Consider the following 56,779-nt stretch of genomic DNA (forward strand, 5'->3'; position numbering starts at 1 on the left):
AGCTCGAATCCACCTCTGTCACCTCTCAGCCCGGGGAAACAAGACAAAAAACGACGCCCACCCGCGCAGGCGAGTGGGCGTCGTCGGAAAAGCTACTTGGCGTCGGCCTTCTTCTGGCGCTTGCCGTAGCGAGCCTCGAAGCGCGCGACCCGGCCACCGGTGTCCATGATCTTCTGCTTGCCCGTGTAGAACGGGTGGCAGTTCGAGCAGATCTCGACGTGGATGTTGCCGCTGGTCTTGGTGCTGCGCGTGGTGAAGCTGTTGCCGCAGTCGCAGTTCACTTCGGTGACCACGTACTCGGGGTGAATACCGCTCTTCATGGTGTCCTCTCTCGTTGGCTCCGGGTCCCCAGTCGTTCACGGGGTGAACCGGCGCCGGACTTCAGCGGGTAATTCTGCCAGACGGGCAGACGCTGATTGGAACGCACCCCGCTGACCTGGTATTCCGAACGCGCTGGAGGCCTCCCCGCGGTCGAGCGGGGAGGCCTCCGGCGAAGAGCACGTTCAGTCGTCCTCGCCGCCGCCGAGGGCGGTCTTGGAGACCTGCATCAGGAACTCGACGTTGGTCTTCGTCTTCCGCAGGCGCGAGATCAGCAGGTCGATGGCCTGCTGCGAGTCGAGCGCGTGCAGCACCCGGCTCAGCTTCACCGTGACCGCGAGCTCGTCCGGCGAAAGCAGCAGCTCGTCCTTGCGGGTACCGGACGGGTTGACGTCGACCGCCGGGAACACGCGGCGCTCGGCGATCTTCCGGTCCAGCTTGAGCTCCGCGTTACCGGTGCCCTTGAACTCCTCGAAGATGACCGTGTCCATCGTCGAACCGGTCTCGACCATCGCCGTGGCGAAGATGGTCAGCGAGCCGCCGTTCTCGATGTTGCGCGCCGCGCCGAGGAACCGCTTCGGCGGGTACAGCGCGGTCGAGTCGACACCACCGGACAGGATCCGGCCGGACGCCGGGGCCGCCAGGTTGTACGCGCGGCCGAGACGCGTGATCGAGTCGAGCAGCACGACGACGTCGTGGCCCATCTCGACCAGGCGCTTGGCCCGCTCGATCGACAGCTCCGCGACCGAGGTGTGGTCCGACGGCGGCCGGTCGAAGGTCGAGGCGATGACCTCGCCCTTCACCGAGCGCTGCATGTCGGTGACCTCTTCCGGACGCTCGTCGACCAGGACGACCATCAGGTGGCACTCGGGGTTGTTCGTGGAGATCGCGTTCGCGATGTCCTGCATGATCGTGGTCTTGCCGGCCTTCGGCGGCGACACGATCAGGGCGCGCTGCCCCTTGCCGACCGGCATGATCAGGTCGATCACGCGGGTGGTGAGCTTGTGCGACTCGGTCTCGAGGCGCAGCCGCTCGTTCGGGTACAGCGGGGTCAGCTTGGTGAAGTCCGGACGCCGCTTGGCCTCGTCCGGCTCCAGGCCGTTGATCGAGTCGACGCGCACCAGCGGGTTGAACTTCTGCCGCTGCTGCTCGCCCTCGCGCGGCTGGCGCACGACACCGGTGATGGCGTCACCGCGGCGCAGGCCGTACTTGCGGACCAGCGACAGCGAGACGTACACGTCGTTCGGGCCGGCGAGGTAGCCGGAAGTCCGCACGAACGCGTAGTTGTCGAGCACGTCCAGGATGCCCGCGACGGGCAGCAGGACGTCGTCCTCGCGGATCTCGGTGTCCGGCGAGCCGCCCTCGCCCCGGCCACCACCGCTGCCGCGGCGACGGCGGTCGCGGAACCGGCGGCCGCGACGGCCGCCCTCTTCGTCGTCGTCCGGCTGCTGGTTGCGGTTGTCCTGGCCGCCGCGGTTGCCGCCGTCCTGCTGCTGGTTGCGCTGGCGGTTGCCGTCCTGGCGGTTGTCACCCCGGTTGCCGCCGCCCTGGCGCTGCTGGTCGCGGTTGCCGCCCTGCTGGCGGTCGCCCCCGCCCTGGCCCTGCTGACGGTCACCCTGCTGACGGTCACCCTGCTGACGGTCGCCGTCGGGCGAGCCGGCGGCGCGGTTCGAGCCGCGGCGACGGCGGCTGCGGCCGCCCTCCTCGGGCTGGCCGTCCTGGCCCTGCTGGCCGTCCTGCTTGTCCTGCTGCGGGCGCTCGGCCTGCGGCTGGGTGTCGGCCGGCGCGGCGGCCTCGGCCTTCGGCTCCGGCTTGCTCTCGACCGGGGCGGCGGGCGACTCGGCCTTGGGCTCGGCCTTCGGGGCCGACGCCTTCACCGGCTCGCCGACGCCCTCGAGGGGCAGCGTCTCGGCGGCCGGACGCTTGCGGGACTTGCCCTGGCGCTCGCGGATCGCGGCGATCAGGTCGCCCTTGCGCATGCCCGTCGTCTCGCCGACGCCGAGCTCCCCAGCCAGCGAACGCAGTTCGGCGACGGTCTTACCGGTCAGCCCGCCGACCGTCCGCTTGGGAGCGGGGGCGGTGCCGTTCGTCTCGGCCGTGCCGCTCACGTCGCTCAAAAGATCGGTGTTGCTCACACATGTCCTTCCTGACCGATCCACGCCTCCAGGTGGATCAGCGGACTGCCGCTCGCTTCTGATCGCGAACCGGCGTATCTGCCCCCCGATACGCGAGATGAGCTCTTCGGCCGTGCGGAACACAGCTGGAGCGCCTCCACCACAGGGGTTTGCGTCCTCCAAACGGAGGACACGGAATTCGGCACCGCCGAAACCGGAAACCCGCCCAAGTCGTTCCGCGTTACCCCGCTTGCCAGGCGGTGCGGATTCGGCGGATCAACGAAGGATGCGATCCCAGAGGACCGGCATCGGGTGCGGAAACGCACGGTGATCGAACGCCCCCGAGGGTAGACCGCGGCGGTTCCGGGTGCAACAACCACCCCCCGCGTGGCGGGCGCTACGGCAGGCACGTGACCCAGCCTTTACTGAGCCGCAACCTGCACTCCCGCGAGATCCACGGGCAGCTCGAAGACGTCGAAACTCTCAACGCCGACCCCGGGCGGGAGTATTCCCGTCGTGGTCAGCGCGAGCACCGTGGGACCCGCCCCGGACACCGCGGCGGCCACTCCCCGTGCACGCAGCGTCGCCACCAGCTCGCCGCTCGCCGGGTACGCGGGGGCGCGGTAGTGCTGGTGCAGGCGGTCTTCGGTGGCCGCGAGGAGCAGCTCCGGCTTCGCCGTCACCGCGTGCACGGCGAGCGCCGCGCGGCCGGCGTTGTGCGCGGCGTCGGCGTGCGGGACGGTCGCCGGCAGCAGGCCGCGCGTGGTCGCGGTGGCCGAGCGGACGGCCGGGACGGCCACGACCGGCCGGATCGACGCGTGCGGCTCGAGGCGTTCCGCGTGGAATTCACCACCTTCGCACCAAGCCAGGACGAATCCGCCGAACAGGCTGGCCGCGGCGTTGTCGGCGTGGCCTTCGAAGCCCGCCGCGAGCTGCAGCGCGCCGGATTCGTCGAGGTCCCGGCCCGCGAGCGCGTACCCGGCGGCGACGCCGGACACCACCGCGGCGGCCGACGAGCCGAGGCCGCGCGCGTGCGGGATCGCGTTGTGGCAGCGCAGGTGCAGGCCCGGCGGTTCGACGCCGAGGTGCGCGCAGGTCTTGCGGATCGCGCGCACGACCAGGTGGGTCTCGTCGGTGGGGACGTCCTCGACCCCGCCCGCGCCGGCGTCGACGACCTCGACCTTCAGGCCGCCGTCGGTGACCTGCACCTCGACGACGTCGTAGAGGCCCAGCGCCATGCCGAAGGCGTCGAAGCCCGGCCCGAGGTTCGCGGTCGAAGCCGGGACGGTGACCTTGAAGCCGGTCACCGCAGGTCCAGCGCCGCCGCGACCGCCGAGGGGTCCACCGCGAGGGGTTCGACCTCGACGTTGCCCGCCAGGGCCGTCTGCGGGTCCTTCAGGCCGTGCCCGGTGACCGTGCAGACGACGCTGGACCCCTTCGGCAGCCTGCCGTCGGCGGCGGTGGCCAGCAGGCCGGCCACGCTGGTGGCCGACGCCGGCTCCACGAACACGCCTTCGCGCCCGGCCAGCAGCCGGTAGGCCTCGAGGATCTTCTCGTCGGTGATGGCCTCGAAGAGCCCGTCGGACGCCTCCTTGGCCTTCACCGCGGCCGTCCACGACGCGGGGCTGCCGATCCGGATCGCGGTCGCGACCGTCTCCGGCTCCGCCACCGGCTCGCCGTGCACCAGCGGCGCGGCGCCGGCGGCCTGGAAGCCGAACATCCGCGGCGTGTTCTTCACCACACCGTCGGCGGCGTACTCCGAATACCCCGCCCAGTAGGCGGTGATGTTGCCCGCGTTGCCGACCGGCAGGCAGTGGATGTCCGGTGCCTCGCCGAGGACGTCGCAGATCTCGAACGCGGCGGTCTTCTGGCCCGCGATGCGCACCGGGTTTACCGAGTTGACCAGCGTGACCGGGTAGTCGGCCGCGGTCTTGCGGGCCAGCTCGAGGCAGTCGTCGAAGTTGCCGTCGACCTGCAGGATCCGCGCGCCGTGCAGCACGGCCTGGGCGAGCTTGCCCAGCGCGATCTTGCCCTGCGGCACCAGCACCGCGCAGGTGAGGCCGGCGCGCGCGGCGTAGGCGGCGGCCGAGGCGGACGTGTTGCCGGTCGACGCGCAGATCACCGCCTTCAGCCCGCTGGCGAGCGCGTGGGTGATGGCCACGGTCATCCCGCGGTCCTTGAACGAGCCGGTCGGGTTGGCCCCCTCGACCTTGAGGTGGACCTCGCAGCCGGTCAGCTCCGACAGGTACCGCGCGGGCAGCAGCGGCGTGTTGCCTTCGCCGAGCGTGACGACCTGCGCGCCGTCGGGGACGGGGACGCGGTCCCGGTAGGCCTCGATGAGTCCCGGCCAGGGGTGCCTGATCACTGGTCTTCGCCTTCCACCCGCATCACGCTGACAACTTCGTGGACGACGTCGAGCTTCGCGATCTCGTCCACAGTGGACTGCAGGGCGGCGTCCGGGGCCTGGTGCGTCACGACGACCAGGCTCGCGCGGTCGCCGACGTCGCTCTGCCGCACGGCCGCGATGCTCACCCCGTGCCCGGCGAACGCCTGGGCCACCTGGGCGAGCACGCCGGCGCGGTCGGCCACGGAAAGGCTTACGTGGTAACGGGTCGGCGTCTGGCCCATCGGCCGTACCGGCAGTGCCGCGTGCGCGGATTCGCGGGGGCCGCGCCCGCCGGCGACGAGGTTGCGGGCCACCGCGACGAGGTCGCCGAGCACCGCGCTCGCGGTCGGCGCGCCCCCCGCGCCCTGGCCGTAGAACATCAGCTCGCCGGCGGCGTCGGCCTCGACGTAGACGGCGTTGAACGCGCCGCCGACGCCGGCCAGCTGGTGGCTGCGCGGGATCATCACCGGGTGCACGCGGGCGGAGACCGACTCGACGCCGTCGTCGTCCGCGACGCGTTCGCAGATCGCCAGCAGCTTGACCGTGCGCCCGAGCATCCGGGCCGCCGCGAGGTCCGCCGCGGTGACGTCGGCGATGCCCTCGCGGTGGACGTCCGATGCGGTCACCCGGGTGTGGAAGGCCAGCGACGCGAGGATCGCGGCCTTCGACGCGGCGTCGTAGCCGTCGACGTCGGCGGTCGGGTCGGCCTCGGCGTACCCGAGGCGGCTGGCCTCGTCGAGCGTCTCGGCGTAGCCGGCGCCGGTCGAGTCCATCGCCGACAGGATGTAGTTCGTGGTGCCGTTGACGATGCCCATCACGCGCGTGATCCGGTCGCCCGCCAGGGATTCGCGCAGCGGCCGCAGCAGCGGGATGGCACCGGCGACCGCGGCCTCGAAGTAGAGGTCGGCGCCCGCGGCGTCGGCCGCCTCGAACAGGTCAGCGGAGTGCTCGGCCAGCAGCGCCTTGTTCGCCGTGACGACGGACTTCCCGGCCTTCAGCGCGGCGAGCAGCCAGCCGCGCACCGGCTCGATGCCGCCGACCAGCTCGACGACGACGTCCACGTCGTCGCTGGTCACGAGCTTCTCCGCGTCGGCGGTCAGCAGCTCCGGCGGCAGCTCGGGGTGCTTGTCCGGGCGGCGGACGGCGATGCCCGCCAGCTCGACCGGCGTGCCCGCCCGCGCGGCGAGCTCGGCCGCCTGCTCGGTGAGCAGCCGGGCGACTTCGCCGCCGACGGTCCCGCAGCCGAGCAGGGCGACGCGCACGGCCCGGCGTTCCTCTGGGGCAGCCACTGTGTTCAGACCTCCAGGCGCAGCATGTCGTCGGTCGTCTCGCGCCGCAGCAGCAGCCGGGAGCCGCCGTTGCGCACGGCGACCACGGCCGGCCGGGGCTGCCGGTTGTACGTGCTCGCCATCGAGTAGCAGTAGGCACCGGTCGCCGCGACGGCCAGCAGGTCGCCGGGAGCCAGCGTGTCGGGCAGCCAGCAGTCTCGTACGACGATGTCGCCGGACTCACAGTGTTTTCCCACGACCCGGGACAGCACGGCCTGCACCGGCTGTTCGCTGTCGCCCGCGGAGCGGGAAACCAGCCGGACGTCGTACACGGCGTCGTACAGCGCGGTGCGGATGTTGTCGCTCATCCCGCCGTCGACGCTGACGTACCGGCGCGCGGAGTCGTCACCGAGCGCGACGTCCTTGATCGTGCCGACTTCGTACAGCGTGACGGTGCCGGGCCCGGCGATCGCGCGGCCCGGCTCGCCGGCGATGCGCGGCACCGGCAGGCCGGCGTACGCGCACTCCTTGCGGACGATCTCGCGGATCTGCGTGATCATCTGCGCGGGCGGCGGCGGGTTGTCCTTCTCGGTGTAGGCGATGCCGAAGCCGCCGCCGAGGTCGACCAGGCTCAGCTGGTCGAGCAGCTCGGGACCGTGCTCCTTGGCCAGGTCGGCGAGCAGCCCGACGACGCGGCGGGCGGCGACCTCGAAGCCGTCGGCGTCGAAGATCTGCGAGCCGATGTGGCTGTGCAGGCCGACGAGCTTGAGCGAGCGCGCGTTGAGCACCCGGCGGACCGCCTCGGCGGCGTCGCCGCTCGCGAGGGAGAACCCGAACTTCTGGTCCTCGTGCGCCGTCGCGATGAACTCGTGGGTGTGCGCCTCGACGCCGACGGTGACCCGGATGAGGACCGGCTGCACGACGTCGTGGCGCGCGGCGATGTCGCTCAGCCGCGCGATCTCGAAGTACGAGTCGAGCACGATCGTGCCCACGCCGGCGACGACCGCGGCCTCGAGCTCCGCGGGCGACTTGTTGTTGCCGTGGAAGGTGATCCGCTCGGCCGGGAAGTCCGCGCGCTGCGCCACGGCGAGCTCGCCGCCGCTGCAGACGTCGAGACTCAGCCCCTGCTCGGCCACCCAGCGGGCGATCTCGATGGAGAGGAACGCCTTGGACGCGTAGTGCACGAGCGACGGGTCGTCGAACGCCTCGGCGTAGTCCGCGCAGCGGGACTTGAAGTCGGCCTCGTCGACGACGAACAGGGGCGTGCCGTGCTTCTCGGCGAGCTCGCGGACGTCGACGCCCGCGATCCGCACGACGCCGTCGCCGGCGCGGAAGGTGTTGCGGGGCCACACCTTCGCGGGGAGCTTGTCGAGCTCCTCGGCCCCCGACGGCTGGAGCCCGGAGGTGTCGGCGTGGGGGTAGACGTCGGCGTGCCTGGGGCCCGCGGGGTGCGCCATTTCTTACATCCGTTCCGGAGCGGAGACACCGAGGAGCGCGAGGCCGTTCGCCAGCACCTGGCGGGCGGCTTCGCAGAGCGCGAGCCGGGCGTACGTCAGAGGGGTCGCCTCTTCGTCGCCCATGGGCAGCACGCGGCCCACGGTGTAGAACTTGTGGTAGGCGCCCGCGAGTTCTTCGAGGTAGCGCGCGATCCGGTGCGGCTCCCGCATTTCGGCGGCGCGGCGCACGGTTTCCGGGAACTCGCCGATGGTGCGGATCAGGTCGCCCTCGGCGGGCAGCGTGAGCAGTCCGAAATCGACGTCCGAAGTGGACTGTGTCTTGAGGCCGAGGTCGGCCGCGTTGCGCTGCAGGGACGCCAGCCGCGCGTGCGCGTACTGGACGTAGTAGACCGGGTTGTCGTTGGAGTGCTTGCGCAGCAGGTCCAGGTCGACGTCCAAAGTGGAGTCCACCGAGTAGCGGATCAGCTCGTAGCGGGCCGGGTCGACACCGACGGCCTCGACGAGGTCCTCCATGGTGATCACGGTGCCCGCGCGCTTGGACATCCGCACCGGCTTGCCGTCGCTGACCAGGTTGACCATCTGGCCGATCAGCACCTCGACCGTGGCCGGGTCGTCGCCGAACGCGGCGGCCGCGGCCTTCAGGCGGGCGATGTAGCCGTGGTGGTCCGCGCCGAGCATGTAGATGCACAGGTCGAAGCCGCGGTTGCGCTTGTCCTTGAAGTAGGCCAGGTCGCCGGCGATGTAGGCCGGGTTGCCGTCCTGCTTGATGACGACGCGGTCCTTGTCGTCGCCGTACTCCTTGGACTTCAGCCACCAGGCGCCGTCTTCGAAGTAGAGGTTCCCGGAGTCCTTCAGCTCCTGCACGGCCGCGTCGACCGCGCCCGACTCGTGCAGCGAGTTCTCGTGGAAGTAGACGTCGAAGTCGGTGCCGAACTCGTGCAGGCTGGACTTGATCTCGCCGAACATCAGCTCGATGCCGATCCGGCGGAACGTCTCGTGGCGCTGCTCCTCCGGCAGCGACAGCGCGCTCGGCTCGGCCTTGATGACCTCGGCGGCGATGTCGTTGATGTAGCCGCCCGCGTAGCCGTCCTCCGGCGCGGGCTCGCCCTTCGCGGCGGCGATCAGCGACCGGACGAACCGGTCGATCTGGGCGCCGGCGTCGTTGAAGTAGTACTCGCGCGTGACGTCGCCGCCCTGCGCGGCCAGCACGCGGCCCAGCGCGTCGCCGACCGCGGCCCAGCGGGTGCCGCCCAGGTGGATCGGGCCCGTCGGGTTCGCCGAGACGAACTCGAGGTTGATCTTCGTCCCGGCCAGCGCGTCCCCGCGGCCGTACGCGGCGCCGGCGTCGAGCACCTGGCGCACGATGTCACCCTGCGCGGCCGCAGCGAGCCGGAAGTTGAGGAAGCCGGGGCCCGCCACCTCGGCCGAGGCGACGCCGTCGTCCGCCGAAACCGCTTCGGCGAGCGCCTCGGCGAACTCGCGCGGCTTCAGCCCCGCCTTCTTGGCCACCTGCAGCGCCAGGTTCGTCGCGTAGTCGCCGTGGTCGGGGTTGCGCGGGCGTTCGATGGTCACCTGCTCCGGCAGCACGGTGTCGTCGATGCCGCGTGCGGTCAGTACCTGCACGGCGGAGCTGCGGACCAGGTCGGCGAGAGCGGCGGGAGTCACTCGTCGAATTCTAGGTGTGCCCTGGTGGGGCGCTCGCATCGGTCTCGGCCACATCACGATCGGCAAGCGCGTGAGGTGTTAACCGTGATCAGACGGGTGGTCTCTACACTGGCCCGGGCGGGAATCCGTCCGCAGCCACCAGAGGGAGAACGCGGGAGCCATGGCGAACGGGACAACTCGGAAAAAGGGGTCGGCGGTGAAGGCGGCCCGCGGTTCCGTGGTGAGCAAGAAGGGCACGCCGTGGGGCACGATCATCGCCGTCGTGGCCATCGTCGCCCTGCTCGGCGCCGTGATCACCTACTACATGGTGAAGTCCGCGCCCAAGCGTGAGCAGGCCGACCGGGAGGCCGCCGCCGCGTCGTTCGCGCCGAGCGCGCAGGACCCGGACCCCTCCAAGCGCATCCCGGGCGTGGTGACCGCGACCTACACCGGCAGCGTGCACGTGCTCCCGACCGAGCGCGTGGCCTACGACAAGACCCCGCCGTTCGGCGGCCCGCACGACCAGACGTGGGCCACCTGCACCGGCATCGTCTACCCGACCGCGGTCCGCACCGAGAACATGGTGCACGCGCTCGAGCACGGCACCGTCTGGATCGCCTACAACCCGCAGCAGGTCACCGGCGACGCGCTGAACCTGCTGAGCGTCCGGGTCAAGGACAAGCCGTACACGATGATGTCGCCGTACCCGGGCCTGGACAAGCCGATCTCGCTGCAGTCGTGGGGCCACCAGCTGAAGCTGGACGACGCCAACGACGCGCGGATCGACGAGTTCATCGCGGCGCTGCGGGCCAACCCGAACGGCGTCTACCCCGAGGTCGGCGCGTCCTGCGACGCCGTCCCCGGCCAGTTCGACCCGGACAACCCGCCGCCGTTCGACGCGTCGAAGCCGGGCCCGGACGCGAAGCCGATGGACTACAAGGGCAGCACGGCCGCCCAGGGTGAGGGCGGCATGCCGGCGTCTTCCGCCCCGGCGTCCGCTCCCGCTTCGCCCACGCCGACCAAGTGATGGCCGAAGCCGACCTCGAGACCGAAGAGGTCACCGAGCAGCCGACGTGGTCGCGCTGGGTGATCATCGGCGGGACGCTGCTGGCGGTCCTGCTGATCGGCGCGACGGCGGGGATGTTCCTGACCCGCGCCGTCGACGACCCGGGCACGGCGGCCACCCCGGCCGCCGGCTCGGTCGAGGTCGGCTTCGCCCAGGACATGTCGACCCACCACCTCCAGGCGGTGACGATGGCGGGCATCGCCCGCGACCGCACGACCGACCCGGAGATCAAGCAGCTGTCGTTCGACATCGAGCGCACGCAGCTGGAGCAGGTCGGCCGCATGAAGGGCTGGCTCATGCTGTGGGACCAGCCCGAGCAGGCGATCGGCGCGCCGATGAAGTGGATGACGGAACCGATGGCGGGCCACGGTGACATGCCGGGCATGTCGATGGCCCCGTCCTCGGTCAACCCTTCGGGCGGCGCGCTGATGCCGGGCATGGCGACGGACACGGAGCTGAAGAAGCTGCGCTCGCTGTCCGGGCGCGAGTTCGACGTCTACTTCCTGCAGCTGATGCTCCGCCACCACCAGGGCGGCACGTCGATGGCCGAGTACGCGGCGGCGCACTCGGCGCTGCCGGCGTTGAAGGCGCTGGTGACCAGCATCCTGACGTCCCAGGGCGCGGAGATGGACCAGATCAAGCTGATGCTGTCCGGCCGGGGCGCCCAGCCGCTGCCGGCGTAGCTACCAGGACAGTTCCTGGCAGCGGCGCGCGCACTGCGGCGCCTCCACCTGCAGCGTCGCGTGCTCGATCGCGTAACGCTGCGAGAGCAGGTTCTGCGCCTCGGTCAGGACGTCGGACTGCTTCGCGGGCGGCGCCAGCGTCAGGTGCGCCGAAGCCACCTCCATGCCCGAGGTCAGGGTCCAGACGTGCAGGTCGTGCACGTCCGCGACGCCGGGCAGCGCGGCCAGCTCGGCGTTGATCGCCCCGACGTCGACGCCCTGGGGTGCGTGCTGGAAGAGGATGCGCAGCGCCCGGCGGGCCAGCGTCCAGGTCCGCGGCAGCACGAACAGCCCGATCGCGACACCGATGATCGGGTCGGCGTAGCGCCAGCCCGTCAGCAGCGTCAGTGCCCCGCTGACCAGCACGCCGACCGAGCCGACCAGGTCGGCCAGCACTTCGAGGTACGCGCCACGGACGTTGAGGCTTTCCTTGGCGCCCGAGCGCAGCACGGCGAACGAGACGAGGTTGGCCGCGAGCCCCGCCGTCGCGGCCAGCAGCACGGGCAGCCCGGGTACGGCGGGCGGGTCGCCGATCCGGCCGATGGCCTCGACGAGGACGTACCCCGCGACACCGAACAGCAGGACGGCGTTGGCCAGCGCGGCCAGGACCTCGGCGCGGTAGAGCCCGAAGGTGCGGCTGACCGTGGGGCCGGTGCGCCGCGCGAGGACGATCGCGGTCAGCGCCATCCCGACCCCGAGGACGTCGGTGAACATGTGCGCGGCGTCGGAGATGAGGGCCAGCGAGCCGGTGGTGAAGCCGACGACGAACTCGAGCACCATGAAGCCGGCGCCGACACCGAGGGCGATGGCCAGACTGCGCACGTACCGGCCCGACGCGCTCACCGGCGCGCTCGTGTGCCCGTGTCCGTGGCCGTGTCCCATTCCGCCTCCGTCCGCTGCCGTCGGGGCCAACATATAGTCGAATGCGCATATGTGCAAGAGAGGGCACCCTAAGTTCACCCACTCGAAAACTACTACCCGGAACGGCGCTCACCAATCCACCAGGAGGGGTTTCCCACCCGGCGGACCGTCACGCTTCGGCGCCGGCCGCCTTAGGTTGGCCGTATCGACCCATCGCCCCTTGAACCCCGGATCGAGGTCCCTCGCATGAGCAACGACCGCGTCGCACTGATCACCGGCACGTCCACCGGCATCGGCCTCGCCACGGCTGCCCTGGCGGCCCGGCGGGGCTTCCGGACGGTCGCCACCCTGCGCGACACCGCCCGCGCCGGCCGCCTGCGCGAGGCCGCCCCCGAACTGGACATCCGCCGCCTGGACGTGACCGATCCCGGGTCCGTCCGCGCGGCGGTCGAGGGGGTCCTCGCCGACTACGGCCGCCTCGACGTGCTGGTCAACAACGCGGGCGCGGGCCACGTCGGCACGCTCGAGCAGGAGCCGGTCTCCGCGGTGCGCGAGACCATGGAGGTCAACTTCTTCGGCGTCGTCGAGACGACGAAGGCCGCGCTGCCGGCGTTGCGCGCAAGCGGCGGCCGCGTGATCACGGTGACCAGCATCGGCGGCGCGGTCGGCCAGCCGTTCAACGAGGCCTACTGCGCGGCGAAGTTCGCCGTCGAGGGCCTGATGGAGTCCCTCGCGCCGGTCGCCGCGGCCCAGGGCGTCACGGTGTGCGTCGTCGAGCCGGGTGCGGTCGCGACGGAGTTCGTGAACAACATCGGCGTCGACGAGCGGCTCCTCGCCGAAGCCGGCCCCTACGCGGAGTCGCTGCGGAAGTACATCGCGAACGTCACGAAGTCGTTTGAGGGCGCCCAGCCGGCCGAAGAGGTCGCCGAGGTCATCCTGGGCGCGATGACGGCCGAGGCGCCCCCGTTCCGCATCCAGACGTCGAAGCAGGCCGAGGAGTTCACCGGGCTCAAGTTCGCCGACCGCGACGGCTCGGCCGTCCAGCGCCTGACGACCGGCTGGCTCGCCTAGCGGACCAGCCGGAAGAAGCCGCGGACCTGCTCGACGAACAGCTCGGGCTGCTCCAGCGCGGCGAAGTGCCCGCCGACGGGCAGCTCCTCGAACCACCGCAGGTCGGTGTAGCGCTGCTCGGCCTGCCGCCGCGACGGCCGCACGATCTCCCGCGGGAACACCGAGACCCCCGCCGGCACGTCCACAGTGGACAGGTCCCGGTCGTTGTTCTCCCAGTACATCCGCGCCGAGGAGGCCGCGGTCGCGGTGAACCAGTAGACGGAGATGTCGTCGAGGATCTTCTGCCGGTCGACGGCGTCCTCCGGGTGCCCCTTGTTGTCGGTCCAGGCCCAGAACTTCTCGGCGATCCAGGCGGCCTGCCCGGCGGGCGAGTCGGTCAGGCCGTAGCCGAGCGTCTGCGGCCGGGTGCCCTGCTGCGCGGAGTAGCCGGCACCGGTCCGCCGGAACTCCTCGAGGTCGGCGAGCGCCCGGCGCTCCTCCGGCGTCGGATCGTCCTGGGTCATGCGGACGGGAGCGAAGTTGACGTGCACCCCGGCAACCCGCCCGGACCGCGCGAGAGCGTTGGTGATGGCGGCACCCCAGTCGCCACCCTGGGCGCCGTAGCGGTCGTAGCCGAGTTCCTGCATGAGCAGGTCGAAGAGCTCGGCGACGCGTGCGATCTTCAGCGCGGGCTTGTCACTCCACCCGAACCCGGGCAAGGAAGGGGCGACGACGTGGAAGGCGTCACGGGGGTCGCCCCCGTACTTGGCGGGATCGCTGAGCGGCCCGAAGACATCCAGGAATTCGACGACGGACCCGGGCCAGCCATGGGTGAGAACGAGCGGCAAGGCATCGGCCTCGGGCGACCGCAGGTGCACGAAGTGCAGACCAACGCCGTCGACGTCGGCCCGGAACTGCGGAAAGGCGTTGAGCCGCCCGGCGAAGCCGAAGTCGTACTCTTCGGCCCAGTCCCGGCAGAGTTCACGCACGTAGGCAAGAGGAACACCCTGCGACCAGTCCCCCACGGTCTCGGCCTCGGGCCACCGAGTCCGCCGAAGCCGCTCCCGCAGATCGGCGACATCGGCCTCATCGAGAGACACCTGGAACGGCTTGACCATCTCGGCTCCTTCAGGTGGGCTTCCCACGCTAGCGACGGTCCGGCAAGCCGATCAACTTCAGGGCGCTGACCAGGGAGTTCGTGCGTGTGGCGCCCTGCCCGCAGGGGGTGCGGGGGATGCGCTAAGCTTTCGGAGTCGCCCAGCGATGGGCCCTCGTAGCTCAGGGGATAGAGCACTGCCCTCCGGAGGCAGGTGTCGCAGGTTCGAATCCTGCCGAGGGCACCGCAAGGATGGGAACGGGAGAGATGTCGGACATGACATCCTCCCCTTTCTTGTTTTCACGGTTGCGCCGTTCGAGCCGCCTGTCTCGGTCGGACGGCAAGATGGACGCTTCGTGAGCGGCCTGGCGTGCCGCCACGACGGTCGGCCCGAGCAAGGTGACCGTGCACTTCACCCGGTTGGTGCTCTTGCAGTAGCGGAGTTCGAGTCGGAGGGCTTCGAACAGCCGCCGGGCGACGTCCTCCGGTAGCTCCTCCACCCGAACCTCCCCCATTGGCAGGACGTCAAGCAGGCCAGGGTTGGCCGCCTGCTGGTTCTGCTCTTCGACCTCGGCGAGCTGAGCTCCGAGCTGAACTTTGCGTTTGTGAAGAGTGTCGCGTTCGTCGTTGACCTCGTCGACGAGGTCCTTGGTCGGCCTGTCGAACAGAGCCAAGCTGCGGACGAGGTTCTTGATCATGCGCGTGGTGTCGTCGATCTCGCGGCGTAAGGCGTCGATGCGCTGCTGCCGCTCCTGCTTTGCGGCGGCGCCCAGTTCTCGGGCGGTGTCGCCCAGCAGGCTGCGGCGGTAGGCGCCGAAGATGTGAGCCGACAGGAACTCGTTGAGCTTGGCGACGATCGCGTCTTCGCGGATCCAGAAGCTGCCCGCGGCGGGGTGTCCTTCCGGGATGTACCCCTTCTTCGGCGCGCACACGTAGTAGGCGTGCCCACGGCGGGTCTTGCCGTTCATGCGTCGACCGCAGCCGCCGCAGAACAGATAGGTGCGCAACAGGTAGCTGCGTTTGGTCTGGGGATGCTTGACGTTGGTGTTGCTCGTGCTGCGGGACCCGAAGCGGTGCCGGCTGATTTCCTGAGCCTGCAGCCAATCCTCCAACGTGACGAGAGCCTCGTGAACCGGCTGCGCGGACCAGATCCACTCCTCGACGGGATTGAACTGGTTGCCTCGGGACTTGCGGCCGCGCACGTTCCACACCATGTGCCCGGTGTACTTCGGATTGGTGAGGACGTCGCGCACGTTCGAGGAAGTCCAGTGGCCGACGGCACGCTTCGGGTCGACCGGAACCGGTGGCGGGTAGGTGGCGGGGTCGCGGTTGAGTCGGTCCGCGATCGCCTGGTAGCCGAGGCGTTCAGTGATCCGCCAGTGGTACGCCTTCCGCACCGCGGGCGCCTGCGCGGAGTCGACTTCGAGGAACGTCTTCTTGGCGCCCTTGGCCCGCTTGGCAGGGACCGGGTGCGGGACGTGCCGGGCGCGGTAGCCGTAGCAAGGCTTGCCGATGTTGTAGCCAGCCTCAGTGTGGACGGCATAGCCGTCCCACGACTTCTCCAGCATGTCGACGACGTAGAACTCGGACAGGGTCTGCTTCACCCGGCGCGTGAGCAGCTGGGTGGCCCGCTTGGGTTTGCGCCCGTCCACCAACCCGAGCTGGAACGGTTCGTCGGAGGCCAGCAAGCGCACCCCTGCCTGTTCCAAGCGGTGCTCGATGGTGGTGCCGTAGTACATGTGCCGGGCGGTACGCTCGATCGACTCGCAGATGACGTAGTCGAACCGCCGATCCGGCCGCTGAGCTTCGGCGAGCAGGTCCTGGATGCCGCCGTCGCGCGGGACCGGGATCTCGAACTGCTCGTGGGCGCGGCCGCTCCCGCGAGCGTCAAGGTCCATGCGCCCGGACTCGACGTCGTAAAAGTGCGCGACAATCAAGCCGTCCTCCGGCAAGGCGCGCTGCGAGTTCCCCAGCTGACGCGGCAAGGACAGGGTTGGATCCTGCATGTCCTTCGTGGACACGCGTCCGAGCCATGCGAAGCGAAGGTACGACGGCCGCGCCGCGAAACCGGCCGAAGCGCCACCCGCCGCTTCGCTGTAAGCGCTTCGCGCGCGTCCTACGCTGCGCTGTCCAGCCCACGCACGGACTTGTTCTGGGCCTGCCACTGCGTCACCTCCCAGAGCACCCGTACCTGCTCGGCGGCCAGCCGCTGAGCCGCGTTTCCTTCTACCGTCTTGAGTTCAACTACCAGCTCCGGTGGCTCGTCAGGAGCCAGCCGTCCGGTGACGTCGTCCCGACGGCCGTTCACTGCCGACTTCGACGATCTCGGCCAGCTGTACCAGCTGAAGCAGCTGCGCGACAAGGTGAACCTTCGGGCAAGGTCGCGCCCGAGCTGATCTCCCAGCGAGTCCGGCGGACACCGTCGACCCCGCGGGACTGGCGCGGGCGGGACGTCGTCGTCCATCCCGACCGCGGCCGAAGGTCCGCCACGGGCAGCAGGCCGGCAGCTCGCAGACTTGCACCGCTTTCTCCCGCCTGCGTGTAGCTGATGAGACGCAAGTAGCCCATGGCTCGCGCCGCGCGCCAGACCGCGCCGTAGAGCTTCGAGTTCGCGTTCGGCTCGCCGACGGTGCAGCTCCGCGTCACCTCCAGCGTGACGCCGTCGTCGAGACACCTGGCGACCGGACGACCGGCGGTCGCCACGCCGACCAGTTCACCGCCGCGCACGACGCCGATCGCGAATTTCATCCCGCGGGGCGGACGGTGGTGCCGGTGGTGAGCGTCGATGAATTCGCACGCCCGCCGGAAGGTCAGGGGAACGATCGTCAAGCGCACCGCAGCTCCTCCCCTGCCCCCTGCTGAGCGCGCCGGAACACGCGCTCGTCAACCAAGGGCTCGTGGACCATCGGCGCCGAGATCACCCAGTGCTTGACGGGAGCCGGACGACCCGCGACGGTGCGGGCCCAGACTTGGCGCCCCGTGTACTTGGCGTTGGTGACGATCCGCCGGACAGCTTTCGCCGTCCACCGCTCGCTCGGCGCCGGGTACTGGCGAAGGTCGGCGTTCAGGCGTGCCGCAATGGCCGCGAACGTCAAGCCGTCGTCGGCTCGCCACGCGAAGATCTGCTTGACGACCGCGGCGGTCTGCCAGTCAGGGACCAGGACCGCCCGCAGCTTGCTGTGGCCGCTGGGATCGGTGACACGGATGCGCAGCGCGCGGTAGCCGTAGGGCGGAGGCCCGATCTGGTAACCGGCGCGGACGATTTCGATCATCGCCTCGCGGGCGCGGCGGGTTGTTTCGGCGTGGTGCAAGGCGAGTGCGCCCCGGCCCTCTTCGGTGATGCCAGGTCGTTTTGTCCACAGGTTTGCCCACAGCCGCGACCAGCGCTGTGGACGTGTCTCGGCCACCGATGTACCAGTGCGTTCATCGACGGAACGGCGAGTCGTCATGCGGCTCGCCTCCATCCAGCGCGGACGGTGCCAACAGCGTCCAGCCGAGACGGCCGCGGAACGCCGCTTGCCACCGCGGCGGCAAGCTCGACGTCGTGGGCGAGTCCGAAGACGAGCACCTCGTGGTGCGCCGGGAGTGCAGTCGGCGCACCGGCGGTACGGGCTCGGGCAGCAGCCCGACGGGCAGGGAGCGAGGCGCGAGTGACCAGCCGGCTGCCGCGCAGTCCGGCGGTCAGGGCAACGCACCGCTCGACCGGCGCCAGCCCGGCAGCGGTCGCGGCGGCGATGAGCGGGGTGGCCAGGTCGGCCAACGTGCTGTCCGGGCGTCGGCGCGGTCTTGCGACGATGACCAAGTGGCCGCCTGAACGCAGCAGCGATTCGCCGTAGAACATCGTCGCGGCGATGTCAGCGAGCGCGGACTCGACCGGGTCGCGGTCTGGACTGTTCGCTGACCCCGGCTCCGTTCGCAGGGCGGTCAGCACGAGCCCGACTCGCCCGATCAAGCCGGCGGCCCGAGCGGTCGCGAGGACCTTCGGACGGGCATCGAGGACCGAGCCGTCGCGCCACGCGCCCGCGGTCTTGGCGGCGGTGACGTTGGCGCGGGCAAGGGACCACCACCGGGTGCGGCCGGTCAAGCCGAACGCGTCCCGGCCGGCGCTCAGCGCCGCGGTCAATACGGTCCCCGCACCGCAATCAGGATCGAGAACGAGGTCGCCGGGTTGGCTGTAGACGGCGATCGCGTGCGCGGCGACTGCAGGAGGAATCCGCTCGCTGTCGATCTCGGTACCGGGCACACACCCCGCGTCGCGCAACTGCTCAAGCGGGCTCCGCTGCCCGGTTGGCCAGACCGAAAGAGGCAGCCCGGCGACCGACGACTCAAGTGATTTCAGCTGGTCATTCATCGGAGGTCTTCTCCCCCTGCCGCGGCGGCCTTGGAGACCGGCTTGCGGGCGAATACCAAGAGGTCGTCGTGCACGCGGGCGTGCCGCGCAGGCGGCACCGCGGGCTGCGCGGGCGGTGCCGCGGCAGCGAGCGCCCCGTTACGAACCGGCGCGCGGAGCAGGGCGATGCGATCGAGATAACGCAGGCCGGCGCCCTGCGCGGCGCGCACGAACGAGCCTGCGGGGTCGATGAGCCGACCCTCCACTCGATCACCATGCGTGATCACGGCGAGTATGCCGATCGGGTTGAGCACATCGGCCCAATCCGTCGGTCGGAACCAGTCGCCGGGCCGCGGTCCGGACGCGGTGATGATGAGGTCGTAGCGGTCCGGTTCGACGCCGGTCGCGGTCGTGTCCGGTCCGGACCGATCGCTCGCAGGCGGCGCAACGACCCCGACGCCGGTCGGACCGCCAGAGCCGGGTCCGAGTCCGGACTCGGACCCGGCCAACGCGTCGCCGTGGTGTTCCCCGATCGGGTCCTGAGGCGCGACGGCGGTCTGGGTTTGGACGCGGCGGCCGAGTCGGACCACTGTCCAGCTGGCTTCGTGCAGCCCGCCGTACGGACCGGGCCGGGACCGATGTCGATCGCCGATTGGCGAGGACGAAGTGGAGGGGCCGAGGTAGGGCGCAGGCGCGAGCAGGAGCACCCGCTGGCCCGGCTGCGTGTAGGCGGTGACGGTCTTCACGACCGCAGTCAGCAACCAGCTCGCGAGCAGCCCGGTGCCTCCGAGGAGCTCGTCTTGCGCGCACATCCAGACGGTGCTCGGCCGGACCGTTCGCGAACGGCGCACGGTGCGCGGACGCCGCGCTCGCCGACGCGGAAGCAGGATCGGGACGGTCGGCGGGTCGGCGGGAGCGTGCTGCGGCGAGCCATCCTCTGGACGTTCGTTGTCGTATGCCGGGGTCATCGTGGATCTCCTCCGACGGAAGGGTGCTGCGTGTTCTGACACCCCTTAACTCCGGCTGGAGGTCCGATTTTGGACACACACTCGAGAAATCGCCGTGCACATCAATGAAGACACCGCGCCGCCTACTAGAGGCCTACTACGAACACAGGTCAGTCGTCATTTTCAGCTTCGACTAGTTGATCTTCATGTCGGATGATCGCCGAGCCAAATAGTAGGTCTCTAGCATTGCAAAGACAGCCACTAGTTGACCACAAGCAATAGCACGGTATTTCCGTGGTACCGGTCGTGGATTCATGGCGTCGTTGTTGTTCGCATCGACGCCGTGGGAGTCACGACATGGCAACTCAATCCGCTTTTCGTCGCCGTCACGACGAGGCCACTCCGAACTCTCTGGACATCGCCCGGAACACGTTCACCTGGCTGGTGACGGGACCGCATCCGGTGTCGCTGAACGGCCGGCTCTTCGCCGGCCTCCCGGACCGGCACGTTCCGCTCGACGAGGTCCGCGATCGCCTGCTGTCGCGCAGGTGCCCGCAAGCGACGCGAGACGCGGTGTGGGCGCATCTGGTGTTGCGCTCGCGAACCGAAGGAGCGACCTGGACGGTCGCCGCCGTGGGTGTGGCGCTTCCCGCGCTGACGTCGGCAGCGGCCACCTTGTCCCATCGATTCGCCGGCGACCCGGCCGACGTTCACGCCGAGGTGCTGCGCGGCTTCCTGACCGCGTTGTCGACGATCGACCTCCGGCCGCCGCGGATCATGCTGCGGCTGCGGTGGGCCGCCTACCGGGCCGGCTACGACGCGCTGACCGAAGCGTTGACCGGTCCGACTCCGGTCGCACCGGGCTTCCGGTCCACCCCGCCGCACGCGCCATGGGGACACCCGGATCTCGTCCTCGCCCGCGCCGTCGCGGACGGAGTCCTGACCCAGACCGAGGCCGCGCTCATCGGCGCAACCCGGCTCGAGCACATGCCGGTGACGGACTGGGCCGCGCAGCACCAGACCGGTGAGTGGGCCGCCTACAAGACGCGCAAGCGCGCCGAAAGCCGGCTTGCCGAATACCTGCGCGAGGGCGCCGCCACGGCCGATCCAAGCGACCCGCTGATCGACCAGGTGGCCACCGCGGTGGCCCTGGCGCGCCCCGTCACACCCGCTCGCGAGATACCTCGCTCGTCACCGTCCGTGTCCGACACCAACGGCGAATCGGAGCGGAAAGTTCGGCGCCGCGTGTCCAAAACGGATGCGGATTCCGGAGTTCAGGGATGCGCGACAAACCCGCGCTCAGCCCGAACTTCGGAGGTGACCCAATGCGCGTGATCGATGCCGAGAGCGGGCCGGGTAGTGCTCGACTCGACGGCGTCCCGCAGCCGCCGGACCAGACCGCCGATGCGAGTTCGACGCCGTCCAATGCTCCGATCATTAAACCAGGCGACTCGGTTCCGGCTCGCCGCCGGCGGTGGTCGCACGTGGTGCTGGTGGTCGAGTTGTCGGCCATCGCGTTGCTGGCCTCGGCGTCGGCGGGGCACGCCGACACGATGGTCGTCGCGCTGGCCGGCTCGGTGACCGACGTCCTGAACAACGTCCGCAACTGGATCATGGGCATCCTGGCCGGCCTGGCGACCGTGTTCCTGACCATCGGCGGCGTCCGCTACATGACGGGCAGCGGCGACCCCGGCGAGATCGAGAAGGCGAAAACGGCCTTCAAGTCCGCGGGGTGGGGATACGGCTTGGCTGCGCTCGCGCCCCTGGTCGTGGAGATCCTCAAAGGGATCGTGGGGGCCTGACCGATGGCCGTCAGCACCCTGCCCACGGTTCGCCCGTACCGCCGGTCCGGCGGCCCGGCCGAGACCGCCGCCGCCGCGGATCGACCGATGCTCGCCCCCGTCCGGCAGGTCTCTAGCCGAAGGCAGCGTCGGCGAGCGGGCTGGCTGCTGGCGCTGACCGTCGTGTCCTTGGCCGGCATCCTCGCCGTCAACGCGTCGGCAGCGCCTCGGCAGCCACCGGCGGATCCACCGCTGCCTCCTCCGACCGCACTGCCCACGCCCACGACGTGCAGCTTCCCCGGCCAGCTCGGCTGCACCTCGCCGACGCCGACTACAACGCCGAGCAAGCCGTGCACGGGCGAGGACTGCATTCCGCAGCCGACTCCGCCGGCGCCGAGCACGAATCCGCAGCAGCCGGGCACCGGCAGCGGCGACGGCGACTCGGACTGCGGCATCACCGACGTCGGTGCGTGCATCACCGAGGCCATCAACTCGGCGTTCCGCAGTGTCGTCGACGACGCGCTGGATCCGATCCTCGAGCTGATCGGCCACACCGCGCTGTCCACGCCGACGATCAGCGACCTGCCCGGCATCGGCGAGCTGTGGAACAGCTCTTGGGAGATCGTGGTCGCCGCCTACGGGCTGCTCATCCTGTTCGGCGGCATCCTGCTGATGGGCCATGAGACGGTCCAGACGCGCTACTCGATCAAGGAGATCGGGCCGCGCATCCCGATCGCGTTCATCGCCTCGGCGCTCTCGCTCTTCTTCGCCGACAAGCTCATCCGGCTGGCCAACGGCCTGACCCTGGGTGTCCTCGGAGACGGAGTCAACGCGCCCTCGCTGGGCAACACCTTGCAGGAGGCCGTCCAAGGCATCCAGACCGGCGGGCTGTTCATCATCCTGGTCGCGCTCGTGCTGGTGGTGCTCGGCCTCGGCCTCCTGGTCGTCTACGTCGTCCGGATCGTCATCACCCTCGTCCTGATCATCAGCGCGCCGTTCTTCCTGATGTGCCACGGGCTGCCCCACACCGAACCGCTGGCGCACTGGTGGTGGAAGGCGATCACCGTGACGACAGGCGTTCAGTTCGCCCAGGCGCTGGTGCTGATCACCGCGGTACGCACGTTCCTGTCCGGCGGCGTGCACCTGTTCGGCTCGACGCTCTCCGGGCTCGGCACGCTGATCGCCGCGATCGCTCTGTTCTTCCTCCTGTTCAAGATCCCGTTCTGGATGCTGAAGGCCGTCAAGGTCGGCTCCGGCCGTTCCTTTCTCGGAGGTTTGGCTCGCGCGTACATCGCGGCGAAAACCTTCGGCATGGTCGCCGGCAAGACCGGTGCGTTCGGCAAGGCCGGCGCCGCCAGTGCGACGAAGAACGCTAGGCGCGGCGGCGCGGCGGCCGATCCACCGTGGCCGGCACAGCCGCGTTTTGCGCCCAACCCCGAAGCAGTCAGCCGGCGGCTCAGGGCGGCCCACGACGCCGAGCGTGCCCGCGCAGCTCAGCGGCCGTCGCTGCCCTCGCAAGCACCGCAGTTCCTGCAGCCGTCACCCCAAGACAGCACCCACGACCCCGCCGTGATCCCGGCGAACCAGGGACCGACCATGCCCGAATTCAGTTCCGCGCCGACGCCTGTCTCCCCGACGCCACAACGAAGGCCACGGTCGGCAACTCCGCATTTTCAAGCCGCCGGCGGCCCGCGTCGACGCGGCGCCACATCGCCACCGGCTCGCCCGATCCGCACGGCATCGGTGCCGCCGCAGCTGCAGTTCCGACCGGCGACGCCGCCCGCACCACAACCGCTCCTAGCGAAACCGGCCTCCGCGCCGGCATTCCGGCAGGCGACGCCGGAGCCCCGCCTCGGTGATGCCTATCGCCGTACCCAGTCCGTTCCACCGCCGACGTTCCGCGCGCCGAAGCCAGCTCCAGGAGGTGAAGCGAAATGAGCCAGCCCGTCCGGATTCCCGCCGACGTCGACCGCGAAGACCGGGTGATCGGTCCGCTCACCGCGCGACAGCTGCTCATCCTGACCGTTACGGGGATCGTGCTGTACGGCACGTACACGGTCACTCGCGCGTTCGTCCCACTGGCGGTGTTCCTGGTCGTCGCCATCCCGATCGGCGTGACCGCCGCGTTCCTCACGCTAGGTCAGCGCGACGGCATCTCCCTCGACCGGCTCGTGCTGGCGGCGCTGCGCCAGCGGATGAGCCCGCAGCACCGGGTTGCCGCGCCGGAAGGCGTCCGGCCCACACCCGAGTGGATCGGGCAGGCCGCGAACACAACCAGTTCTTCGGCGTCGGCGGTCTCACCGGCCGCGCTGCGGCTGCCCGCCGAAGGGATCACCGACGCCGGCGTCATCGATCTCGGCAAGGACGGCGCCGCCGTGGTCGCGGTCTGCTCCACGATCAACTTCGGGCTGCGCACGCCCGCCGAGCAGGAGGCCCTCGTCACCTCCTTCGGCCGGTACCTGCACTCGCTGACCGCGCCGGTCCAGGTGCTCGTCCGGGCGGAACGGCTGGACCTGTCGGGGCAGATCGGGGAACTTCGCGAACAGGCCGGCGGGCTGCCGCACCCCGCGCTGGAACGGGCGGCACGCGAGCACGCCGAGTACCTCGATCAGCTCGGCCGCGCGACCGACCTGCTGCGGCGCCAGGTCCTGCTGGTCCTGCGAGAGCCGCTGCGAACCAGCGGCCCGGCCGACGGGCTGGGTGGTACCTCGCCGCTGGCCGCGTTATCGGCGCGACGCAGGGTTGCGAGGCAGGTTGCGTCGATCGACGACGCCACTCGACGCGCCGCCGAAGCGCGGTTGGTGCGCCGGCTGGGCGAGGCGGTGGAACTGCTCTCGCCGTCCGGGATCGTGGTCACCCCGCTGGATGCCGGTCAGGCCACCGCGGTCCTCGCCGCGGCGTGCAACCCCGACAGCTTGATCCCGCCGAACTCCGACCTCGCCGGCTCCGACGAGGTCATCACCACCGCCCCGGACGAGAGCTGGAACGACGACGCCTTCGGCCGCGCCGCGTTCGCCACCGAAGACGCGTTCGGCGCTGCCGAGCCCGCCTGGGAGGACGACGAAGACCCCGACGACTACGACGACGTCGCAAGGAGGGACCGCCGATGAAGAGGACCAGGCACCGCGACGCCGCAAGCAGGCAGGCACCCGTCGGGCAGGCCGGCGCGTTCACCCCGGACGCCATCTCCGTGCGTCCCCGAGCGCTGGAAGTCGGCGGCGAGTGGGTCGCGTCGTTCGCCGTCACCGGCTACCCGCGCGAGGTTCACCCGGGCTGGTTGCAGCCCCTGTTGACTTATCCCGGGCGGGTCGACGTCTCGCTGCACATCGAGCCGATCGACCCCGTCACTGCGGCCAACCGGCTGAAGAAGCAGCTGTCGAAGCTGGAGTCGGGCCGCCGGCACACCAGCGACAAGGGACGGCTGATCGATCCCCAGGTCGAAGCAGCCACCGAGGACGCCTACGACCTGTCCGCGCGAGTCGCCCGCGGCGAGGGCAAGCTCTACCGGCTCGGCCTCTACCTCACTGTGCACGCCGCGACCGAGGAGGCGCTCGGCGACGAGGTCGCCGCGATCCGGTCGCTGGCGGCGTCGCTCCTGCTGGACTGCAAGCCCACCACCTACCGGAGCCTGCAGGGCTGGATCACCAGCCTCCCGATGGGCCTGGACCTGGTCGGGATGCGCCGCACCTTCGACACCAGCGCGCTGTCGGCGGCGTTCCCGTTCACGTCACCGGACCTGCCGCCGCCGGACCCGACCTCGGTCGGCGCCCCGCGCGGCGTGCTCTACGGCTTCAACGTCGGCAGCCAAGGGCTCGTCCACCACGACCGGTTCGCCCTCGACAACCACAACAGCGTGATCCTCGGCCGGTCCGGCGCCGGCAAGTCGTACTTGGTGAAGCTCGAACTCCTGCGCAGCTTGTATCGCGGGATCGAGATCCACGTCATCGATCCGGAGGACGAGTACGCCCGGCTGGCCGCCGCGGTCGGCGGTACCTACGTCCACCTCGGCGCCGAGCAGGTCCGGCTGAACCCGATGGACTTGACGATCCACACCCGGCCGGACGGACGCCGGACAGCTCCCCGCGACGCGCTCATCCGGCGCAGCCTGTTCCTGCACACCGTCATCTCGGTGCTGCTGGGCAGCGAGCTCGCCGCGACCGACCGGGCCGCGCTCGACCGGGCGATCACCGCGACCTACCAGCGCGCCGGCATCACGTCGGATCCGCGAACCTGGCCCCGGCCGGCGCCTCTGCTGGCCGACCTCGCGGAGGTCTTGGCTGAGGCAGACGGGGCGGACCTCGCGGCGCGGCTACAGCCGTTCACCACGGGCGCGTTCTCCGGGCTGTTCTCGGGTCCGACTACGACACGGCCCGAGGGTCACCTCGTCGTGTTCTCGCTGCGCGACCTCCCCAGCGAGCTCAAGGCAATCGGCACACTTCTCGCGCTCGATGCGGTGTGGCGCCAAGTGTCCAATCCCGCCATCCGCAAACCCCGGCAAGTCGTCGTCGACGAAGCCTGGCTGCTGATGAAGGATCCGGCCGGCGGCGAGTTCCTCCTCCGGATGTCCAAGGGCTCCCGCAAGTGGTGGGGCGGCGTCACGGTGGCGACCCAGGACGCCCCCGACGTGACGAGCACCGACCTGGGCAAGGCGATCATCGCGAACGCGGCGACGCAAATCCTGCTGCGCCAGGCACCTCAGGCAATCGACGAGATCTGCCGGATCTTCGACCTCTCGCAGGGCGAACGGCAGTTCCTCCTCACCGCCGACCGCGGCCAAGGACTGCTCAGCACCGGAACGCAACGAGTGGCGTTCCAGTCCATCGCGTCGCCGGTCGAGCACCAGCTCGTCACGTCGAACCCCGCTGAGCTGGCCGAGTACTCCGACATCTCACCGGAGACCGAGACCTCCTTCGTCGACCTCGACGCTGCCTGATCTTCCGCATCTTCAAACACACCAGGGGATAACTATGTCTTCGTCGCCCGCTGTTGGTCGGCCCGCTCGATTACTGACGCAGAACAGGGAAATGCGCCAGATCGGCGTCTGGAACTGGTCACTACCGGCCTGGGCCGGACGACTTGCCGACGGCCGCACATACAACACGTGCCCGAGTGCCGGGGTCTGCGCGCAAGCGTGTTACGCCAGGCGCGGCACGTACACCTGGCCCGTCGTCCGTGCCAAGCACCAGGCGAACCTGATGTACGTCCTCGACGACCTGGCCGGTTGGCGAACCGCGATGGTCGATGAACTCGGCGCGGCCCGGTTCTGCGGTAGCTGGATCAGGATCCACGACAGCGGCGACTTCTTCTCCGACGACTACCTGCTGGCCTGGCTCGACATCTGCAGGACTCGCCCGGACACGAACTTCTACGCGTACACCAAGGAGGTTTCCCGGTTCCGGTCTCTCGTCGAGCCTGATCCGCCGGCGAACTTCTTGTGGGTCTACTCGTACGGCGGCAAGCAGGACGCCGCGCTGAACCCGGCCGTGGACCGCGTCGCCGACGTGTTCCCGGACGAAGCGGCGATCGTCGAGGCGGGGTGGGCGTCGCAGGAAGCCAGCGACCTCCTCGCGGTCCTCGGCCCGCAGCTAGTCGGTGTGCCGGCAAACCGGATTCCGAGCTACCTCAAGCGCCTGGCTGGCCGCCGGTTCTCCGAATGGCAGGCCGAAGTCGACGCCGGACGTTCCGCTCGCCGCACGCGCCTGCGGCTGGTCGTCGACAACACCCGTTCCGAGGCGCGGCCTGAGCGAGGCGGCAAGCCGCGAGCCGCCTGATCCAGCGCTCCAACTTACGTTCGGAGGTCTTGATGTCCTGGCCGTTTGCCCTGTCCACCTCTCTCGCCTCACCTGCTGGCGACTACCTGCGCGATCCGCTCGGTGCGTTCCAGACCGTGCTGGCCCACCTTCGCGACCTCGTCTTCACCTGGGGTCCGATCGCCGGGCCGGCACTGGCGGTCGCGACGACCGCCGCGGTGATCGCTCGACGCCGCTGGCGCCGCCGCTACCACGAGAGCCTGGTCAGCGACGCCCGGTTGGTCACCGTGCTGGCGCCGCCGACCGTCGACCCGTCCGGCGCGATCACCGTGTGGTCCAACCTGGTCGGCCTGCTGCGACCAGGCTGGCGGCGGCGCTTCGGCGGGCAACCTCACCTGGCGTTCGAGTTGACGTTCACCGACGACGGCGTGCAGATCCGCTTGTGGGTGCCTGGCCTGGTGCCGCCGGGCATGGTCGAGCGCGCCATCGAGGCGGCCTGGCCCGGCGCGCACACCCGCACGACGCCGGCCAAGCCCCCGATCCCCACGGCCGCGCCGGCGGGCCGGCGAATCGAAGCGGTCGGCGGCGAGCTGCGGCTGGCTCGCCCGGAAGCACTCCCGATCCGAACCGAGCACCCCGCAGACCCGATCCGGGCCCTGCTCGGCGCCCCGGTCGGGCTCGGCCCCCACGAGCGAGCGTGCGTGCAGATCCTCGCCCGTCCCGTCGCCGGGCACCGCGTGACCAAGGCACGGCGCGCGGCGAAGCGGGTACACGCGGGCAGCTCGGTCAACCTGGTCGGCCGGCTGCTGGACGTCGTCACGCCAGGCAAGACCGCGAAGCCGTCGTCCAGTGCGCGGACGCCGGGGCTGAATCGGCAAACCAGCCTGGAGTTCGCCGCGCAGGACCGCGCCGTCGTGGAGAAGCTGCGGCAGAACCAGTTCGAGACCCGCATCCGATACGCGGTTGCCACCACGGTCCCCGAGCACGCGACGACCGCCGAGATCCAGGCGGTCCGGGAGGTGCTGCGGGGACGCGGCCACGCGATCGCCTCGGCGTTCGCCGCCTTCTCCGAGCACAACTACTTCCGCCGGATCCGGCTCCGGAGGGCCCCAGTCCAGGTGCTAGCCGAACGCCGTTTGGGCAAGGGCGATCTGCTCTCGATCCCGGAGCTGGCCGCGCTCGCGCACCTGCCGATCGACGAAGCCACGCCCGGCCTCCAGCGCGCCGGCGCGAAGGCCGTACCGCCGCCGCCCGGCATCGCCACGGCTGGGGACTCGATCAAGCCTCTCGGCTTGTCGGACTCCGGGCACTCCCGGCCGGTCGGCCTGCACGTCGCCGACGCGCGTCATCACGTGCACATCCTCGGCGCGACCGGCTCCGGCAAGTCGGAGCTGATGGCCCGCTTGATCCTCGACGACGCCGAGGCCGGTCGCGGAGTGGTGGTCGTCGACCCTAAGGGCGACCTCGTGTCCGACCTGCTGATGCGCATCCCCGAGGAACTCGGCCAGAAGGTCGTGCTCTTCGACGCCGACTCCCGCAGCCGGCCACCGGTGCTCAACCCGCTGGAGGGAGCGGACAAGGCCCGCGCGGTCGACAACCTCGTCAGCATCTTCTCCCGGATCTACGCCTCCTCGTGGGGGCCGCGCACCGACGACATCCTGCGCGCCGGCCTGCTAACCCTGACCGCGATGCCCGGCACGCCGACGCTAGTCGACCTGCCGAAGCTCCTCACGGTCCCGGCGTTCCGGCAACGAGCCTGCGACCAGATCGACGATGACGTGCTGCGCGGGTTCTGGTCCTGGTACGACGCCCTGTCCGAAGCGAGCAGAGCGCAGGTCATCGCGCCGTTGATGAACAAGGTCCGCGGCTTCCTGCTGCGTCCGTTCGTCCGCGCCGCGATCGCCGGCGGGAAGTCCACGGTGGACATGGACGAGGTGCTCAACACCGGCGGCATCTGCCTGGTTCGCATCGCCCGCGACGCGCTGGGGATGGAAACGGCCCGGCTGGTCGGCTCGATCGTCGTCGCCCGCACCTGGCAAGCCGCCACCCGCCGGGCCCGCGTCCCGCAGCGTCAGCGGCGCGACTGCGGGCTCTACGTCGACGAGTGCCACAACTTCCTGAACCTGGCGTACCCGCTGGAAGACATGCTCGCCGAGGCTCGCGGATATCGCCTGTCGATGACCTTGGCCCACCAGTACCTCGGCCAGCTCCCGAAGGAACTCGAAGAGGGCATCAGCACGAACGCCCGGTCGAAGATCTTCTTCAACGCCTCCCCCGAGGACGCGAAGCGGCTGGCACGCCACACCATGCCGCGGCTGAGTGAGCACGATCTGTCCAATTTGGGCGCCTTCCACGTCGCCGCCCGCCTGGTCCTCGGCGGCGAGGAAGCACCGCCGTTCACCGCAGTGACCGAAAAGCTGCCGCCCGCGGTCCCCGGCCGTGCGAGGGCGATCCGCAAGGCAGCCCGGATCAACACCCGGCCACCAGTCGCCGAGGTCGAGCCAATCATGCCCGGAGCCGCAGCGCCCACCGCCGATCCCCGCCGCGCCGCCTGAAACCGGAGGTACTCCGATGATTTCGAACCCCACTCCTCAGCGGGCGTTGCGCGGGCACATGCCCCAGCGCCCCACGCCGCGAGCGGCCACCACCGGCGAGCACCACGCCCAGCTCGCCAGGCGGCTGACCCACCGCGACCGGTGGCTGGCCCGGATGCTCTTCGAGCACAAGGTCTTGACGACCCAGCATATCGTCGAGCTCTGCTACCCGAGCATGCGCGCGGCCAACCACCGGCTGCTCGACCTGTTCAAGTGGCGGGTCGTCGACCGGTTCCAGCCGTTCGTCACGACCGGCACCGCCCCGATGCACTACGTGCTCGACATCGCCGGCGCGGTCGCCCTCGCCTACGAAGACGGGCTCGATCCGAAGTCGATCGGCTACCGGCACGAAGACGCGATCGGGATCGCGCACTCCCTACGTCTGGCCCACACGGTCGGCGTCAACGGCTTCTTCACCGCCCTGGTCGCGCTGAGCCGACGTCCCGGGGCTCGAGGGTCGCTGACCGCGTGGTGGTCCGAGCTCCGGTGCGGACGCCTGTTCGGCGACATGGTGCGTCCCGACGCCTACGGCCGGTGGCGCGAAGACGACCATCAGCTCGAGTTCTTCCTCGAGTTCGACTTCGGCACCGAAGACCTCGGCAAGCTCAGCCGCAAGCTCTACGGCTACGAGAAGCTCGCCGCCGCGACCGGCATCACCACCCCGGTCCTCATCTGGTTGCCCACCCATCGGCGCGAGACGTCCGCGCGCCGAGCGCTCGCCGACTGCCTGTGCCAGCTCGACCGGCCCAAGCTCGTGCCGCTGGCCACCACCGCCGCGGACGCAGCTGGCGACCCCGCCGCCGCCCGATGGCTGCCGATCGCCGGGTCGGCAATGCGTCACCCCGGCCGGTTGCGGCTCGTCGAGCTCGCCCGGCTCTGGCCGCAACCGGATCTGCCCGGCGACGTGCCGGCGTCCGGCTCGGTCCCGGCCCAGCAGGGTCCGGCGGCCCTGACCGCTCCGGATCCGTTCCCACCCGCCTCACCAGCTAGCCGCTTCCGGAGGCGCCCATGAAGTTCGCCTACACAGCGGTCGTGGTCGTCATCGTCCTCATCGGCAGCATCGGGCAAGGCGTCGTGAAGGCCGTGTTCGGCAGCAGCACCGAGCCGAGCCAGGAGGCCATCGCCGACATCCCGGGCGACTACCTCGCCCTCTACCGGGCGGCGGCTTCCGCGTGTCCCGGGTTGGACTGGTCGATCCTCGCGGCCATCGGCAAGGTCGAGAGCGACCACGGCCGCAGCAAGCTGATCGGCATCGCGGAGGGAACCGAGAACTCGTTCGGCGCTCGCGGGCCGATGCAGTTCCTCCAGTCCACGTTCGACGGCGTCGTCGCCCGGCATCCACTACCGCCGGGCGGCAAGACCCCGCCGTCACCGTGGGACAAGCACGACGCGATCTACGCGGCGGCGTATTACCTGTGCGAGTCCGGCGCGCCCAACGACATCCGCAAGGCGCTGTTCGCCTACAACCACGCGGATTGGTACGTCGACGAAGTCCTCGACCAAGCCGAGAGGTACAGCAAGGCCGCGGTCGGCACCGGCCGTTGCGACGACATCCAGGCACCAAACTTCGCCACCGCCACGGCGATCAACTTCGCCTGCGGCCAGCTCGGGCTGCCGTACCTGTGGGGCGGGAACGGACCGTTGAACGGCGACAGTGGCTTCGACTGCTCGGGCCTGACGAAGGCGGCCTACGAGGCTGCCGGGGTCGCCCTGCCGCGGACGGCCCGGACCCAGTACGCCGCTGGCCCGCTGGTGCCCGGCGACCAGCTGCTACTCCCGGGCGACCTCCTGTTCTACGGCACGCGGGGCAACGTCCACCACGTCGGCATCTACATCGGGGCCGGGAGGATGGTGCACGCCCCAACGTTCGGCGAGCCGGTGCAAGTCAGCTCGTACCGCTGGAACGGCGACGACTACCTGGCGGCGAGCCGGCCGGCCGGCAACGTCCGGTCCTGAGGTCATTCGGTCGGCCCGACGCATGTTGCGCAGAATATTTTGAGGTGATAATTTGAGGTCGCAGAGGAGGTGACCATGGAGTCAGCCGACACGGACGCGGCGCAGCCGCGGATGCTCGTCATCGCCCGCGAGTCGCGGGGTATGACGCAGGGACGGCTGGCCGAGGTCATGCAAGAGCTGGACGGCCCCGGCAGCAAGGTCAGCCAGGGGTACGTCAGCCGCGCTGAAGCCGGGCGCTTGGCCGTGACGGGTGATCGTCTGGCGCTCTACGCTCAGGCCCTCGGGTACCCCGTCCCGCTGCTCTGCGTAGGCACCCAGGAGGTCGGGGCGGGGGTCGGCCTGGTGCACCACCGGAAGAAACAAGCTGCCTCGGCCGGCGACCTGAAACGCATCCACGCCCTGCTCAACCTGACGCGCATCCAGCTACGGGCCTTACTGGCCGACGCCCCCAAGCGCGAGGCAACGGGGATTCCGCAGGTCGCTGTCGACGAGCTGACTACCGCGGCGGACGCCGCCAAGCAAGTACGGGCCAAGTGGGACGCCGCCGGGGGGCCGCTGGAGTCCGTCGTGACGATGGCGGAGGACCTCGGCGCCTGGGTGACCTGCCGTCGCCTGGTGGCGCCGGTCCCCCTGGATTCCGGAGTGGAAAGTGTGCCGGTGGATGCGGTCAGCTGCGCCCCGGCCGGAGAGGACCCGCTGGTCCTGCTCAACTCGGGTACGCCGGCCGAGCGGCAGCGGTTCACGCTGGCGCACGAGCTGGGGCACATGGTCATGCACCAGGTGCCGCATCCCGAGCAGGAAAAGCAGGCAAACGCCTTTGCCGCCGAACTGCTGATGCCCCGCCGCCAGATCCGCGCCGAGCTGTCGAGCGGCGCGCTGAGCGTCTCGCGCCTCCTCGACATGAAAGTTCGGTGGAAAGTATCGATGTGGGCGTTGCTCCGCCGCGCACACACGCTCGGCATCATCAGCGACTGGCAGTACCGCACCCTCGCGGTCGAGATGTCGAGCCTCGGCTACCGCACCAGCGAACCCGGCACGTTCGACGCCGAAACCCCGACCGCCGTGACCTCGATGATCAGCCAGCAGCTGAAGCAGGGCCGCGAAATTCCCGAGCTGGCGTCCGCGGCGTACTTGAGCCAGGACGAGTTCGTCGACCTGTACCTGAGCTGCCCCGTCTCGTCGGCGGCCGGCGCGGCTCACCGTCCCATCTCCTCGACCGTGAGTGAGGCAGCGCGATGACCGACGACGCCACGCCACCCGACTACCTGCCCGAGCCGCGCCCAACGAGCGACAAGGTAGCCGAGCGGGAAGCGGCCCTCCAGGAGCTGTCCCGTCAGTCCGCGCCGGCCGTCCCGCCGGGAGCTGCCAGTGTCTTGACGGACCGGGTGCTGCTGCACACCAGCTGGGACACCGGAGGCAAGCTGCTACCCGTCTTCCCGGAGCACGTCGGCGGCCTCGTGCTGCGGGGCGCCGGCGCTGCTACCGGGATCAAGCACCTGAGCAAAGCCGGATTCGATCGGCCCATCGCCTACGATCCCGAAGCCTACGAAGTCGCCGCGGCGACCGAGGACGATCCGTTCGTGCTCCGGCCGGCCGACGGCAAGCTGTTCGGGCTGACACTGGAGCAGGAACTTCAGCGCCAGCGCGACTTCGGGGCGTGTGTGGCACTCACGCCCACCGGATATCTGCACGCTGGCGACAGCGACGCGTTGCGCGCGGCCGTTCGCGCGGCTGGCCGGATCGACCGCGACGACGTGGTGTTCAGCGTCCCGTTGGACGTCGGCTGGTTCCAGTCCGAGCACATCGACCACCTCATCGCGGTTCTGGCTCTGCTCGAGCTGCCCAAGGCCGTCTTCATCGGCGGCCAGTTCGATCCGATGGAGCGCTACAAGGACGCCGTGGCCAACCTGCGGCGGGTAGTTGCCGAGGCTGGCCACGTCGCGGTGCTGCGTACCGACCTGACCGGCTTCGACGTAATGAGCCACGGTGCTTTCGCCACGTCGATCGGTTCGGGCGGTGGCTTACGGCACATGATCCCGCTTGGGCAGTTTCGCCGGTCGAACAAGAACGACGAGTCCCCCAGCGTGCTGTTCGGCGATCTGATGGCCTTCTTCAAGGGCTCTACCCTGCAGGAGAAGTTCGCCGACAGCCAGGCACCGGTCTGCGACTGCGCGTCCTGCGACGGCCGGGAGTTGGACACCTTCCTCACCAAGGACGACAGCGTCGCCGCGCACCGCCACAGCTTCTGCACCTGGGCGGCCTGGATCACCGGCCTTCACGCCTGCCGCACCCTCGCCGAGCGGGCAACCTGGTGGCGCACCCAGTGCGTGGACGCCGTGGCGAACGCCGAGATCGTCAACGCCCGGATCAACCAGCCCGAAGCCTTCAAGCCCCCGGAGACCTTGCGGGCTTGGGCGGAACTCCCGTCCTGGCTTTCGGCGATCCACCCGGTCACCCGCCGGCCGCGAGCTCCTCGCCAGTCGCCGTGAGCTGCTGGTAGATCTCCTCGGCGAACCACCACTGCGCCGAGGAGTGCCGGCTGCGAACGTACCGTTCCGGCTCGGCCAGCATCTGCAGCTTGCCAGAGGAGAACACGCAAATCCCGATACCGTAGAACCCCGCCTGCACTTGTGCATCGTCCAGGTCGGACGGTGCCTCAGGCAGCAACATGGCCCGTGCGCAGAACGGCGCGAACCGGCCCGCCTTCACGAGCCCTTCGCGCCACGTCCGGGCCGCCACCACGGCAAACCGCACTGACACCGGCGCTACCGCGAGGCGGACAATGTGGCTTACGTCGCTTTCGACCGCTCCACGCGGCGCACGCTGAAGCAGCTTCCGCTCTCGCTCGTTCAGCTTGGCGGTTGCCACGGGCAGACCGGTCGGCAAGCTCCACAGTGCGTCCAGGACGCCTCTGTGCGTAATCGGACCGAGCCCAGCCGTCGTTCGCCGTGTGAGCTCCGTCTCATCCGGCCGATAAGCCACGCCTGCCGCAGCGCCGAACATCCGGACCGCAGCGCTCGGACATCGCACCAGCTCATCGGCCACCGGCGAAGCGGTCATCGCGGCACGGACCGCTTCAGCGACTCCTGCGCGGCTCACGACACCTCCACCAAGTCCCGGGCAAGAGGTCCAACATAGTCCCAAAAGCGGCTCTCGCGCCTCCGGTACCAACATCGGCGGTCCCCGGCTACCCGGCCCAGCCGGTCCACCAAACCCACGTTCATCAGACTTCGGATCGGCCCGTAATACACGCTCGCAGGCGCGTTCCGGACCTCGGACAGCTCCGACAGGTTCACGCCTTCGTCTCCTGCCTCCGCCAGCGCGACTAGCAACTCGAGGCGGTGCTTGTTCCCGAACACCGCAGCCGACACGCGACGGTCCGGAGCGCGCTCTGTCCTAACCACGAGCAAACTATAGTGATTCGCGAATCGCGATTCAATGAGTATCGTTCAGAGCGACCTCAGGAAGGACAACACCACCCGGTCGCGCTCGAGGTCACGGCCCAGTTGGCGGAGTTCTTCGCGCTGCGCCAGCGCCACCTCCGGCCAGCCCGGCTCGAGCGTGTTGCCGGTACGGAACACGATGTCGGTTCCGAGATTCCAGATCATGCTGTTCACTGTGGCGCAGGCCACGGCGAGCGAGTCGACGTCGCACCCGATCCAGCGGATGGTGCGCGGGTCTCGGCCCTGCTCGCGCAGGACTTCCGCGGCCGCGCGGAACATGCCTCCGGTCCCCATCATCGGGTCGGTGACGTTGCTGTGCTCCTGGATGTCGGACATGCCGGCGAGGAGCTTCGCGACGGACCCGGGCGTGTAGAACTGGCCGCGTGCCTTGAGTGCTGACTTCGGCCGGAGAACGGTCAGCGCGGTGCCGAGCAGGTCGACATCGAAGCGTCGTTCCGTGCCAGTGAGGTGCGGTTGCCCCGCTCGCAGCGCGGCCTGCGCGACGGCCAGTGCGTGGCCACGCACGTCGCGGTCCGGGTTATCGAAGATCCACGCGATCATCGGATGGAGGAGGTGCGTGATTTCGGTGCGGCGCCGGATGACCGATGACCACGTGTGCCGCGCGAAGTCGTGGAAGGTGTCGGCGTCCCAGTTGAGCACCGATTCGCTGACGTTGTGTCCGCACGAATCTTTCTCCGGCAAGGCGGCAAGTGTGGCAACAACTGAAACCGGGATATCAAGCCGGCCGGTTCCATAGGTTCGGTGCCATGCGGACTCGACTGCCGAGGCAATCTTATGCGCGAATTGCCCAGCGTCGACAGAAGTGGAAATTGCACGACGGGATGAAGACACGGGAGTTCCCTCCAGCGATCAGAGGCACGGCACGGCGTCACGCCGCAGGTACGAGCCGTGCGCTAGACTGCAGGCTCGCGCACCCTTCTGGGGTGTGCGGTGTTGGAGCCCGGCGGGTGGTTGCCGCGCCTCTCCGGAGGTGTTCACCCGCCGGGCGCCACTAACAAATTCGGAATCGTGTTTCAGCGGTCCCAGTTGTGCCGCTCGAGATGCGTCACATCGGTCTTTGCCGCCGCGGCAATAGCGTCGGGCCAGCGAAGCCCTTTTGCTTCGTAACGCTGCACCGCGTCGGCCAAGGCTTCGGCCCGCGGCGTGAGTCGCCAGCCGAGCGACCGGAACAGCGTGGCCGCCCGGGTTTCCCGCGTGCAGGTCGCGGTGACGGCGTCCACGCGCAGATCTGCGGCCACGTGACCGAACAGCGTCGCCGGGTATCCGTCGAGGAACAGCGGTGTGTCGGGCGGCGCCCACCCGGGTAACGGCGTCATCTCGGGTGGGTGCTGACGCCCGACGTGGCGGGCCACGGCCAGCAAGGCCACGTCGCCGAGCGCCTGGTCGTCCTCGGCGTTGTCGATCTGGTGCGCCAGGCTGGCCGCGGCTCGGATGGCGTCACCCCACGTCCAGGACGCTTCGAACTCCTCCGAGAGCCGCGCCAGGCGAGCTGCCTTCTCGGTGAGCCGGAATCCGAACGCCGAATAGCCGGCCGAGGCCCCGGTGAAGCCGTCGAGGTATTCGGGGGTAGCGCCGAGGCCCTGCAGGACGTGGCCGTGCAAGCCGAGCGGGTCGTGGTCGTCGAAGGCGGATGCGGTTGACGTGCCGGCGGGCGGATGGGTTCGCCGCTGCGCCCCGGCGTGGTTGGTGACGTAGCGAAGGCGACCATAGAGCTCGGCGCAGCCCAGGATTGAAGGAGTCATAGCGCGCCCCGGCCGATTCACGCGACCGCGGGAACGCCGTGCGCAGCAGCCAGATCCTCGAGAGCCGCCACAGGTGAAGCTGCCGCGTGGCCAAGCCGGTCCAGGATCCGATCTGCAACGCGGAGCACGCACTCCGCCGACGTGCGTGCCGTCTCGCGATCGGCCGCCCAACCGGCGACGTAGGGCACGGAGTACGCCAGCGTGTCCATCCCGCAGACCGCGGCGACGATGCACGCCACCGACTCGGCCTCGACCTCCAGAACATGCCGCGGCGTGGTGGCCAAACGGGTTTCGTGGTCGCACAGGATGTGCGCCAGCTCGTGCGTCAGCGTCTTCGCAGCCTGCGCGGGTTCGACGTCGTCGCGCACGATCACGCGCCGCTCGGAGAAGACGGTCCGGCCGAAAGCACCGCCGCAGTCTCCACGCTCGACCGTGAAGCCGCATGCGCCGATCTGGGCGGCGACCCCGTCCCACAGGCCGCGTGGCGCGTCACCGCACAGCGCGATCGGTTCCGGCGGGGACGGCTGCGCGGCCCGCGGATTCCCCTGCAGCTGGGAGACGTCGACGACCGGCACGAGCATGAATCCCGACAACGCGGGCGCCTTGTCCGGATCCGCCTCGGCGCCTTCTGCCGGTTCGGTGTTCTCGTCTTCGGTCGTCCTGCGGAAGCACGGCTTCCAGATCTTGATCTGGTGCGTGCCCTTGCGCATGAAGCCGTAGCCTTCGCGCTTCCACTCCGAGAGCGGCCGAACGTCGGTGGCTTCCGGGCACTGCTGCAGGATCATGATCAGGTTGTTGAGGCTGTAGCGGCGCAGCCACGCCCGGGAGGTGATCAGCTGCTGCCAGCCGTCGGCGGTCATCAGCTTGTCCACGCCCTCCAGCAGCTGCTCGCGGGCAGCTTCGAGGCGCTCGGCGCGTTCTTCGGGCGTAACCGTGCGCCGGGCCTTCGTTGCAGCCCTGGACGGTCGACGGGGTGTGCGCGTCATGACGGATCCCTTCGGATGGGTTTGGTGCGGTGTTGGTGGTTCGGTGGTGTGCCGGGGTTGCCGTCCCGGAACACCACGGCTATGGGTGTTCTCGTTGTCCGCGAGCTTCTAGCCTTTGGCGCGCTCCCACTCGAAATCGGCGCCGATCGAGTACCGGCCGTCCGCCTCTCGGACGACTTGCGTCGGCACGTATCCGTCCTGGATCGCGGCGAGCGGGTCAAGGAGCATGATCGTGCGGTCCTCCCAGTACGCCAACGTGGCGCCCGGGTACTGCCGCCCGCAGGCGTTGAGCCAGGCGACAACGACGACCGCGACGTCGGGGCGGAAGCGCGGGGTCCCCGACCGGCTCCAGCCGGACACGGGGTCCACCCGGGCCGGGAAGCCGGGATCGTTGCCGGTCGCGTTGATCTTGACCAGGACTTCGCCCGCCTCGGGTGCGAGCCGGTGAGCACCGGCGAGCAACGCTTGCTCGGCGGCGATGTCGGCGGCTGGCGTGGTCAGTTCCCATTCCCACGAACCGGCGCCGATCGGGTAGCGGCCATCGGCGTCCGGTTCTATGCGTTCCGTGCTACCGGCCGCGGTTCCGGTGATGTCGACTGCCCCGCCGTCGAATGCAGCGGCGAAGGCACCGTGGCAGTCGGTCAGCCAGGCCACCACGGCTTCGGCCGCCGTACGGCTGAAGCGCGGCCGAGCGAACCCGTTCCAACGCCTGTCCTCGATCACGGCCGGGAAGACGACGCCCGAGTCGGCCACGGTCACGTAGACCTCGCCCGACTGAGCGCGGTCGCCTGCTGGTGCGGTGTTCATCGGGAACCTCCGTAGGCGTTCAGGCGGCGGGAGGAACCGAGTGCAGACGCCGAGTCGGCGCGTAGGTGCCGACGACGTGGGTCCCTTCGTGCAGCACCGTCAAGGCGGCGTGCGGCATGGGTTCTCCGGCGTACGGGGTGTGCATGATCAGCCGTCCGGCAAGGTCGCCGTCGGCGTCGTCCGGCACGCGCCGGATGGTGAAGGTGAAGGCGCCGCGCGGGTCACCGACCGAAATGGACACCGTGACCGAGTCTTCGGATTCGTCGGTGTGGACGGCCGCACTATTGCACCAGGACAGCGGGATCCGCTCGGGATCGTGCGGGCCCTCGCCGCAGTCCGGGTCGGTGTCGGCCGTCGGCTCGAAGTCGGCACACGCGATGCCGCCGGACGTCGATTCGTAGCCGTCCGGAGTCTCGGCCAGTTCCTCCCCGCACGCTCGGCACCGATGCGTCGGAGCCGAGTCCGTGTCGAAGTGCAGAGTGATCGATTCGACGACGTCGTCGGACAGCCCCATCGGGGTGCCGTCCACGGAGAGCACAGCAAACATTCCAGCCTCACAAGGAAGTAGAGGTGAGCGCACAGCTCACGAAGACGCGGGACCGCCCGCGCAACGGCGAAAGATCAGAAGATGGAGAAGCCGACGCGACCGGTAGCGCATGCCGGGCACGGGACGGTCCCGGATTCGTCGTCGATCTCGGCGGCGTCGTCGAAGTCCCAGGCGTCGGCGTCGCAGTCGTCGGGCCGGAAGTGCCACGATCCCGAATCCGCCGCCCAGCGCATCCCGCACGACCCGCACCCGGCAAGACATGTTGACGCGCCGAAACCTTCGATTTCGAACAGCGAGCACAGCAAGTCGTCGCTGTCCCCCGAGATACCGGCGACGCCGACCAGGTCCATCGTGAAGTCGCCCGTCTCGCCGACCAGGTACCACCCGGCCGGGACGGTGTAGGCGCGTTCGGTGATCTCCCACCGGTCGGCGTACGCGTGCCCGTACCGGATCGCTCGGCTGTTGGCTTCCCGGGAAAAGCGGTAGTCGACGCCGACCAGCGCGAAGGGCCGGACGACGTGCACGGCCGTCACCGTGCGTCCCTCGGACAGGTAGGTCTGGCCCGCGTCTTCCTGCAGCACGTCGCGCGTGTCGACGTACCCGGCCGCCTGCAGCTCACCCAACACGCCGGACACGGACCGGTCGGCGACGTCGGGATACTTGGGCGCGTCCGGCCGGAAGTCCGCAACTTCGACACGCGCGTGCGGCTCGACGGCGTACGCGCACTCCGCGTAGGTAGCGAACTTCAGCGCATCGTGGAGCCGTCGGCCCCAAGGGTGGTCTGAGCTGCCCACCAGGGCTTGAATGGTGTCCGCCGCGTCGACGGTAAGGGAAAATTGGGACACGCACGCCTCAAGCATGGTCATCACTGAGCCTTCAGTCAGGTGAGCGGTGTTGGTTGGCGAACCGGAGAGTTCGGGGTTGCCGTCCCGTTCTCTCCTACAATCCATTTTAGGACCGGGCCACAGAAAATCAAGACCCCAACGGGTTATTTACCCGACAATTATGTGCTCCTCGCAGACTCGCCGGACCGGAGCAAGGAGTCAGCAGATGAATGCAAGCACACAGGTCAGCTCACCGTCGGAAACATAGACGAGCAGATACGAGAATAAACAAAGCCAAGGTAAATAGAGCGCAAGAGATAAAGGCAAGAAGAGGGACGGAAGGATTTTGTTCGAATAAATTCGGTTGCGCGGTAACGCACCTGTCGGCAGCCAGCCCCTCCCGACTGTTCACATGCCTGCCGGCATCCGAGTCGGGCACCACATCGGTAGGCACAATAAGCCTGCCAACCTGGCGCTTCACATGCTGGCGAGGGCTACCGCTCTAACAGGCACCGCGAGAAGACCGTCACCAGGACCCTGGGGAGGCAGCATCCTCCGCCGGTCAGCTAGCTGCCGCGCTGTCGGCGGCATCCTTCCATCGCGTGCTGCCTCGACGCTGGAGAAAATCGGCGAGATTGAGGGTCTCGGCACTCACCTGCTGGTCGATCTCGGCGAGCGTCGTGGTCAGGAGCGCGACGGTCCGCGGAATAGCCGCGTACTGGCCCAACCGTGCCTGCATACGAATGATATCGCGGTAGACGCCTTCGTTGTACTTGTCGAACTTGCGAGCTCGTTCGAGCAGAATTAGCGCGGTCTCCGGGGAGATGTCACCGTCGGCGCGGATCAGCGCGCCGAGCGCATCCAAGACACCTCGGCGGACGGACTCCCGGAAGGGTTCGATCCATTGGGCGAGCAGATCCTCGGCGAGATCGCCGCGGTATAGCTCGACCGCGTCGCGGAGGCCGGCGCTGCCGAGCTCGTCAGGTGAGTGCTGCGCCTGCAGAGCGCGCTGTAGCTGCCAGAAGTCGACGTCGAGGAGCTCGTCGCTGAGCCGGTAGCGGCCGTCCTCGTTGAGGATGAGGTTGCCCGTCTGGCCATCGGTGGCGTCGGCGAGCGCGCGGCGCAACGTCGAGAGGGTGTTGTGGAATGAGTTGTACGGCCGCGGCGGGCGGCTGTCGGGCCAGACGGCCTCGTTGAGGACCTCGCGCCGGACTCCCTGGGGATGCAGCGCGAGGAAGACGAGGACTTCGCGCTGCTTCGGCGTGAACGCACCGCCCAGCTCGCGATCACCTGCTTCATCCCGTACGGCGAGTTGGACTCGGCCCAGCACACGCAGGAACAGCCGGGGCTGCTTGGTGCCGACCGGCGGCTCCTCGCGAGCCACCGGCTGGTTGTCCTCGGCGTGCTGCTCCTCCTGCTCGAGCGAGCTGCTCGCCTCGACCTCCGTTGATCGCTGCTCGGGAACCGGTTCCCGAGCCTGTTCGGCGGCGCTCTCTGCAGCTCGGAGCACTTCGAGGAGAGAGGTGGCGTCGGCGGCCGGAACGTTGAACAGGCGCGTACCGGTGAGGACGTCGTCGATCCCGGGACTGGTCGCGCTGACGGTGCCGTCCTGGCGGACGAGCAGAGTCGCCCCGGGACGCCACTGGCCGAGGAGCACGCCGGCCATGCCGAGCGTCGAGCCGTTGTCGAGGACGGCTTGCAGGCGACGATCAGCGTGGGATGCAGGCCTGGCGAGCAGTACGAGCGAAGGTACGGCGGGCCGGGCTCCGGTCACCTCGATCGCGTCGCGAGTACGAGTCAGCAGGACCGCCTCCATCTCGTCGAGCGCGGCATCGAGCGTCGCGACGACGTGAACGCTGCTCGGCAGGTCCTCAACGGCGACGCCGTCGAAAACCAGACGCAAGTCGTCAACGGGCACGATCACGCCGACACCGTTGCCAGGCTGCTGCTCGGCGAGCAGGTGCAGGAGCAGCGCACGAGCGGCCGCGGTCGCTCCGGCGCCGGCAAGGCCAAGCCCGCGGGTGCTGGCGAGGCTCAGGGCCAGTTCGCGACGTTCTCGAACGCCGATCTTCGCGGGCACCTGGGCCAGCTCGCCGCTGAGTTCCGACTCCCCCGGTGATGCCAGGTCGACGAGCTCGGCAACTTCACCAGGCCGCAGGTCTCCGTCGTCGTGCGCGGCGCAGAGGGCGCGGACCACGGGGGCGATCGGACGCTGAAGGTCAGCGCGGTCGCCGCTTCCCATCCGATAGCGCCGCCGACGCCACATCCTGGTCGACACCACGGCCGCGGCGATCGCTCCGGCGAGGCCGAGGCTGACGAACACGCCCGTCATCAGGTCCACGGCAGGCTCGGGACGGTCTTCGCGGTGCTCCCCCGCCGCGGTTGGTTCCGGAGGAGGCTGGGTGGGCGCCGTGGTCGTGGGAGGTGGTGGTTGCCGGGGCGGCACTGACGGATGCTCCTGGTTGGGCGCCGGGATGTACGCGGTGATCTTCCATCCGGGCCGCACGAGATTGGGGTTCGTTAGCGCGCGTCCGTCGGGCTGCTCCACGCCGCGGTTCAGCTGAAGGAGCTCGGGCCAGCGGCTGCCGCCGCCAGGACCGTAGAGGCGCTCGGCGACGCGCCACAGGCTGTCGTAGACCCTGTCGTGTGGGAGCCGGACTTCCTCGGTGACCTGGACCATGCCGGCCGGAGCCGGCGCGGCGGAATCGATCACCACGCTGGTCGCCTGTGGTTCCGGACCTGGAGGTAGCGATGCGACGGCGGCGACCGGCCGGAGGCCGACGGTGGGCGCCGCGGTGCCCGCAAGCGGCGCCGAGTACGAGCTCCGGCTGCCGAGCAGGGTCAGCACGATGGTCCCGACGAGGACCGCGGCGACCCCGCGCAGTGGGCTGGCACGGCGACTCGGCCACGTCATTCCGCGCGCCGCGTCGACGCAGCAGCGAAGGACATCCAGAACGAAGAAGAACCAGACGATCCAGCAGACCACCGCCAAGGTGTCCAGCAGGAAACGGACGCTCATCGGGTTGAGCAGGGTCGCCTGGATCTCGTCCCAGGTCGGCAGCTGGTCCGGCAGCGGCCAGCCCACGAAGTGCACCAGAGCCCAGGGCAGGCCCGCCGCGAGGCCGACCAGGACGCCGGACGCAAGCAGTCCGCGGACACACCGGAGTGCCGCGGCGAACACCCGCGTCCGGCGCGAGAGGGGCGGTTGCGCGGTCACGGCACCGGTACGGAAGCCCGCGTGGACGCATCAGCGGCCGACGTCCGCGTCTCGGCGAGCGTCAGCGGCGCGCTCGGACTGATTTTCGGGGTAGGCGCGCTCGCGGTCTGCCGCTTACGCCTGGCCCGGGTCGTCTTGCGGCCGTCGCGCCACTGGGCGAGGTCAGCTGCCGGGACATCGGTGAACTTGGCCAGTTCGTCGACGCCAATGACGTCGCTCGCTCCGACGAGGATGTCGCCGAGCCTCCGGTCGATCTCGCTGAGCTTCTCGGCCAGTTCAGTCCGCTGCTGCACGAGCTCGCCGACGCGCCGCGCGGCCTCAGTCCTCTTCGCGCTCCGGGCTGCGTCCGCCTCCTCGATGCGGCGTTCGATCTCTTCGGTAGTCGCCATTTTCGAGTCCTCTCATGGAAGTACGCCGGAGATTCCGCGCTGTGGTTCAGCTTGTCCGGCTCCGGTTACGGTGATCGAGGCGATGCTGACGAGCCCGAGCAGCCGGGTGGGCTGGTCGATGGTGACAGTTACGGCGACCTTGTTGCCGGTGACCGACACGCTGCCGGTGTGCCTCGCGGCGGCGAGGTAACTCCGGGCCGCGGCGCCAGCCCGCTGCGGGACCAGGCGCAGCGAGCCGTCGGCGCGGTACGCAGCCAGATCGATCTCCTGGGCACCGGCCCGTGCAGCCTCCTGCGCCTCGCCGATGGCGCGGACCTTGGCGGCCAGCGCCAGCCCGCCATCGAGGACGAGGGCGGCGAAGAGGAGGGCCGCGAGCGCGATGGTGACGACGAAGGCGGTTACCCGTCCTTCTTCATCGTCGCGCAGCCGACGTAGTACTCCGATCGAGTTCATGCTGTACCTCCAGAGGTGCCGCGCCAGACGTCGACCGGTGAGGAGAAGGTGGACTCGAACGTCCGGCTGCCGGGCACGCCGAGCGCGGTCAGGTCTCCGAGTCCGACGCTGCACGACACGGTCACGGTCACCGTCGACCCAGGCTTGAGCCCCTGAGTGTCGGCGGAAACCGACAGCGACTGGCAGGCGATCCCGGCCGAGCGCAGGGCCGCGCTGGCAGTGGCCTGAGCGTTGGCGGTGGCTTGTGATGGACTGCGGGCCAGAGTGGCGGCGCGGGCGGCCTGGTGGGCGGCGTCGTTGACCCGCAGCTTGGCATCGGCCAGCCGGCCGCAGAAGACGACGAACAACAGCAGCAGGATCAGCACCGGGGTCAGAAGGGTGAGCTCGGCCGCGGCGGACCCCCGGTCGTCCCGCCGTAGCGCAAGGAGGCTGCGGCCCGCGGTCATGGTGTCACCGCCCCGGCTTCGCTCGGCGGGGTGAATTTCTCCACTGGCCCAACGGCTTCTGCGTGGACCGCGAGGGTTGTGAATGGGATCAGGCTGGTCACGGTTCCGGTGACCGTCACGGATACCTGGGCAGCTCCGCGCTGAACGTGCACCGAGGTCTCCTGCAACGGTCCGTTGCCCAGTTGCGTGAGAACTCGTTGTCCCTCGGTGTCACCCGTGGCTGAGCTGCCGCCGGAGATTCGTGCCACGGAAAGGGCTTGCGACGCAGCAGCTTGAGCAATGTGGACGGCATGCATGTACAACGCGAATTGAGCGATGAGCAGAACCAGCAGCAACAGCAGCGGGGTGGCGATGACGAGCTCGGCCGTGCCGGCGCCGCGCTCATCCGTGCGAAGTCGGCGCAGTGCGTTTCGAGGCATCGTGGTCATCGGCCTAGAGGGTGATGCCGTTGGCCTTCTCGGTCACTTTGGCGACGATGATTGCGACCACGGCAATCGCCAGGAGGACCAAGGCAGCGGTCACCACGACGGCTTCGGTTGAGTAGCCCTCTTCGTCACGACGGAGCTGTTCCAGCTCGGCACGGACACGGGCGATCAGAATCTGAACTTCGTTCAACATCAGCTTCTCCTTGAAGGTAAGACCGTCTGAAGTGGACTCATAAGCCAGCCAACACGCTGGCAAGGGCGGGATATCCGATGAAGACGAGGAAGCCGATGAACAGCATCACCACGGGCAGGCTCATCCGTTCGGTCGCTGCCTGGGCATCGCCCTCAGCGTCGGTGAGCTCGCGAGTACGTAGAGCTGCGGCCTTGGCCGCGAGGCTCGCGCGGACCCGGGCGCCTTCGGTACCCGCGAGGCTGACCGACGCGGCAAGCTCGGAGAGCTGATGCACGTCGAGTTCGCCACCAAGCCGACCGAGGGTGGCCCACGGCGTGGTGCGGGTCAGCTTGGCGGTGACCAGCGCGCGACGAAGCTGCTGGAACGCCCAGCCCTTGCCAATCCCGACCGCATCCGACAGCGCGCCATCGACACCGGCACCGCCGGCCAGCAGGACCCGGATGAGGTTCAGGTAGGCCGACAACGCGTGCCGGAAGGTGGAACGGCGCCGCCCGGCTTCCTTTCGAACGCGGATGTCCGGGAGCAGGAATCCGCCGAGCCCGAAGAGGAGACCGGCTATCGCAGGAGCTTCCCAGCCAAGGCCGACATCTGCCACGACGAGCAGCACCTGCATCCCGGCCGGCAGCAGCAACCCGGCCAGCGCCAGCGCCGCCTTCTCGGCCAGGTGGCGCTCGATGCCCTTACCGGTGACCGCGAGGTCGTTGCGTAGCTTGCTGTTGGTCAACCCGAGGGCAGCCAGCGGCTTGACGAACGGGCGGCCCACCCGCAGCGCCCAACCGTCGGATTCCGCGGTGAGGATAGGCGGCGGCGCTGGCGCCGCGTGCAGCCGATCGACCAGGGCCCGCAGCGGCGGCCGCGGCGGGAACACGTAAACCACGAGCGACCACAAGCCGACGCCGAGCCCGGCTCCCCACAGCAACGCCTCGATCATGATGACGCTCCCTTCCCGGTGAGCAGGTCGTCGACGTCGGCGTCGTGCTGGCGGATCGCGCTCAGCTCGGTCAGGAACCTCTCGGGGTCACGCTGGCGCACGATCCGCCCGAGCCAGGTGAAGGCGACCGTGAACAGCAGGCCGACGAGCAGCAGCATGATCTGCCCGAACGCCGAGTCGTACGGAGCGAGGTAGCCACGGTTGAGCAGCACCAGCCCGACCGCGAAGACGAGCGTTGTGATCACGACGACTCGCACGCTGGTCCGGGTACGAGCACGGCCGGCCTCGACCCGCATGCGCATCGACGCCTGCTCGCGTGCCTCGCTGGCCAGTTCGCCGAGAAGGTCGGCCAGCTGCCGGGCCTGGTGCTCGGCGGCCAGTACGAGCGCGGAGATCACCAGATCGGCGGTCGGGTCGCGGAGCTGGTCGGCGAGGTGACGCAGGGACGGTGGGAGACGTTCGCCGCGTTCCAGCCGGACGGCCAGCTCGGTGATCTCCTCGCGGATCGCCTCCGGGCAGGCCGGGGCGGTGGCGAGGATGGCCTGCTCCAGTCCGGCTGCCGCCACGAGGGTGTCGCGCAGCATCTCCGTCCACCCGGCGATCGCCTCAATGCGTTCGAGCTGGTGCTGATAGTCGACGTTCGAGCCGAGGATCCGCGGCAGGCCGGCCACCGCGACCACGGTCAGGATGCCGCCGACCACCCAGCCGGTGACCACGCCGACCGCCAGGCCGGTGAGCACGGCGACGGCGAGCAGGCCGACCTGCTTGCGGTCGTGCTGTGCGGCCAGCCAGGTGCTCAGCCGCGACGACGTCACCGCACGCGCAGGCCGACCGCGCAGCCCGGCGACGATGAGCAGCATCCCGACGGCGACACCACCGCCAAGCACGCCAAGTACGGCCGTCATGGCGTCCACCAGCCTTCGCGCCGCTCGAACAGGTCCGGGTCATAGCCCGCTTCGACGAGCAGGTCGACGGTGTCGGTGCGCAGCGGCGCGCCAGGCACCGCGCGCAGATCCGGGCCGGGCCGCCAGACCTCGTTGCTGATGATCTGGGTGCCGTCGGCACCGACGACTTCGCGGATCGAGGAGACGATGCGCTTGCTGGGGTCGTCTCGGGGCTTCTCCAGGTGCACCACGAAATGCAGCGCGGCGGCGACCAGGAGGTTGGTGGCCTCCATCGGCAGCCGCTCCGGGCCTTGCACCGCGTAGGCGGCGAGCTTGGTGAACGCGCCCTGGCTGCTGGACGAGTGCAGGGTGCCCATGCTGCCGTCGTTGCCCATGGACATCGCGTTGGTCAGCGGGATGACCTCGGGGCCGCGGACTTCCCCGACGATGACCCGGTCCGGGCTCATCCGCAGGGACTGCCACACGAGGTCCGACAGCGAGATCTCGCCCTGGTCCTCGATGTTCGGTTCGCGGGCCTGCAGCGCGACGACGTCCGGGTGGGCGTCGGGGTCCTCGCCGAGGCCGAGCTCGAAGACGTCCTCGATGGTCACCAGGCGCTCCCACGGTGGGATGGCCGAGGCCAGGCCGCGCAGCATGGTGGTCTTGCCGATCGCCGTGCCGCCGGTGACGAGGATGTTGCGCTTCGCCTTCACGAGGGCTTTCAGGAAGCTCTCCAGGGCGAGGTCGATCGTCCCGTTCTTGCGCAGGTCGGCCAAGGTGACCTTCGTGAACCGGTGCCGGCGGATCGACACCGACGGCCGCGCGGTCACCGCCATGACCGCGGAGACGCGCTCGCCGCCGGGCAGCTGGAAGTTCACGATCGGGCTACCGCGGTCGAACCTTCGCTCCTCCACGCCGGAACGGGTCGCCAGGTCCCGGATGAGCTCGATCAGCTCCGTGTCGGAGCCGACCACCGGAGGCAAACGCTTGCGACCGCCGTCGGCGCGCTTGACGAAGACGCGGTCGCCGTTGATGTTGATGTTCTCGATGTCGGTGTCGGCGAGCAGCGGTTCCAGACCGGCCAGGCCGAAGACCTCGTCAAGGACCTGCCGGATCACGCGCTGCTCGACGTCAGGCGCCACGAGCATCCCGCCGGCCGCGGAGTTGCGTAGTTCGGCCTGCGCGTGCGCCTCGGCGGCGTCGGTCAAGATGGCCTCGGCCAGGCGCCGGCGTGCTGGTGCGTCCATTGGCGGCCGACCGGCGGACTCATCGGCTCGGACGCGTTGGCTGAGCTGGGTGGACAGTTCGTCGCGCAGGTGCTGCCGCAGCCGTTCCACCGCCGCGGTCTCGCCGACGGGCCGGTGCGGAAGGTCCGTCGGTCCAGGCACGTGGCCGTTGACCGGCGCGGCCAGGTCGGGGCGCGTCATGGCGTCGCGCCGTTCCGGATGTGCGGGCCGACCCGCTGCGGGGGTACGCCGGGCACCGACTCGCCGACGACTGCCAACCGCCGGTGCGGTGGTCGGCTTCCGTCGATGGTCGTCGGCTGGCGTCGGTGCGCGTGGAGGTTGAGAGCGATCGTTGTCGCGGCCCGGCCGAGCGCGGACCTGTCAGCCCCGCGCCGGCTTGTGCCTTGGCCGGTGAGCGTCGCCGCGCCCTTGGTGTCGGCGGGGACGCGGCCCATTACCGGGATCCGCAGCGTCTGCGAGACCTCCGCGGTTGGGTAGCCGTCGCCCACCAGGACGAGGCACGGTCGGCAGGACCACTGCTGGGCGGCCTGCAGCTTGAGCGCGACGTGCGCGAGCTCGTCGTCGTGCGGGCGCGCAAGCAGCAGCATCGCGTCCGCACCGCGGATGATCGGCAGCGTGGGCGAACCGGGATCGACCCGGCCGCAGTCGGCGATGACCACGGTGTCCGACTGGTCGGCCGCACGACGCAGCGGCGACGAGAGTCCGGAGGCCAGCACGGCGAGCGCTGCACGAGCTTGTTCGGCGCCGACCGGGCCGGGCACGACCCGCAAGCCGCCCGGCAGAGGCTGGGAATGCTGGACGAGCAGGCTCGGGTCGGCACCTCCACGGCCTCGGGCCGCTGCGGCCAAGCTAACCAGGCCCGGTGTGTCGGGCAGCCGGAAGCGGGCCATCAGGTCGCCGCCGGCCGGGTCGGCTTCGACGACGATCGGACTCTGCTGGGCCGGCCAGCAGGCGCCGAGCGCGGTCGCCAGGGTGGTCGCACCGGGCGAGCCTTTGAGGGAGCAGACGGCGATCAGCATCAGCGTCCTCCCCCGGCAATCGCGACGAGGCTGAGCTGGCCCGCCGGGGCCGAAGCCAACGCGCGAGCGTCCGATTCGGCCAGCTGCAAGGAGACCACGGTGATCTGCTCGGTCTCCCGGGCGGCAACTGCGGTCACTACCGCGGTCCATGACGACGTCTGGCCGACCGGCGTTCCGACAGCTGGGCTTTGCCCCGGCGTCGCGAGGACGGCCACCGTAGTTCCGGGCGCCAGGTCGGGCGGAAACTGTCCCGGCTTCAGCCCCACCGCCGCGACACCCTTGCCGGGCGCAGGAATCTGGGGGACGCCGAGGACCGAGCGCGTCACCAACGAGCCGACGGGCAGACTGAATGCCACCGGCCGGCCGACCACAGTGGACGCTGCCGACGCGGGCAGAACGTCCATTCCGGAGTCCACCGCCATGCTGACCTGCTTGAGATCCTGAACCTCGAGAAGCTGGCCCACGGCAACGGCACGGGCAAGCGCGACGACGCTTTCGCGGTCGCCGAGCTGCATCCCGGCGAATACGCCTCCGGCCGAGCAAACGGCGACCAGCAGGACGCCGAGCAGCAGGTGGGGCACGCTGCGGCGTCGGCCTCCACCACTCAGGCGTGCGGGCGTCTTGCTATCACGGCTCGCCCACGAGTTCAGCGACGCGGGTTTCACGTCCGGGCTGGTTGAACTTGCGGTAGTTGTCACCACCGACCTCCTCAAGGCATGACGCCATCGCGACGCGTCGACTCGGGTGTTCGACGTGCCTTTTCTCAAACGAGGGTTGTGTTGTGCGTGCCGGACCTCAGCCGGTCGCGATTCCCTGGCTCTCCGCCACTCGGAACGCCGCCGAGGCCGAGGTCGTCATGTTCGGGAACGTGCCGCCCGTGCCGGCGCCCGACCACGTCACGGTCCAGTTCACCGTGGCGGTCACAGGGAACGCGTCCGCGCGCTGGCCGGCCGAGGACGCCTTGTACGTGTGGCCGCAGTCCGGCGACGCGCTCTTCGGGTCACCGCCTCCGGGAAACGGCGAGCCGGGGCCGGTGCAGGTCACCGAGCCACCTTCGCCCATCGACCAGGTCACCGAGGTCGGTTTGGCGACCGCGGTCACCGAGACCCCCGGCACCGACGCGGTGGCCGAGACGTCGCCCCAGCTGCTCCGGTCCAGCCACAGCCAGGTCGGCAGGGTGACCAGCTGGTCGCCGGCCGGATTCGCCTTGATCTTCGGCGCAGGCAGTCGCAGCTGGTTCCGCGCCTGGGCGGCGAGCTCAGCGGGCGACGGCAGCGGCACCGGACCTGGCTCACCGTCCGCGATCCAGACGGGTGGCCGGTACAGCGCGTCCCGGAAGCCGGCCCCGGTGCACTTGTAGACGTACCAGGCGCCGGACGGCGGCTGCGCGCCCGCCAGTCGCCGATAGGCGGCGGGCACCGCCGTGGCCGGTCCAGTCCTCGACGGGACATGAAACGCTGCCGGCTGAGCACTTCCAGGTGGCGGTCCCTGGTACCCGCTGCGCTCGTAGCCGCACTGGGCCAGGTTGCCGCCGCCGATGATCGTGTCGCCGCCGGGATCCGAGGGGCCGCCGCCGGAGTTGTGGTGCCCCGGGCCTCCGGGCTTGTTCGGCTGGTTGCCGTGGTCGCCACCCTGCTGCCCGCCCTTGCCCACTCCGAGTTCGCAGCCGGGGTTCGGGTATTGGCTGCAGTCGGTGTAGCCGTAGCCGTCGGCGAGCGCTGGCGCGGCACCGATCACCACGATGGCCGCCGCCAGCACGGCCGCGGGCGCCGCACGGTTCAGCATGTCCCCACCCCCTCGACCGCGAACCTGGTGACCTTCCACGAGCCGTCGGCCTGCTTCTTGACCTCCGCGGTGATCGCGCGGTGCCCGCCCGGTGAGTCGGTGAAAGGTGAACCGTCCTTCTTGTACTTCAACCAGTTCGTGCTGTCCCCGCAGTCGGAGATCATGATCGTCGTGGGCTTGCTCGGCGGCTTCTCCTCGGTGACCTTCGGGCTCGTCACCGGCGCGCCCTTCGACACCACGCCGTTGAGGTGGTCGGTGTAGAGGCTGCGGTTGATCACGCCGAGCGCGTCACCGGTCGCGTACTTCGCCACTTCGGGTGATTGCCAGTCCGCCGTCTCACCGGCCTTTGCCATCGCTCGCCACATGCCGACGTAGGCATCGGTCGCCAGCTGGGGCGCAGGAGCCGGCTGCGGAACCGAGGTCGAGCTGGTCGCCGGCGGGTTCGACGCAGAGGCTGACGGTGCGGAAGAACCGCCGCCGGAGCACGCGCTGAGCGTGAGCGCAGCGAGGCCCAGCAAGATCGCGTGGGTTGACACCTTCGTCCATGATGGACGAACCGCACCTGACGGAGTCGACATCATTCCGCTACCCCTGTTCATCCTGACCGGCATCACGGCCGCCGTCGCGGTCGTGATGGTTGGTGCGCTCGTGGTCCGTTCTCCCCGCCGGCAGGTAGCGGCGCAGCTGGTGATCGCGGCCGCAATCGTCGGCGCGCTCGCCTGGCGCGTTCCCGGCGTGGCGCCGTTCGCGATCTCCGCAAGCGTGGCGGCGTTCGGCGTGCCACTCGCCTTCGCCGACGCGCGACACCGTCGCCTGCCGAACCTGCTTGTTCTCGGACTCGCCGGTTCGGTCGGCGCCGCGGTCGTCACGACCGCCGTCTTCAACCGCGAAGCCGGTTCGCTGGCTCGCGCCGTCGCCGGCGCGGCCGTGACCGCCGCGTTCTTCCTCGCCGTGTACTTCACGGCGCCCGGCCAGCTCGGTGGCGGGGACGTGAAGCTGGCCGTTCCTCTCGGGGCGGCGCTTGCGTGGTTCGGCTGGCAAACGCTCGCTCTCGGCAGTCTGCTGCCCTGGCTGGCCGCCGCGATCACGGCGGCGATCATGCATCTCGGTCGGCGTCGGACCGCGATCCCGATGGGACCGTTCCTGATCGCCGGCACGCTGGCCGCCATGCTCCTCGCGAACGGGTAGCTGATGGATCGGCTCAAGCGAGTAAGACGTCATCGCAGCTTCCCTCCCCCTGTAGATCTCGGTGACCGGCCGGCCTTCTCGCCAGACACGGCCGGCCACCGTCCCCTTCGATTCCTCTTCCGTTCCCAGGCGCCGGAGCCCAGGTGACTTCCGGTTTAGCGGCCTGACCTCGGCTGAGTGCAAGGTAAGTCGACGGGTGAGTCTGGACTCAGTCGACGGATCTTCACTCGTTCGGACGAAGGTGTCCGGCCGACGGGACGTCAAGGGCTCGACTGGGGCAAGCCGGGCGGCACTTCGTGATAGGTCTGCAGGGGTGGATGACTGGGACGTGCCGTACCGGCAGAGCGTGTACGAGGTGCTTGCCCTGCTGCGGGGCGACTGGACCGTCGCCGTCCTCGCGACCCTCGCTCTCGGCGAACTGGAGTTCACCAAGCTGCGGAACGAGGTCAACGAAGCCGAGGAGCGCTCCGGCTGGACGGCGCACTCGAAGCCACTGACGGCTCGCACGCTGACCGACACGCTCCGGCGGCTGGAGCAGGACGGGCTCGTTGAACGGCGCGCGGAAGGCAGCGCCTTCTCCAATGTCTGGTACAAGCTGTCACCCGACGGCCGTGCGCTTCTGCGCGCGTTGCGTCCGTTGGCCACGTGGTCGCAGCAGCGTCGCGACCAGACACGAGCCGACAGCCGCGGTCATCGCTAGGCGGTCGACTTGACGACTCGGACCTGATTGCGCCCGGCGTCCTTGGCCGCGAACAGCGCGTTGTCGGCGGAGATCAGGACCTCTTCCAGCGAACTGCCCGCCGCGGGGAACGCCGCTGCGCCGATCGACACGCTGACGTGGAAGCCGGGTCCGGAATCCGGCTCGATGACGGTGCGTTCGACGTGCTCCCGGATGCGGTCCGCGATGGCGTGAATCGCGTCCGGCGAGCTGCCCGGCAGCAGGACGACGAACTCCTCGCCACCGAACCGCCCGCAGAGGTCGTCGCTCCGGACTTCGCTCCGGATGGCGTTGCCGACGAGGATGAGTGCCTTGTCGCCGGTCAGGTGGCCGTGAACGTTGTTGACGTCGCGGAAGTGGTCAATGTCGATCATCAGGACACCGACGCTGAAGCCGTGCTGGCGAGCGCGGTCGATCTCCTTCGCCGCGATGGCGTGCCAGCTCGCGGCGTTGAGCAGCCCGGTCTTCGAATCGGTGGTCGAAGCGTGCTCGAACTGGCGGATCAGGACGCTCCGATGCAGCGCGTAGAGCGGCAGGAACAACACGATGACAAGCCACGGGCGCAGGGTCAGGAGGACCGCCGTCAGCGCGCCCATGCACAACGTCGCCAGCTCGAGGATGTTCTCGTTGAGCGCGCCGAGCATCCGCTTGAACGAAATGCTCCGCCTGGCGAGGGCGATCGCCACCCCGACGATCGTCGAGTTCGCGGCGAAGTAGATCGCGATCACCGAGGCCAAGCCCACCGCGGTCCAGACACCGGGTTCCTGACCGGGTGGCACGACGTGCAGCTGCCGGGCTGCCCACCCCGCGATCTGGCAGGACAAGATCACGTTCGCCGTGCTGAAGATGACTCTGTGCGCGTGGATCCCGGCGACGCCCCGCCAGCTGCGCAGCCAGAGGTGCCCGTACAGCAGCACGGCGACGAGGGCGGCCAAGGCGGTCGGGAGGGTCAGCGCGGCGGCCAGGGTCCACACGGACGAGAAGTTGACGTGCGGGGTGTCCGAAAACCGCCGTCGCCGGCGCTCGACCCGGCGGGTCATCTCCGCGGCCAAGATGCCGAGCCCGACGATCAACCCGCAGGACACGACATCTCGCCAGGCCATCGGGGCGCCCGCGTCGACGATGACGGCAGCTACCGCGATGGCGTCGATGACCAGCAGAAACACCGCCGCGGGCCGCGGTAGCAACCAGATAGCCCATCGTGACCAACCAGAGCGCTCAGCGACCCCCTCGTTCGGCATACTGATCTCGCTTCCGTTCCCAGGGGAGGACCCGAGGTCCTCGAGCTCCGGCCGCCGCACCTCGGCTCCTCCCGCCGCCGGACGCTCCGGGAGGGGGTCACTATGCGTAACAAGGACTTCTGAGCGCGCTGAATCCACCGGTGCGGGCTCGTCCTCGACAGTTCTCGCCTGCCGAGGTCGAGCCGCCCACCAGACGAACCCGGCCGCGACCGCGGAGAGCGACGCCACCGCGCCCGACCCGGCAACGACGAAGACGGGATCGAGCCGCTCGGCGACGACGCCGGCGCCGAGGATCGCGATGCCCTGCGAGCTGTAGAGGCAGGTGCTCAGCCGTCCCATCGTGGTGCCGCGACGCGCGTCCGGCACCAGCTCGACGACGACCGCCTGCAGCCGGATCAAGTAGATGGTGGACAGCGCACCCGAGACCGCCCAGAGGCCTGCGGCCCACCAAGCGCCTGGTAGCGCGAGGCAAGCGATCAGGGGCAGGCCGGACGCCGCTGCCGGCACGACGACCAGCTTCGCCGTGAGCGCGGTATCGGGCCGGAGCCGGCTGGCCAGCCAGCCGCCGAGCACGCTGCCGACAGGATCGGCCGCCATCAGGACGCCGACCCCGATCGACGTCAGGCCCACCGCGTTCGCGTATGGCGCCGCCAAGCCTTCAGGTACGACAAGAAATCCGATCATCGCGGCCAGCATGTAGATGGCGACCATGCGCGGGTCGGTGGCCACCGAAGCTGACCGCGGCGTCGTCTTGGTCTCGGCTCGGCTGACGGGACGAGTTCGGACCACCGCGGCGACTACAACGGCGCTGACCAGGAACGTTGCGGCGTTCACCAGCAGCGCGCCGCTCGTGCTCAAGCTCGTCACGAGCAGGCCCCCGAGCCCGAAGCCGGCCACCTGGGCCGTCTGCGTGCTGATCTGCCGGAGGCCTAGACCGGCCTGGTACAGCCCATTCGGAAGCACGTCCGGGAGGAGCGCGAGCTGAGCGGCCTTGAACGGCGCCGCAGCCATGGTCAGGCAGCCGATCAACGCCCAAAGGATCCAGAGCGGCATCCCCGGCACGGCCATCGCCGCCGCCAGCACGGCGCGCACGACGTCGGTCACGACGATCACCGTCCGGCGCGGATAGCGGTCCGCCAGACCGGAGAGCAAGAAGCCACCCAGGATCGCCGGCACAAAGGTCAGGGCGTAGGTGAGCGCCGTCAGCGCCGCGGAGTCCGTACGCGCGTAGACCAGCAGCGCGAGCGCCACCCGCGCAACCTGATCGCCGAAGACCGACAAGGCTTCGGCGAGCCACAGCGCGCGGAACTCACGACCTCGCAGCGCCGCTGCGAAACCGCGGGATCCGGTTTCGGTCATCGGCCCTCCCCACCGCCGTCGAAACTCGCCCGGCAGGCCCCCCTACCTGGAAGAACCACGGTATGCCCGCTCCGTGTCCGTGTGGACACAAGTAGCGACAGATCACCCAATCGCAGCACGGCCGTCACGGTCCGCGACTGACTTGATCGACTTCCGCCGATCAGAGCAGGCGGCTGTTGAACCCCGCCGCGACCAGGCGATCGAACGCGGCCTGGGGCAGCTCAGCTGGACTTGGTCAGGGGCGGCCTGCCACGGCACTAGCGGAGTGACAGACTCGGGCGTGGAACGTCTCCGACGGGAAGGAAGCGCCATGCCGGTGAGGGCGGTCGTCCTCGACATCGGGGAAACCGTGCTCGACGACACGCGCGAGTGGAACGCCTGGGCAGACTGGATCGGCGTCGGCAGGCACACGTTCTCGACCGTTCTCGGGGCGGTCACCGCGTCCGGCCGGGACAACGCCGAGACGTTCCGGTACTTCAGGCCGGGCTTCGACGTCGCCGCCGAGCGGCAGCGTCGCGAGGACGCCGGCAACGGCGAGCACATCGACGAGAGCGACATCTACCCCGACGCCCGGCCCGCCCTCGCCAAGCTCCAGCAGAGGGGGCTCTGGGTCGGGCTCGCCGGCAACCAGACTGCCAAGGCCGGGAGCTTGCTCCGCAAGCTCGACCTCCCGGTCGACGCGATCGCGACCTCGGCTGAGTGGGGCGTCGCCAAGCCGGATCCCGCCTTCTTCCGGCGCGTCGTCGAGCTGGCCGGCGTCACTCCCAACGAGCTGCTTTACGTCGGGGACCACCGTGACAACGACGTCGTCGCCGGTCACGCCGCCGGGCTCTGGACCGTGTTGATCCGCCGCGGCCCCTGGGGACACTTGTGGGCTGACGACCCAGCAGTACTGGCGAACGCCGACTGGGTCATCGACTCGCTGAACGAACTGCCCAGCCTGATCGCCAGAACTTGATCACGACACGTCAGCCCAGGCGGCGAACGTCGCCAGCTCATCGCTGACCGACCGCTGCCCGCGCAGCAGCGACCGCAGCGCCGCCTTGACTCGCGGGTGCTCCCGGGTGTGCAGCGGCGCGACGCGCTTGGCCAACTGGAGGGACGCGAAGGCGTCGTCGAGCCGCCCGACCTCGAGCTGCGCCGGAGCCAGGTCGATGTAGAAGTGCGATCGCCGCTCGGCCGGAAGCTCGCGAGGTGGGTGCCAGCCGGTACCGCGCTGAACCGCCGTTGGGCTGTCGCCGAGCTCCTGCGCAACAGCCACCTCGTGGATCCGGACCGAAGCGGGGCCGAAAGCCGTTCCGAGGTAGACGCCTTCAGGCGTGCCCTCGGCGGCTCGGTAGGCATCCGCGAGATGATCGCTGGCCTCTTCTGCTTTGCCAGCACGTGCGGAAACGACAGCAGCCCGCATCGCCAACGATCCGCGCGCGACCGCGCTGTCCGCTGTGGATCGGGAGGCCGGTATCCGATCAATGGCCCGGACGAGCGAGCGGTGCGCCGTTTCCAGGTCCTTCGCAGCGAAGAACATTTCAGTACGCACATAGGCGACTGCGGCGTCCAGGAATGGCCTGTCGACC

Annotated in this window: 53 protein-coding genes, 1 tRNA gene and 1 pseudogene (2 of these 55 running past the window's edge); 18 read left to right on the forward strand and 37 right to left on the reverse strand. The window is 69.7% G+C overall.

Annotation, left to right across the window (positions count from 1 at the left end; all coding sequences use genetic code 11):
- The 8 genes from prfA to argS form a co-directional block, all read right to left on the reverse strand.
- Positions 1-13: the start of a peptide chain release factor 1 gene (gene prfA / locus ACWEVP_RS41960; protein WP_452068157.1), read on the reverse strand. Its footprint begins 1,058 nt before the window's first position; the window shows 13 of its 1,071 coding nt (coding positions 1-13); its start codon is at positions 11-13; its stop codon lies beyond the left edge, outside the window.
- Between the two features lie 79 nt (positions 14-92).
- Positions 93-320 carry a 50S ribosomal protein L31 gene (rpmE, locus tag ACWEVP_RS41965; protein ID WP_176175187.1) on the reverse strand — a complete coding sequence of 76 codons (228 nt, stop codon included), beginning with the start codon at positions 318-320 and terminating at the stop codon, positions 93-95.
- A gap of 183 nt (positions 321-503) precedes the next feature.
- The gene (rho, locus tag ACWEVP_RS41970) at positions 504-2,453 is read right to left on the reverse strand and encodes a transcription termination factor Rho (RefSeq protein WP_452068158.1); all 1,950 of its coding nucleotides are present in this window, start codon (positions 2,451-2,453) and stop codon (positions 504-506) included.
- Positions 2,454-2,854: 401 nt separating this feature from the next.
- Positions 2,855-3,739: a homoserine kinase gene (thrB, locus tag ACWEVP_RS41975; protein WP_452068159.1), complete on the reverse strand. Its 885-nt coding sequence runs from the start codon at positions 3,737-3,739 to the stop codon at positions 2,855-2,857.
- The gene (gene thrC, locus ACWEVP_RS41980; protein WP_452068160.1) at positions 3,736-4,797 is read right to left on the reverse strand and encodes a threonine synthase; all 1,062 of its coding nucleotides are present in this window, start codon (positions 4,795-4,797) and stop codon (positions 3,736-3,738) included. The genes thrB and thrC overlap by 4 nt, the downstream gene beginning before the upstream one ends.
- Positions 4,794-6,107, reverse strand: a complete 1,314-nt coding sequence (locus tag ACWEVP_RS41985; protein WP_452068161.1) for a homoserine dehydrogenase — start codon at positions 6,105-6,107, stop codon at positions 4,794-4,796. Before ACWEVP_RS41985 ends, thrC begins: the two co-directional genes overlap by 4 nt.
- A 5-nt stretch (positions 6,108-6,112) precedes the next feature.
- Positions 6,113-7,543, reverse strand: coding sequence for a diaminopimelate decarboxylase (gene lysA, locus ACWEVP_RS41990; protein WP_452068162.1), 1,431 nt, complete (start codon positions 7,541-7,543; stop codon positions 6,113-6,115).
- Between the two features lie 3 nt (positions 7,544-7,546).
- Positions 7,547-9,208, reverse strand: a complete 1,662-nt coding sequence (gene argS, locus ACWEVP_RS41995; protein ID WP_452068163.1) for an arginine--tRNA ligase — start codon at positions 9,206-9,208, stop codon at positions 7,547-7,549.
- 196 nt (positions 9,209-9,404) lie between these two features.
- Here argS and ACWEVP_RS42000 point away from each other — a divergent pair, with 196 nt between their 5' ends.
- Both ACWEVP_RS42000 and ACWEVP_RS42005 read left to right on the forward strand, forming a co-directional pair.
- A complete protein-coding gene (locus ACWEVP_RS42000; protein ID WP_452068164.1) occupies positions 9,405-10,214 on the forward strand; it encodes a DUF3105 domain-containing protein in 810 nt (269 codons plus the stop codon).
- Positions 10,214-10,936: a DUF305 domain-containing protein gene (locus ACWEVP_RS42005; protein WP_452068165.1), complete on the forward strand. Its 723-nt coding sequence runs from the start codon at positions 10,214-10,216 to the stop codon at positions 10,934-10,936. The genes ACWEVP_RS42000 and ACWEVP_RS42005 overlap by 1 nt, the downstream gene beginning before the upstream one ends.
- On the opposite strand, the gene ACWEVP_RS42010 is transcribed toward ACWEVP_RS42005, so the two are convergent.
- Positions 10,937-11,857, reverse strand: a complete 921-nt coding sequence (locus tag ACWEVP_RS42010) for a cation diffusion facilitator family transporter (RefSeq protein ID WP_452068166.1) — start codon at positions 11,855-11,857, stop codon at positions 10,937-10,939. It lies immediately after the preceding gene.
- A gap of 225 nt (positions 11,858-12,082) precedes the next feature.
- Between ACWEVP_RS42010 and ACWEVP_RS42015 the strand changes: the two genes are divergently transcribed.
- A complete protein-coding gene (locus tag ACWEVP_RS42015; RefSeq protein ID WP_452068167.1) occupies positions 12,083-12,907 on the forward strand; it encodes an SDR family NAD(P)-dependent oxidoreductase in 825 nt (274 codons plus the stop codon).
- Here ACWEVP_RS42015 and ACWEVP_RS42020 read toward each other — a convergent pair.
- Positions 12,904-14,004 (reverse strand): epoxide hydrolase family protein, encoded by a 1,101-nt coding sequence (locus ACWEVP_RS42020; protein ID WP_452068168.1) that lies wholly within the window; start codon positions 14,002-14,004, stop codon positions 12,904-12,906. The two genes, ACWEVP_RS42015 and ACWEVP_RS42020, sit on opposite strands and share 4 nt — an antisense overlap.
- A gap of 149 nt (positions 14,005-14,153) precedes the next feature.
- Between ACWEVP_RS42020 and ACWEVP_RS42025 the strand changes: the two genes are divergently transcribed.
- Positions 14,154-14,226, forward strand: a tRNA-Arg gene (locus ACWEVP_RS42025).
- Between the two features lie 682 nt (positions 14,227-14,908).
- Here ACWEVP_RS42025 and ACWEVP_RS42030 read toward each other — a convergent pair.
- The 5 genes and pseudogenes from ACWEVP_RS42030 to ACWEVP_RS42050 form a co-directional block, all read right to left on the reverse strand.
- A pseudogene (locus ACWEVP_RS42030) lies at positions 14,909-15,988 on the reverse strand (recombinase family protein); the annotation flags it as partial.
- A gap of 298 nt (positions 15,989-16,286) precedes the next feature.
- The gene (locus tag ACWEVP_RS42035) at positions 16,287-16,817 is read right to left on the reverse strand and encodes an XF1762 family protein (protein ID WP_452068169.1); all 531 of its coding nucleotides are present in this window, start codon (positions 16,815-16,817) and stop codon (positions 16,287-16,289) included.
- The gene (locus ACWEVP_RS42040) at positions 16,808-17,431 is read right to left on the reverse strand and encodes a recombinase family protein (protein ID WP_452068170.1); all 624 of its coding nucleotides are present in this window, start codon (positions 17,429-17,431) and stop codon (positions 16,808-16,810) included. The genes ACWEVP_RS42035 and ACWEVP_RS42040 overlap by 10 nt, the downstream gene beginning before the upstream one ends.
- Positions 17,428-18,333, reverse strand: a complete 906-nt coding sequence (locus ACWEVP_RS42045; protein WP_452068171.1) for a DNA methyltransferase — start codon at positions 18,331-18,333, stop codon at positions 17,428-17,430. The genes ACWEVP_RS42040 and ACWEVP_RS42045 overlap by 4 nt, the downstream gene beginning before the upstream one ends.
- Complete coding sequence (locus ACWEVP_RS42050; RefSeq protein WP_452068172.1) at positions 18,330-19,280, reverse strand: hypothetical protein; 951 nt, start codon at positions 19,278-19,280, stop codon at positions 18,330-18,332. Before ACWEVP_RS42050 ends, ACWEVP_RS42045 begins: the two co-directional genes overlap by 4 nt.
- A gap of 273 nt (positions 19,281-19,553) precedes the next feature.
- Here ACWEVP_RS42050 and ACWEVP_RS42055 point away from each other — a divergent pair, with 273 nt between their 5' ends.
- From ACWEVP_RS42055 to ACWEVP_RS42105, 11 genes are all read left to right on the forward strand, one after another.
- Positions 19,554-20,594 carry a hypothetical protein gene (locus tag ACWEVP_RS42055; RefSeq protein WP_452068173.1) on the forward strand — a complete coding sequence of 347 codons (1,041 nt, stop codon included), beginning with the start codon at positions 19,554-19,556 and terminating at the stop codon, positions 20,592-20,594.
- Complete coding sequence (locus ACWEVP_RS42060; RefSeq protein WP_452068174.1) at positions 20,585-21,061, forward strand: pilin; 477 nt, start codon at positions 20,585-20,587, stop codon at positions 21,059-21,061. The genes ACWEVP_RS42055 and ACWEVP_RS42060 overlap by 10 nt, the downstream gene beginning before the upstream one ends.
- 3 nt (positions 21,062-21,064) lie before the next feature.
- The gene (locus ACWEVP_RS42065; protein ID WP_452068175.1) at positions 21,065-22,978 is read left to right on the forward strand and encodes a hypothetical protein; all 1,914 of its coding nucleotides are present in this window, start codon (positions 21,065-21,067) and stop codon (positions 22,976-22,978) included.
- The gene (locus ACWEVP_RS42070) at positions 22,975-24,150 is read left to right on the forward strand and encodes a PrgI family protein (protein WP_452068176.1); all 1,176 of its coding nucleotides are present in this window, start codon (positions 22,975-22,977) and stop codon (positions 24,148-24,150) included. Before ACWEVP_RS42065 ends, ACWEVP_RS42070 begins: the two co-directional genes overlap by 4 nt.
- A complete protein-coding gene (locus ACWEVP_RS42075) occupies positions 24,147-25,973 on the forward strand; it encodes a VirB4 family type IV secretion system protein (RefSeq protein ID WP_452068177.1) in 1,827 nt (608 codons plus the stop codon). The genes ACWEVP_RS42070 and ACWEVP_RS42075 overlap by 4 nt, the downstream gene beginning before the upstream one ends.
- A gap of 34 nt (positions 25,974-26,007) precedes the next feature.
- A complete protein-coding gene (locus ACWEVP_RS42080) occupies positions 26,008-26,811 on the forward strand; it encodes a GP88 family protein (RefSeq protein WP_452068178.1) in 804 nt (267 codons plus the stop codon).
- 32 nt (positions 26,812-26,843) lie between these two features.
- Positions 26,844-29,345: a type IV secretory system conjugative DNA transfer family protein gene (locus ACWEVP_RS42085; RefSeq protein ID WP_452068179.1), complete on the forward strand. Its 2,502-nt coding sequence runs from the start codon at positions 26,844-26,846 to the stop codon at positions 29,343-29,345.
- 16 nt (positions 29,346-29,361) lie between these two features.
- Positions 29,362-30,396, forward strand: a complete 1,035-nt coding sequence (locus ACWEVP_RS42090) for a replication-relaxation family protein (protein ID WP_452068180.1) — start codon at positions 29,362-29,364, stop codon at positions 30,394-30,396.
- On the forward strand, positions 30,393-31,340 hold the full coding sequence (locus tag ACWEVP_RS42095) for a C40 family peptidase (RefSeq protein ID WP_452068181.1): 948 nt from the start codon (positions 30,393-30,395) through the stop codon (positions 31,338-31,340). Before ACWEVP_RS42090 ends, ACWEVP_RS42095 begins: the two co-directional genes overlap by 4 nt.
- Positions 31,341-31,415: 75 nt before the next feature.
- Positions 31,416-32,579: an ImmA/IrrE family metallo-endopeptidase gene (locus tag ACWEVP_RS42100; protein WP_452068182.1), complete on the forward strand. Its 1,164-nt coding sequence runs from the start codon at positions 31,416-31,418 to the stop codon at positions 32,577-32,579.
- The gene (locus ACWEVP_RS42105; protein ID WP_452068183.1) at positions 32,576-33,829 is read left to right on the forward strand and encodes a hypothetical protein; all 1,254 of its coding nucleotides are present in this window, start codon (positions 32,576-32,578) and stop codon (positions 33,827-33,829) included. The genes ACWEVP_RS42100 and ACWEVP_RS42105 overlap by 4 nt, the downstream gene beginning before the upstream one ends.
- Here ACWEVP_RS42105 and ACWEVP_RS42110 read toward each other — a convergent pair.
- From ACWEVP_RS42110 to ACWEVP_RS42205, 20 genes are all read right to left on the reverse strand, one after another.
- Entirely contained in the window at positions 33,792-34,439 is a 648-nt protein-coding gene (locus ACWEVP_RS42110) for a hypothetical protein (protein ID WP_452068184.1), read from the reverse strand. The genes ACWEVP_RS42105 and ACWEVP_RS42110 overlap by 38 nt on opposite strands.
- 350 nt (positions 34,440-34,789) lie before the next feature.
- Positions 34,790-35,485 carry an N-6 DNA methylase gene (locus tag ACWEVP_RS42115; protein WP_452068185.1) on the reverse strand — a complete coding sequence of 232 codons (696 nt, stop codon included), beginning with the start codon at positions 35,483-35,485 and terminating at the stop codon, positions 34,790-34,792.
- Between the two features lie 332 nt (positions 35,486-35,817).
- Positions 35,818-36,546 (reverse strand): hypothetical protein, encoded by a 729-nt coding sequence (locus ACWEVP_RS42120; RefSeq protein WP_452068186.1) that lies wholly within the window; start codon positions 36,544-36,546, stop codon positions 35,818-35,820.
- A gap of 17 nt (positions 36,547-36,563) precedes the next feature.
- Positions 36,564-37,532, reverse strand: coding sequence for a hypothetical protein (locus ACWEVP_RS42125; RefSeq protein ID WP_452068187.1), 969 nt, complete (start codon positions 37,530-37,532; stop codon positions 36,564-36,566).
- 108 nt (positions 37,533-37,640) lie between these two features.
- Positions 37,641-38,339: a hypothetical protein gene (locus ACWEVP_RS42130; protein ID WP_452068188.1), complete on the reverse strand. Its 699-nt coding sequence runs from the start codon at positions 38,337-38,339 to the stop codon at positions 37,641-37,643.
- Positions 38,340-38,358: 19 nt separating this feature from the next.
- Positions 38,359-38,886 (reverse strand): hypothetical protein, encoded by a 528-nt coding sequence (locus ACWEVP_RS42135; protein WP_452068189.1) that lies wholly within the window; start codon positions 38,884-38,886, stop codon positions 38,359-38,361.
- 74 nt (positions 38,887-38,960) lie between these two features.
- The gene (locus ACWEVP_RS42140) at positions 38,961-39,752 is read right to left on the reverse strand and encodes a hypothetical protein (protein WP_452068190.1); all 792 of its coding nucleotides are present in this window, start codon (positions 39,750-39,752) and stop codon (positions 38,961-38,963) included.
- 520 nt (positions 39,753-40,272) lie between these two features.
- On the reverse strand, positions 40,273-42,795 hold the full coding sequence (locus tag ACWEVP_RS42145) for a hypothetical protein (protein WP_452068191.1): 2,523 nt from the start codon (positions 42,793-42,795) through the stop codon (positions 40,273-40,275).
- 128 nt (positions 42,796-42,923) lie between these two features.
- Positions 42,924-43,316, reverse strand: a complete 393-nt coding sequence (locus tag ACWEVP_RS42150) for a hypothetical protein (protein ID WP_452068192.1) — start codon at positions 43,314-43,316, stop codon at positions 42,924-42,926.
- A gap of 12 nt (positions 43,317-43,328) precedes the next feature.
- Positions 43,329-43,769 carry a hypothetical protein gene (locus ACWEVP_RS42155; protein WP_452068193.1) on the reverse strand — a complete coding sequence of 147 codons (441 nt, stop codon included), beginning with the start codon at positions 43,767-43,769 and terminating at the stop codon, positions 43,329-43,331.
- Positions 43,766-44,215 (reverse strand): TadE/TadG family type IV pilus assembly protein, encoded by a 450-nt coding sequence (locus ACWEVP_RS42160; RefSeq protein WP_452068194.1) that lies wholly within the window; start codon positions 44,213-44,215, stop codon positions 43,766-43,768. The genes ACWEVP_RS42155 and ACWEVP_RS42160 overlap by 4 nt, the downstream gene beginning before the upstream one ends.
- A complete protein-coding gene (locus ACWEVP_RS42165; RefSeq protein WP_452068195.1) occupies positions 44,212-44,643 on the reverse strand; it encodes a TadE/TadG family type IV pilus assembly protein in 432 nt (143 codons plus the stop codon). Before ACWEVP_RS42165 ends, ACWEVP_RS42160 begins: the two co-directional genes overlap by 4 nt.
- 4 nt (positions 44,644-44,647) lie before the next feature.
- A complete protein-coding gene (locus tag ACWEVP_RS42170) occupies positions 44,648-44,833 on the reverse strand; it encodes a hypothetical protein (RefSeq protein ID WP_452068196.1) in 186 nt (61 codons plus the stop codon).
- Between the two features lie 37 nt (positions 44,834-44,870).
- On the reverse strand, positions 44,871-45,764 hold the full coding sequence (locus tag ACWEVP_RS42175) for a type II secretion system F family protein (protein ID WP_452068197.1): 894 nt from the start codon (positions 45,762-45,764) through the stop codon (positions 44,871-44,873).
- Positions 45,761-46,669, reverse strand: a complete 909-nt coding sequence (locus ACWEVP_RS42180; protein WP_452068198.1) for a type II secretion system F family protein — start codon at positions 46,667-46,669, stop codon at positions 45,761-45,763. The genes ACWEVP_RS42175 and ACWEVP_RS42180 overlap by 4 nt, the downstream gene beginning before the upstream one ends.
- Positions 46,666-48,075 carry a CpaF family protein gene (locus tag ACWEVP_RS42185; RefSeq protein WP_452068199.1) on the reverse strand — a complete coding sequence of 470 codons (1,410 nt, stop codon included), beginning with the start codon at positions 48,073-48,075 and terminating at the stop codon, positions 46,666-46,668. The genes ACWEVP_RS42180 and ACWEVP_RS42185 overlap by 4 nt, the downstream gene beginning before the upstream one ends.
- Positions 48,072-48,914 carry a chromosome partitioning protein gene (locus ACWEVP_RS42190; RefSeq protein WP_452068200.1) on the reverse strand — a complete coding sequence of 281 codons (843 nt, stop codon included), beginning with the start codon at positions 48,912-48,914 and terminating at the stop codon, positions 48,072-48,074. The genes ACWEVP_RS42185 and ACWEVP_RS42190 overlap by 4 nt, the downstream gene beginning before the upstream one ends.
- Positions 48,914-49,495 (reverse strand): SAF domain-containing protein, encoded by a 582-nt coding sequence (locus ACWEVP_RS42195; RefSeq protein WP_452068201.1) that lies wholly within the window; start codon positions 49,493-49,495, stop codon positions 48,914-48,916. The genes ACWEVP_RS42190 and ACWEVP_RS42195 overlap by 1 nt, the downstream gene beginning before the upstream one ends.
- 214 nt (positions 49,496-49,709) lie before the next feature.
- On the reverse strand, positions 49,710-50,699 hold the full coding sequence (locus ACWEVP_RS42200) for a hypothetical protein (protein ID WP_452068202.1): 990 nt from the start codon (positions 50,697-50,699) through the stop codon (positions 49,710-49,712).
- Positions 50,693-51,052: a hypothetical protein gene (locus tag ACWEVP_RS42205; protein WP_395937537.1), complete on the reverse strand. Its 360-nt coding sequence runs from the start codon at positions 51,050-51,052 to the stop codon at positions 50,693-50,695. Before ACWEVP_RS42205 ends, ACWEVP_RS42200 begins: the two co-directional genes overlap by 7 nt.
- Positions 51,053-51,194: 142 nt before the next feature.
- On the opposite strand from ACWEVP_RS42205, the gene ACWEVP_RS42210 reads away from it, so the two are divergent.
- Together ACWEVP_RS42210 and ACWEVP_RS42215 are read left to right on the forward strand one after the other, a co-directional pair.
- Positions 51,195-51,887 (forward strand): prepilin peptidase, encoded by a 693-nt coding sequence (locus ACWEVP_RS42210; RefSeq protein WP_452068203.1) that lies wholly within the window; start codon positions 51,195-51,197, stop codon positions 51,885-51,887.
- Positions 51,888-52,200: 313 nt separating this feature from the next.
- Positions 52,201-52,587, forward strand: a complete 387-nt coding sequence (locus ACWEVP_RS42215) for a winged helix-turn-helix transcriptional regulator (protein ID WP_158641374.1) — start codon at positions 52,201-52,203, stop codon at positions 52,585-52,587.
- On the opposite strand, the gene ACWEVP_RS42220 is transcribed toward ACWEVP_RS42215, so the two are convergent.
- Positions 52,584-55,205 (reverse strand): MFS transporter, encoded by a 2,622-nt coding sequence (locus tag ACWEVP_RS42220; protein WP_452068204.1) that lies wholly within the window; start codon positions 55,203-55,205, stop codon positions 52,584-52,586. The two genes, ACWEVP_RS42215 and ACWEVP_RS42220, sit on opposite strands and share 4 nt — an antisense overlap.
- 310 nt (positions 55,206-55,515) lie before the next feature.
- Here ACWEVP_RS42220 and ACWEVP_RS42225 point away from each other — a divergent pair, with 310 nt between their 5' ends.
- The gene (locus ACWEVP_RS42225) at positions 55,516-56,163 is read left to right on the forward strand and encodes an HAD family hydrolase (RefSeq protein WP_452068205.1); all 648 of its coding nucleotides are present in this window, start codon (positions 55,516-55,518) and stop codon (positions 56,161-56,163) included.
- Here the strand turns inward: ACWEVP_RS42225 and ACWEVP_RS42230 are convergent, their stop codons facing one another.
- Positions 56,164-56,779: the end of a helix-turn-helix domain-containing protein gene (locus ACWEVP_RS42230; protein WP_452068206.1), read on the reverse strand. The gene runs 644 nt beyond the window's last position; the window shows 616 of its 1,260 coding nt (coding positions 645-1,260); the start codon falls outside the window, past its right edge — the gene reads right to left on this strand; its stop codon occupies positions 56,164-56,166.

The organism is Amycolatopsis sp. NPDC003865 (genome assembly GCF_053605345.1).

Coding starts and splice junctions, on each gene's coding strand:
- ACWEVP_RS42125 (WP_452068187.1), bottom strand. CDS start 37,532: ATGACGCGCACACCCCGTCGACCGTCCAGGGCTGCAACGAAGGCCCGG.
- lysA (WP_452068162.1), bottom strand. CDS start 7,543: ATGGCGCACCCCGCGGGCCCCAGGCACGCCGACGTCTACCCCCACGCC.
- ACWEVP_RS42065 (WP_452068175.1), top strand. CDS start 21,065: ATGGCCGTCAGCACCCTGCCCACGGTTCGCCCGTACCGCCGGTCCGGC.
- ACWEVP_RS42015 (WP_452068167.1), top strand. CDS start 12,083: ATGAGCAACGACCGCGTCGCACTGATCACCGGCACGTCCACCGGCATC.
- ACWEVP_RS42090 (WP_452068180.1), top strand. CDS start 29,362: ATGATTTCGAACCCCACTCCTCAGCGGGCGTTGCGCGGGCACATGCCC.
- ACWEVP_RS42180 (WP_452068198.1), bottom strand. CDS start 46,669: ATGACGGCCGTACTTGGCGTGCTTGGCGGTGGTGTCGCCGTCGGGATG.
- ACWEVP_RS42070 (WP_452068176.1), top strand. CDS start 22,975: ATGAGCCAGCCCGTCCGGATTCCCGCCGACGTCGACCGCGAAGACCGG.
- ACWEVP_RS42075 (WP_452068177.1), top strand. CDS start 24,147: ATGAAGAGGACCAGGCACCGCGACGCCGCAAGCAGGCAGGCACCCGTC.
- ACWEVP_RS42205 (WP_395937537.1), bottom strand. CDS start 51,052: ATGGCAAAGGCCGGTGAGACGGCGGACTGGCAATCACCCGAAGTGGCG.
- ACWEVP_RS42040 (WP_452068170.1), bottom strand. CDS start 17,431: ATGACGACTCGCCGTTCCGTCGATGAACGCACTGGTACATCGGTGGCC.
- ACWEVP_RS42130 (WP_452068188.1), bottom strand. CDS start 38,339: ATGAACACCGCACCAGCAGGCGACCGCGCTCAGTCGGGCGAGGTCTAC.
- ACWEVP_RS42150 (WP_452068192.1), bottom strand. CDS start 43,316: ATGGCGACTACCGAAGAGATCGAACGCCGCATCGAGGAGGCGGACGCA.
- ACWEVP_RS42005 (WP_452068165.1), top strand. CDS start 10,214: ATGGCCGAAGCCGACCTCGAGACCGAAGAGGTCACCGAGCAGCCGACG.
- ACWEVP_RS42080 (WP_452068178.1), top strand. CDS start 26,008: ATGTCTTCGTCGCCCGCTGTTGGTCGGCCCGCTCGATTACTGACGCAG.
- ACWEVP_RS42200 (WP_452068202.1), bottom strand. CDS start 50,699: ATGCTGAACCGTGCGGCGCCCGCGGCCGTGCTGGCGGCGGCCATCGTG.
- ACWEVP_RS42160 (WP_452068194.1), bottom strand. CDS start 44,215: ATGACCGCGGGCCGCAGCCTCCTTGCGCTACGGCGGGACGACCGGGGG.
- ACWEVP_RS42155 (WP_452068193.1), bottom strand. CDS start 43,769: ATGAACTCGATCGGAGTACTACGTCGGCTGCGCGACGATGAAGAAGGA.
- ACWEVP_RS42140 (WP_452068190.1), bottom strand. CDS start 39,752: ATGACCATGCTTGAGGCGTGCGTGTCCCAATTTTCCCTTACCGTCGAC.
- ACWEVP_RS42095 (WP_452068181.1), top strand. CDS start 30,393: ATGAAGTTCGCCTACACAGCGGTCGTGGTCGTCATCGTCCTCATCGGC.
- ACWEVP_RS42170 (WP_452068196.1), bottom strand. CDS start 44,833: ATGTTGAACGAAGTTCAGATTCTGATCGCCCGTGTCCGTGCCGAGCTG.
- ACWEVP_RS42225 (WP_452068205.1), top strand. CDS start 55,516: ATGCCGGTGAGGGCGGTCGTCCTCGACATCGGGGAAACCGTGCTCGAC.
- ACWEVP_RS42105 (WP_452068183.1), top strand. CDS start 32,576: ATGACCGACGACGCCACGCCACCCGACTACCTGCCCGAGCCGCGCCCA.
- ACWEVP_RS42100 (WP_452068182.1), top strand. CDS start 31,416: ATGGAGTCAGCCGACACGGACGCGGCGCAGCCGCGGATGCTCGTCATC.
- ACWEVP_RS42045 (WP_452068171.1), bottom strand. CDS start 18,333: ATGAATGACCAGCTGAAATCACTTGAGTCGTCGGTCGCCGGGCTGCCT.
- ACWEVP_RS42085 (WP_452068179.1), top strand. CDS start 26,844: ATGTCCTGGCCGTTTGCCCTGTCCACCTCTCTCGCCTCACCTGCTGGC.
- ACWEVP_RS42185 (WP_452068199.1), bottom strand. CDS start 48,075: ATGACGCGCCCCGACCTGGCCGCGCCGGTCAACGGCCACGTGCCTGGA.
- ACWEVP_RS42190 (WP_452068200.1), bottom strand. CDS start 48,914: ATGCTGATCGCCGTCTGCTCCCTCAAAGGCTCGCCCGGTGCGACCACC.
- ACWEVP_RS42220 (WP_452068204.1), bottom strand. CDS start 55,205: ATGACCGAAACCGGATCCCGCGGTTTCGCAGCGGCGCTGCGAGGTCGT.
- ACWEVP_RS42050 (WP_452068172.1), bottom strand. CDS start 19,280: ATGACCCCGGCATACGACAACGAACGTCCAGAGGATGGCTCGCCGCAG.
- rpmE (WP_176175187.1), bottom strand. CDS start 320: ATGAAGAGCGGTATTCACCCCGAGTACGTGGTCACCGAAGTGAACTGC.
- ACWEVP_RS42175 (WP_452068197.1), bottom strand. CDS start 45,764: ATGATCGAGGCGTTGCTGTGGGGAGCCGGGCTCGGCGTCGGCTTGTGG.
- ACWEVP_RS42120 (WP_452068186.1), bottom strand. CDS start 36,546: ATGACTCCTTCAATCCTGGGCTGCGCCGAGCTCTATGGTCGCCTTCGC.
- ACWEVP_RS42010 (WP_452068166.1), bottom strand. CDS start 11,857: ATGGGACACGGCCACGGACACGGGCACACGAGCGCGCCGGTGAGCGCG.
- ACWEVP_RS42135 (WP_452068189.1), bottom strand. CDS start 38,886: ATGTTTGCTGTGCTCTCCGTGGACGGCACCCCGATGGGGCTGTCCGAC.
- ACWEVP_RS42165 (WP_452068195.1), bottom strand. CDS start 44,643: ATGACCACGATGCCTCGAAACGCACTGCGCCGACTTCGCACGGATGAG.
- ACWEVP_RS42060 (WP_452068174.1), top strand. CDS start 20,585: ATGCGCGTGATCGATGCCGAGAGCGGGCCGGGTAGTGCTCGACTCGAC.
- ACWEVP_RS42020 (WP_452068168.1), bottom strand. CDS start 14,004: ATGGTCAAGCCGTTCCAGGTGTCTCTCGATGAGGCCGATGTCGCCGAT.